Genomic DNA, 43,718 nt, shown 5'->3' with positions numbered 1-43,718 from the left:
AGCCGGCGATTTCCGTGCCGCCCGCTTCCGCGATGAACGCGATGTTCGACCCCGATGTCGCGGTATAGCCCGGCAATGTCCCATCAACGGACAGGATCGCGGTCTGCGACCAATTGAAGCCAGCGTAACCGTCGCCGATCCGGGCCTCCTGTCCCGAACCGAGCACGATATCGTCAAATGTGATGACAGTATTGTTAAACATATGATTGCGAGCCCCTCTCTTTTTATGGTGGCCCGTCTAATCTATCCTCATCTATTACTGGGTCTATACATCGTATCAAGCGATTTTTCTATAATTGCGCTATTCGTTTCTTGCCGCGGCAAGTCGTTCTCAAGGCAGGACGAATTAGGCATCCGCAAATCCAGCCTTCATCCGCACGACGCGACGAAGGCGATGACCAGGCCGGGCGCGTCCGCCGCCCGGTCGCGGCGATCAACGCTTGCACTTCGCTCGCCGACCGATAGCTTCCGGCACAAGCCACGTCGTCCCAGGGAGCACCCCCATGATCCGCACCACCGTCAGCGCGCTCGCGCTAACCCTCGCGCTCGCCGCCCCCGCCGCGAATGCCCAGGAAGACAAGCCGAAATGGGACGTCAACGCCCCCACGGGGGCGACGCTGCGCCAGGTGCCGATCAACACCGACGAGGGCAGCTGGATGGACCTGGACGTCAGCCCGGACGGACGGACGGTCGCGTTCACGCTGCTGGGCGACATCTACACCATGCCGATCGCCGGCGGCGCGGCGACGCGGATCGCCGACGGGCTGGCGTGGGAAGTGCAGCCGCGCTTCTCGCCCGACGGGCGGCGCATCGCGTTCACCTCCGACCGGGGCGGCGGCGACAATATCTGGGTGATGAACGTCGACGGCAGCGACAAGCGCCAGGTGACGAAGGAGGATTTCCGCCTCTTGAACCAGCCGAGCTGGTCGCCCGACGGCCAGTTCATCGTCGCCAAGAAGCACTTCACCACCGGTCGTTCGCTCGGCACGGGCGAGGTCTGGCTCTACCATGTGTCGGGCGGCGGCGGGGTCCAGCTGGTCAAGCGGCCGAACGAGCAGCACCAGAAGGAACTGGGCGAGCCCGTCTATGCGCGCGACGGCAAATCGGTGTTCTTCACCCGCAATGTGACGCCGGGCCCGATCTTTGAATATGCGCAGGATTCGAACACCGACCTGTTCCATATCGAACGCTATGACCTGGCGAGCGGCGAGACGACGACCGCGGTCGCGGGGCTGGGCGGATCGGTGCGGCCGACGCCGTCGCCCGACGGGACCAAGCTGGCATTCGTCCGGCGCGAGGCGACGCGGTCCAAGCTCTACATCAAGGACCTGGTCTCGGGCGCGGAGCGCAAGGTTTCCGACCTGCTCGACCAGGACGTGCAGGAAACCTGGGCGGTCACCGGCGTCTATCCCAACATGGCGTGGACGCCCGACGGCAAGTCGCTGCTGTTCTGGGCCAAGGGCAAGATCAACCGCGTCGACGCGGACGGATCGAAGGCGGCGGTCATCCCCTTCCGGGTCAACGACACCCGCGCCGTCGCCGACGCGCCGCACCCGCAAATCACCGTCGCGCCGGATCGCTTCGCAACCCGCATGGTGCGTTTCGCCAGCGTGTCGCCCGACGGCGCACAGGTGGTGTTCGAATCGCTCGGCAAATTGTGGGTGAAGCCGACCGCCGGCGGCACGGCCAGGCGGCTGACCCGCGGCGGCGACGAACTGGAACTGTTTCCCGCATGGTCGCGCGACGGCAAGTCGATCGTATTCGTCGGCTGGACCGACGCGAAGCTGGGCAGCGTGCGCATCGTCCCGGCAGGCGGCGGCGCCCCGCGCACCATCACCAGCCAGCCCGGCCATTATCGCCGCCCGGCCTTTTCGCCTGACGGCCGCACCATCGTGTTCGAACGGGGTGAAGGCGGCGGGCTGACGTCGCCCGGATGGTCGGAAAATGCCGGCATCTATCGCGTCGGCGTCAGCGGCGGCACCCCGGCGCTCGTCGCCAGCGAAGGCACCCGGCCGCAATTCGGGAGCGCCAACGACCGGCTGTTCTGGGTCGAGCGCAAGGACGGCAAGCTCCAGCTCGTCTCCGCCGACCTTTCGGGCCAGGCGCGGCGCACCCACGCGACCGGCGAGCTCGCGAGCGACTTCGTCGTGTCGCCCGACGGCCAGTCGGTGGCGTTCCGCCAGAATTACGAAGCCTTTGTCATGCCGCTGATGCCCGGTGGCCAGGCCGTGGCGGTCGCGCCCAAGGCCGACGGCCTGCCGGTGACCCGGGTCAGCTCGGGCGGTGCGGATTATCTCAACTGGTCGGGCAATGGCGCGCGGCTCCACTGGAGCATGGGGCCGATGCTGCTCGGCGTCGACCGCACCGCCTTGTTCCCCGCCGCCCCGCCGGCCAAGGACGCGCCACGCTTCACCCCGCCGACGACGGGCGTCGACCTGTCGATGCCGGTCGACGCCGCCAAGCCGCGCGGGACGGTGGTGCTCACCAATGCGCGCATCGTGACGATGTCGGCGGCGGATGGCGGGATCATCGACGACGGCGCGATCGTGATCGAGGGCGACCGCATCGTCGCGGTCGGCCAGCTCGCCGCGATGACGCTACCCGCCGGCGCGACCACGATCGACTTGGCCGGCAAGACGATCGTGCCCGGCTTCGTCGACGCGCATGCGCACGGGCCACAGGGCGACGACGATCTGGTCCCGCAACAGAACTGGTCGCTGGTCCAGAACCTTGCGCTCGGCACCACGACGATCCACGACCCGTCGAGCCAGGCCAGCCACATCTTCGTGGCCCAGGAGCGCCAGCGTGCCGGCACGCTGCTCGGCCCGCGCATCTTTTCGACCGGCGAGATCATCTATGGGGCCAAGGCGGCCGATGTCTATGCGGAGATCAACAGCTATGACGACGCGCTCGCGCATCTGCGCCGGCTGAAGGCGCAGGGCGCGCATTCGGTCAAGAACTACAACCAGCCGCGCCGCGAACAGCGCCAGCAGGTCGTCGCCGCCGCGCGTGCGGAGGGGATGCAGGTGGTGGCCGAGGGCGGATCGCTGTTCGGCATGGACATGAACCTGATCGCCGACGGCAATTCGACGCTCGAGCACAACGTCCCGCTCGAATATTTCTACAAGGACGTCGTCGACTTCTTCGCCGCCTCACAGACTTACTACACGCCGACGCTGGTGGTCAGCTATGGCGGGCTGGCCGGCGACCCCTATTGGCGCCAGGCGACCAACATCTACGAACATCCGCTGCTCAAGGCGCATACCCCGCCCGCCCAGCTGCTCGCCGAAGGCGCGCGCGTGACCAAGGCGCCTGACAGCAATTTCGTCGATGACGACAATGCCCGCGAAGCCGCGAAGCTTGCCGCGCGCGGCGTGCCGGTGTCGATCGGCGCGCACGGGCAACAGGCCGGGATCGGCACCCATTGGGAACTCTGGTCGTTCGTGCGCGGCGGGATGACCCCTGTGCAGGCGCTTGCCGCGGGCACGATCACCGCGGCGAAGTCGCTGGGCATGGCCCGCGACATCGGCTCGATCGAGGCGGGCAAGCTCGCCGACCTGGTCGTGCTCGACGCCGATCCGACCCAGGACATCCGCAATTCGGACAAGGTCCATCGCGTCATGCTGGGCGGGCGGATGTACGATCCGGTGACAATGAACGAAGTCGCCACCGGCACCGCGAAGCGCCTGCCCTATTGGTGGGAATGACGCGGAACGAAAATGGTGCTGCCGGTGAGGATTGAACTCACGACCTCAGCCTTACCAAGGATGCGCTCTACCACTGAGCTACGGCAGCACTCGCCCGTTCGGGACGCCCCGCTTGGCGGGGAGCGGCCTATGTGCAGGTGACGGGCCGATTGTCAAGGCGCGCCCGCCTGCGATAGCAAGGGCCGATGACGAACGACGACCAGACGCGCAAGGAAAGGCTGGCCCGGGCGCTGCGCGAAAACCTGCGCCGCCGCAAGGCGCAGGCGCGCGCGACGCCGGTCGAAACGCCTTCGCGCGATGGCGCTTCGGATTGAGGGTTGACGCCGCCGCGGCGGCGATCACCGGCCAGGCCGGTAAAGGATGGTGCGGTCGAGAAGACTCGAACTTCCACGGCCTTTCGGCCACAACGACCTCAACGTTGCGCGTCTACCAGTTCCGCCACGACCGCACATCCTGATGGCCGGGCTTCCCCGGCTGCTGGCAGGCGGCTGCCCCTAGCAAAGCACCGACAGCGTGGCAACCGGCGATTGCAACGCTACGCGCCGGGATTGCCTGACGTTGGCAATCCCGTCGCGCGGCCTGACTCAGCGCGTCGGATCGGGCGAAGGCGCCGCGTCGTCGGTGGTGTTGTCGGTCGACGGCTCGGCGGGCGTCGGGTTGCCGGTGGTCGGGTCCGTCGGCGTCGGATCGGTCGGCGTCGTCGTTTCGGGCGTCATGCCGTGATCCGATTCGGTCGCATCGTTGGTGATCACGGTGTTGTTACCGGCATCCGGATCGCCGGGGGGCGGGGACACCTGGGCAAGCGCGGCGGTCGAGCCGCACAGGATGAGCAGGCTGGCGAGGGTACGGGTACGCATGAACTAAACTCCTGATGACCAAGGGGTCATCCGGACAATGGGCGTCACGCCGCAGAGGTCCATAGCGCGGCGAACCGCTGGCCGCGCGATCGGGGCCGCTGACCCGCGAAGTGCCCGAACGCCGCGACTGGCCGTCGGGCGCGGCCAGCGTTGTTCACCCGCATTGCGCGCGGTGGAGCAGCTTCTGGTCGGCCAGCACGAGCGCGACCATCGCCTCGACCACCGGGGTGCCGCGGATGCCGACGCACGGATCGTGGCGGCCGCGCGTGACGATTTCGGTCGCGTCGCCCGCGCGGGTGATGGTTTCGACCGGGGTCAGGATCGAGCTGGTCGGCTTGAACGCGGCGCGCACCCGGATCGGCTGGCCGGTCGAAATGCCCCCGGCGATCCCGCCGGCATGGTTGGACAGGAAATCCGGCTGCCCCGCCGCGCCGGGGCGTATCGCGTCGGCATTGGCCTCGCCGCTCAGCGTCGCGGCCGCAAAACCGTCGCCGATCTCGACCCCCTTGACCGCGTTGATCGACATGAGCGCGGCGGCAAGCTCGGCGTCGAGCTTGGCATAGAGCGGCGCACCCCAGCCGCCGGGCACCCCCGTCGCTTCGCACGCGACCACCGCGCCCAGCGACGAGCCCGCCTTGCGCGCCTCGTCGATCCGGGCCTCCCACCGCGCGGCGGCGACGGGGTCGGGGCAGAAGAACGGATTGCGGTCGATCTCCGCGGGGTCGAAGCGGGTCGCATCGATGGTGTCGCCGCCGATCGCCTCGACCCAGGCGGTCAGCGTCACCTCGGGGATGACCAGACGCGCCACCGCACCGGCGGCGACGCGCGCGGCGGTTTCGCGCGCCGAAGACCGCCCGCCGCCGCGATAATCGCGAAAGCCGTATTTGACGTCATAGGCATAGTCGGCGTGGCCGGGACGATAGGCCTGGGCGACGTCGCCATAATCCTTTGAACGCTGGTCGACATTCTCGATCATCAGACTGATCGGCGTGCCGGTCGTGCGCCCTTCGAACACGCCGGACAGGATGCGGACCTGATCGGGCTCCCGGCGCTGGGTGGTAAAGCGCGATTGACCCGGCCGGCGGCGATCGAGAAAGGGCTGGATATCGGCTTCGCCCAGCGCGATGCCCGGCGGGCAGCCGTCGATCACCACGCCGAGCGCGGGCCCGTGGCTTTCCCCCCAGGTGGTGAAGCGGAATACCCGGCCGAAGCTGTTGAAGCTCATTGCGCCCCGATCTCCGACTGGCGGGTCAGCCTGGGGATTTCGGCGCGCGGGCGAAAGCGCAGCGCCGACCAGTCGGCGTCGATCGCGACCTGGGTGACGGGAAGAAAATCGCGCGCCGCCAGCGGCTGCCACCCCGTATCGCGCGACATGTCGCTGCGGATCGCACCCGATTTCTTGGGATAGGCGAACCACAAGCGCGCACCGGGACGATGCGCGGGCAGGAGCCGCGCCGCGAGCGGCTCGACGTCCGCCGAACCGGTCACGAACGCGATGGTCAGGTCGGCGTCGTCGGCCGGCCCCGACGGCAGCGGCAGCACGTCCGCCAGCGCATCCGGTCGGCCGATCGCACAGCCGGTCATTCCGGGCTTGAAGCCGAGCTTGGCAAGCACCGCGCCCATCAGGCGAGCGCGATGTCCGGCGCGTCCTCCGCCTTCATGCCGATTACGTTGTAACCAGCGTCGACATGGTGGATTTCGCCGGTCACGCCGCTCGCCAGGTCGCTCAGCAGATAAAGTCCCGCGCCGCCGACATCCTCGATCGTGACATTGCGCTTCATCGGCGCGTTCAGTTCGTTCCATTTGAGGATGTAGCGGAAATCGCCGATGCCGCTCGCCGCCAGCGTCTTGATCGGCCCGGCCGAGATGGCGTTGACGCGGATATTGTCGCGACCCAGGTCGGCGGCGAGATATTTGACCGAGGTGTCGAGCGCGGACTTCGCAACGCCCATCACATTGTAATGGGGCACGACCTTTTCCGAGCCATAGTAAGTCAGCGTCAGCAGGCTGCCGCCGTTCGGCATCATCGCGCGCGCGCGCCGCGCGATCGCGGTGAACGAATAGACGCTGATATTCATCGTCATCAGGAAATTGTCGAGGCTGGTGTCGTAATAGCGTCCGCGCAGCTCGGTCTTGTCCGAAAAGCCGATGGCATGGACGACGAAATCGATCGTCGGCCAGTGTTCGGCCAGCGTCGCGAAGGTCGCGTCCAGCTTGGCCATGTCCGAAACGTCGCAATCGATCAGGATCGGGGCGCCCAGCTGTTCGGCGAGCGGGCGGACCCGCCGCTCGAGCGCCTCGCCCTGATAGGTGAACGCCAGTTCGGCACCCTGTTCCGCCAGTTTCTTCGCGATACCCCATGCCAGCGAACGATCATTGGCCAGCCCCATGATCAGCCCGCGCTTTCCCGCCATCAATCCCGTCACGTCGCCCTCTTCGCGTCTTCGTCCGGCGCGCCTTCTAGCCCGGTCGCGCTGCGTTGCGCCAGCGCCGCGTTCAATTCGGCGCCGATCACCACGCCCAGCCCGATCAGCTGAAAGAACACCAGGGCGATCATCACCCCGGCCAAGCTGCCGTAAGTGAGGTCGTAATTGGCGAGCGTCCCCAGCACGACCGGCAGCAGCGCGGTGGTGCCCAGCCACCACAGGGTCGTCAACAGGGCACCCGGCCATTTCGGACATCCCCGACGGTAACGGCCCGGCGTCAGGCTGTAGAACAGGAAATACATCGCCACGAACAGCGCGACCGCCGGCGCGATCCGCGACAGCGAGACGAGATCGGCGGCATCCTGGGCAAAGGGCAGGACGCGGACGATGAACGCCTCGACCGCAGTCAGGATCACCTGCAGCGCGAACGCGACGAGGACCATGACGACGCTGAGGATGATCAGCCCCATCGAGGTCAATCGATACTCCCAAAACGGCCGGCTCATCGACGTTCCATAGGCCTGGCGCAGGATCGAGCGGATCGTTTCGATGAAGCCCGCGGTGGTCCACAGCCCGACCAGCGCGCCGATCCACAACAGCGCGCCAGACCGCGCCGCGATGACGTCGGTGACCGGCCCGGCCAGGACGTCGGCGACATCGGGCGGCACGGTGCGCAGGAAAGCGACCAGCGCACGCTCACCGTCGCCGGTGCGCCCGAACAGGCCGGCGACCGCGGCGGCGACGATGAAGAAGGGAAACAGGGTCAGCAGCGACAGATAGGCGAGGTTGCCCGAATGGGTGAAGCCGCGCTCGACCGACTTGACCGCCACCTGTTTGGTTACCGACCAGATTTCGGACATCGTCGTCCCCCTTCGTGCCGCCTGTCACCGGGAAACGGTCGGCCCGCGCTCAAGGATCCAATCGCCGTCGCGGATCATGGCGGTCGCGCCCCGGCCAGCCGCGGACGAATTCGACCAGTGCGTCATCCTCGACCGGCAGGTCGATCATCAGCGTGACCAGCTGGTCGCCGCGCCCGCCGCCCTTCTTGTGAAAGCCGCGGCCCTTCAGGCGCAGCACCTTGCCCGACGTCGCGCCCTTGGGAACGGTGAGCATCACGGTGCCCTCGACGGTCGGCACGCGGACCTGCGCGCCCAGCACCGCTTCGGCCAGCGTGATCGGCAGGTCGAGCCGGACATCGTCGCCGTCGCGGGTGAAGTAGCGGTGCGGCTGCACCTCGATCGTCACGATCGCATCGCCCGGCCCGCCCGGTCCCGGCTGGCCCTTGCCCGCCAGACGCAACTGGGTGCCGCTGTCGACGCCGGGCGCGAGCTTGAGGTCGATCGTCTTGCCGTCGCCCAGCGTGATGCGCTGGGGCGCGAGCGTCGCCGCATCGACGAACGGCACCGCCAGGCGATAGGGGGTGTTCGCGCCCTTCGGCTGGGCACGACGTCCGAAGCCGCCGAAACCGCTGGCGAAACCGCCGCCGGGGCGCGATCCGCCGCCCTGGCCGAACAGCCCCTCGAAAATGTCGCTGAAGTCGCCGCCCTCGCTGGAAAAATCGAACTGGCCGCCGCCGGGGCGAAAGCCGCCGCCATTCCCCGCACCGAAGCCATAGGGCGCGGTCGGATTGCCCTCGCCGTCGATCTCGCCGCGGTCGAAACGGGCGCGCTTGTCCTTGTCGGTCAGCAGGTCATAGGCCTGCGTGACCTTGGCAAACCGCTCCGAAGCCCGGGGATTGTCCTTGTTGTAGTCGGGATGCAGCTCCTTGGCGAGCTTGCGATAAGCCTTCTTGATCTCGCCCTCGCTCGCGGTGCGCGCCACGCCAAGCGTCGCATAGGGATCAGCCATCTGGTCTCCGAACCGTTCCTGGCACCCCCAAGGGGTGCGTTGATGCGGCATAGCACTTAGTCGCCGGGGGCGCCCGATTAAAGACGGTGGGCCTTCCGGCGGTGCCGATCAGGCCGGGTCGGCCAGCGGCTCGACATCGACCGACACCTGCATCGCCTGCGCGCCCGACCCCAGCACGACGCCGTCGATCGGCGCGACATCGCCATAGTCGCGCCCGACCGCCATGACGATATGGTCGCCCGCCATCCAGATGCCGTTGGTCGGATCGACCCCGATCCAGCCGCGTTCGGCCCCGCACCAGATCAGCACCCACGCATGGGTGGCGTCAGCACCGACCAGCCGCGGCTGTCCCGGCGGCGGCAGCGTGCGGATATAGCCCGAGGCATAGGCGGCGGGCAGACCGGCCGCGCGCAGCCCGCTCAGCATGATCTGGGCGAAATCCTGGCAAACCCCGCCGCGCTTGGCAAAGGCCTCCGCCGGCGGGGTGTCGACGAGCGTCGCGGTGGGGTCGAACGCGAATTCGCGCTGGATCCGCTGCGCCAGCGCGATGCCGGCCTCAAGGACGCCGCGATCGGGATCGAGGTCGCTGGCGCACCATTGCGCGATGTCGACGTCGAGTGGGATGCGGGGCGAGGGGAAGAGATAGGCGGCCGGGCCGGCGGCGCGCATGTCGCCGCTCGATCGCGCCGCCGCCGCGACCGCCGCGACGCTCGGATCGTCGGGCGCCGGCATCGGTACCGCACGGTCGACCGCGACGCAGGCCAGGCTTTCGATCGTCAGCGTCCGGGTTGGCTGGGTGATCACCAGCCGGGTGACGTTGGCCAGGCCGGTATTGAAGCTCGCCGCGGTCATCTCGCCGCCCGGCTCGACCGACAGATGGTGACGTTCCAGGCGCTGACCGTCCCAGGCGATCGGGCGCAGCCGGAGGTTGCAGCGCGCGAACGCCGCCGGCTCGGCATAGTCGAAGCGGGTCACATGGCGGATGGCGTAACGCATCGCGTCAGGCGAGCGTCAGGCCGCCGGCGCGCAGAGGCTCCGCGCCATGCAGGAAATAGCGCCGCGCAATCGCGTCCGAGACCTGCCCGACCTGGTTCGCCCAGTCGTCGAGCGTGCCGGCATCGATCTGTTCGACCCGCGCGATCTGCACCGCGGCCTGCAACGCCTCCGCCAGCGCCTGTTGCGGTTCGGCCAGCCCATGGTCGGACAGGACGGGCAGCCGGCGGAGATGATCGAGGATCGTCGCGGTCTGGAAGGCCAGGCTGCGGGGGTTGCCGGGATCGAGCAGCACGAGATCGAGGATGGGACGGCGCGCGATCGCGCCCAGATAGCGCTGGCGATAGCTGATCTGGCTGTCGGCCAGGTCGAGGAGCGTCGACAGGTCGTCGCCGCTCGCGTCCTCCGCCATGAATGCGCTAACGATGCGCAGGATCGTCGCCGCGCGCTCGATGCGGCGGCCGAGGTCGTGGAAACGCCACGCATCGGTGCGCGCCATGTGTTCGGCGGCCAGCCCCGCCATCGCGGCGTAGCGGCGCTGGAGCGAGCCCGCGCGGTCGAGCAGCGTGCCGCCCTGGGGAAAGGGCGCGTCGAGCAGGCGGATCATGTCCGCCGACAAGCGCTCGCGCGATACCGATCCGATGGTGCGCGCCTGGCCGATGATCGCGCGCACGCCATACCAGCCGCGATGCCCGTCCAATGCCGCTTCGGCAAACTCGGCGAGGTCGGTGCGCGACCGCGTCGGCGGGGCGGGCGCGGCGCCGGCGGCACGGATCAGGTCGACGAGCCGTGTGACGGTGTCCGCCGCGAGTGCGGCACCGGTGTCCGCGCTGATCGAATGGCCGAGCAGGACGCGGATGACGCCGAGCAATGCCTCGCCACGCTCCAGATAGCGGCCGAGCCAGAACAGGTTGTCGGCGACCCGGCTGGGCAGCGTGCCGGGGTTGCGGCGGATCTCGATGGCGCCCGCCGTCGGCAATAGCGAGATGGCCGGCACCGGATCGGGGCCATGGACGCAGACATCGGCCGACCAGCTGCCCTCCCCCATCACCGCCGCGCGCGTGTCGGGCCCGGTACCGATCCGCGCCAGACCGCCGGGCATCACCACCCATTGGCCGTCGGCACCGCGCGCAGCGAAGACCCGCAGCGTGAACGGCCGCGCCGCCAGCGCACCTTCGATCACCACCGGCATCGTCGACAGCCGTACGACCTCCCGCCCCGCATAATCCTGGGGCCGGCGCTTCAGGTCAGCGGCCAGCGCCGCGCGCTCGGAACGGCCGAGCGATGCGCCCATCACCGGCTCCGCACCCGGCAGGCCGAGCGGCGCGGGGCCAAAGGCCGGCCCGATCAACCGCTCGTCAAGATGGGCGAGCATATCATCCGCCGCGGCCGGATCGCCGCACCACCAGGTCGCGATATTGGGCAGAGTGAGCGGGCGGCCAAGCATGCGCCGGGCAAGCTGGGGCAGAAAGGCCATGAACGCCGGTGCCTCGAGCACGCCGACGCCGGGGGCATTGGCGATGACGACATTGCCCGCCGCCATGGCGTCGACCAGGCCGGCGACCCCGATCTGCGAGGCGGAATCGAACACCAGCGGGTCGAGGAACTGGGGATCGATCCGCCGCCACAGCGCATCGATGCGCTTCAGCCCGGCAATGGTGCGGACATAGACCTTGCCGTCGATCGCGGCGAGATCGGCACCTTCGACCAGGAGGAAGCCGAGATAGCGCGCCAGATGCGCCTGTTCGGCATAGCTCGGGTTGAACCGGCCGGGAGTCAGCAGCCCGATGCGCGGATCGGTGCGACGGCACGACGCGGCCAGCCCCTCGCGCATCGCCGCGAAAAAGGGTGCGTGACGCTCGATGTTGAGGCGAAGCTGCAGCCCGCTGATCGTGCGCGCGATCGCCAGCCGGTTTTCCAGCGCATAGCCCGCACCCGCCGGCGAGCGCAGATGATCGGCCAGCACGCGCCAGCCGCCATCGGGATCGCGCGCCAGATCGGCGGCGTAGAAATGCAGGTGGCGGCCGCCCGGCGGCGACATTCCCGCCATCGCACGCAGGAAATAGGGGCTGCCGGTGGCAAGCGCCGCGGGCAGCGCGCCATCGGCCATCAGCGTCGCCGGGCCATACAGGTCGGCCAGCACGGTTTCCATCAGCTCCGCGCGCTCGACGATGCCGGCTTCGACCTGCCGCCAATCGTCGCGATCGATCATCAGCGGCACCGGCGACAGCGGCCAGGGCCGCTCCTCGCGCTCGCCGGGAATGCGGTAGCCGGTGCCGATATCGTCGGCGTGGCGCTGCGCCCGCTCGCGTGCCTGATCCAGCGTGGGCGCCGCGCCGGCCAGTTCCTCGATCATCGTCGACCAGGCCGCGCGCGACGCGCCGGTTGCGGCGCACAGGGCATCCACGCCCGAATCGGCGGCGCAATAGGCGCGTTCCCATGCGCGCGCATTGTCGCTTGATTCAGGGGGTGTCGCCGATGCGCTAGCCATCGCAGTCCATGAGTGGCGCCTTCAATCCCGGTGTCGCCCCGCCGGGCGACCGGGCCGGGTGACGTGACCACAAAGGCCATGACAGCGCAACCGCGTTGCGCACGGCGGCGCATGCAAATCGAAACGCCGGTGTGGCACGTGTCTCGACAGCCTTCGGACGGGGGCCTAGATCGCCCGGATGAACGATGCCGATCCCCTTGCGCGGTTCGACGCCTGGCTGGCCGAAGCCAGCGCCAGCGAACCCAATGATCCGAATGCGATGGCACTGGCGACGACCGACGGCGTGGGGCGCCCCTCGGTCCGCATGGTGTTGTTGAAGGGGCATGGGCCCGACGGCTTCGTCTTCTACACCAATCGCGAGAGCCGCAAGGCGGGCGAGCTCGCGGCGACGGGACATGCGGCGCTGCTGTTCCACTGGAAAACGCTGCGCCGCCAGGTGCGCATCGAGGGGTCGGTGCAAATGGCCGACGACGCGACGTCGGACGCGTATTTCGCGACCCGGCCGCGCGAGTCCCGGCTTGGCGCCTGGGCGTCAGACCAATCGCGCACGCTCGACCGCCGTGAAACGTTCGAGGCGAAGTTGGCTGCCGTGGAAGCGCGCTTCGCCGGGGGCGACGTGCCCCGCCCGCCGCACTGGGGCGGCTATGTCCTGACGCCCGAACGGATCGAATTCTGGACCGATCGCGACCATCGCCTGCACGAGCGCCACGTGTTCACCCGCGATGCCGGCAATGCGTGGCGCATGACGATGCTGTTTCCATGACCGACGCCGCCGCCCTGGCCCGGCTGACCCGCAACGCGGCGCTGGCGAGCGTGGCGACCGCGATCCTGCTTGGCGCGATCAAGCTCGCCGCGGCGATCGAAACCGGGTCGGTGGCGATGCTTGGCTCGCTCGCCGATTCGCTGCTCGACCTCGTCGCCTCGCTCGTGACGCTGTTCGGCGTGCACATGGCGGCGCGCCCGGCGGATGCCGACCACCGTTTCGGCCACGGCAAGGCGGAGGCGCTGGCCGCGCTGTTCCAGGTCGCGATCATCACCGCGTCGGCGATCGCGATCCTGATTCAGGCACTGCGGCGCTTTTCGGCCGGCGCGGCGACCGCGCATGCCGAAATCGGCATCGGCGCGTCGGCGGTGGCGATCGTCGTCACGCTGCTGCTGACCCGCTATCAGCGCCGGGTCGTCGCCGCGACGGGGTCACTCGCGATCGGCACCGACCGGCTGCATTACGAATCCGACCTGTGGCTCAACCTGTCGGTCATCGCCGCGCTGACGCTCGAGCGCGGGCTTGGATGGCGTGGCATCGACCCGATGTTCGGCGTGGCGATCGGGCTGTGGCTGTTGTTCGGCGCGTGGCGCGCATCGGTCGCGGCGATCAACCAGCTGATGGACCGCGAATGGCCGGACGAGAAGCGGCGGCGCTTCGTCGAGGTCGCCAGCCGCCACCCCGAGCTGCGCAACCTCCACGACCTGCGCACCCGCACCAGCGGCGCGCGCGATTTCGTGCAGTTCCACATGTGGATGGACCCCGACATGACGGTCGCCCGGGCGCATGACGTGGTCGAGGCGCTGGAGCGCCAGCTGTCGGAAGCGTTTCCCAATACCGAGATCCTGATCCATATCGACCCCGAGGGGCAGGTGGATCATCCCGGCAACGACCTGATCGAAGCCGACGAACTCGCCCGCCTGCCCAAGGAGCCATGATGACCCGACTGCGCTTTTTCCAGGTCGACGCATTTGCCGATCGCGCCTTTGCCGGCAACCCGGCTGCGGTCATGCCGCTCGACCAATGGCTCGACGACGCAGTGCTTCAGGCGATCGCGGCCGAAAACAACCTGTCGGAAACCGCCTTCTATATTCCGGATGGCGACGGCGACGCCGATTTCGAGCTGCGCTGGTTCACCCCGACGACCGAGGTCATCATGTGCGGCCATGCGACGCTCGCGTCGGGCCATGTCGTGCTCGGGCTCGACCAGGCGCGCGACCAGGTCCGGTTCCGGACCCGCCGGGCCGGCATCCTGGAGGTGCGGCGCGACGGCGATGGCTATGCGATGGCACTGCCCGCATGGACGCCCGCCCCGCGCGCCTTGCCGCACATCGTCGCGGCGCTGGGCGTCGATGCGGGTGCGGTCCGCGACACGCTGTGGCACGATGCGGGCAACAGCCTGATCGTCTTCGACCATGCCGACCAGGTAATGGCGCTGACGCCCGATTTCCGCGCGCTCGCGACCCATGGCGACGTGCTGGTCATCGCCACCGCACCGGGCACCGACAGTGACGTGATGAGCCGGGTATTCGCACCGGGTGCCGGGATCGACGAGGACCCGGTGACGGGCGCAGCGCATGCGGTGCTGACCCCCTATTGGGCAAAGCGGCTCGGTCGCGCGCAATTCACCGCCTTTCAGGCGAGCACGCGCGGCGGGCGGATCGCCTGTACCGATGCCGGCGACCGAGTCATGTTAGGGGGCGGGTGCGTGTCGGTGATCGAGGGCAGCTTCCTGCTCTGATCCACCCTTGGGACAGGGTTCAATCGAGCCAGTCCGACGTCAGGGCAGAGGGCCCTGGTGCGCGAAGACCGCTGCGGTGATGTCCCCCAGCCGGGCACGCACCGGCGGCAGCTGATCGTCCTGGGTCTTGCCGAGGCGCACCAGGATAATCGTCCGCGCCGGGCCACCCGGCGCGACAGGGGCGGACGCCGCGACGACATATTGGCCCAGATGGCCGATTGCGCTGACCGTTCCCGGCGGACCCTTGCCGGGGAACAGCGTCTCCTCACCGCCGGCCACATTGCGCCAGGTCTGGCCGCCATAGATGGGATCGGCAGGCGACGGCGATTTCATGAACGCCAGCCATTCGGGCGCGATCACCTGGCGGCCGTCGGCACCGCGTCCGTCGAGCAGCAGCCGGCCAAAGCGCGCCCAGTCGTCGAGCGGCATGTGCAGGATCGATCCGCCGACCTGCGTGCCGGCACCGTCGAACTCGAGGAACACGCGACGCATCGCGGCGGGTGCGAACAGCCGCTGTTCGGCAAAGTCGCGATAGGCCTTTGCGCGCACGCGGGGATCGCGGCTGTCGGTCAGCGTCCTCGTGATGATCTCCGCCAGGATGATCGAGGTGAGCGAGCTGTAGCGAAAGCGCTTGCCCGGCGGATCGGCGAGCGGGGCGGCGATCGCGCGCGCCGCCATGTCCTGCGTCCCGCCGACGAACAGCACCTGGTTCGTGTCCGACGCCTCGATCGGTTCGCCGACTTCGACGTGGCGCAGCCCCGACGCCATGTTGAGCAGGTGACGCAAGGTGATCGCGCCGCGCGGATCGCCGGGCCGCCGCCACTCGGCAATCGGTGCGGGTGCATCGAGCTTCAGCCGGCCATCGGCGACCAGTTCCCCGATCAGCATCGCCGTGACCGTCTTGGCCATCGACCAGCTGATGAAGCGGTTGGCGTCCGAATAACCGGGCGCATAACGACGCGCGACCACGCGCCCGTCGACGATCAGTATCGCCGCGCGGGTTTCCGCAAGCGTGGGATCGAACAGCGTGTCGAACATGGCCGGTGCGGAAGCCGGCGCGTCTCGCGACACGGCCGATGCCGCCGGCAGCGCGAGCGCCAGGCCCAGCGCGAGGATCGCTTGCAATCGCATCGCGCCAGCCTAGGCTCGGCAGCGATGATGGCAAGGCGCATCGCGATCTGGGGAACGCTGGCGGTGGTGGCGCTGACCGGCGTCGGGCTATGGCTTTACATTCGCGCGATGCAGCCGCAGCTGGCACTGGGCGTCGGCTATGGCGCGCGGGTCGCCTGCGCGTGCCGCTATATCGGCAATCGCAGCCTGACCGATTGCCGCAAGGATTTCGAACCCGGCATGGAGCCGATCCGCCTGGCCGAAAATCCGCGCACCCGCACCGTCACCGCGTCGGTACCCCTGATCGCCAGCCGTTCGGTCCGCTTCGACCCGCTGCTCGGCTGTCAGCCCGCACCGCTCTAGCCGCCTGGGCTCAGGCCGTCTTCTTCAACGGCAGCGCGAACAACCCGTCCGCGCCGATCGTCCAATAGGCCGCGTAAGCCTGTACATAGGTGGTCATGAACGCCTCAACATTGGCCGGAACGACATGATATCCGCCGATGTTTGAATCGAAGATGTAGATCTTGCCGAACCGGCGTCCGATCGCGATGGCGTGCGAGCCCGGCTCGTTCGCCGCGGTCTTGAAATTGTAGGAGAGATAGGCGGCGACGCTATCGGTGACCTTGCCACTCCAATAGGTGGCGAAATCGACCAGGCTTGAATCGAACGACATCAGGTCCCTGCCCATGACCGCAACCTCCAGACCCATGCGGTTCGCCATTTCAGCAACGGCGTCGCGGTTTCCCACCGTCTCAAACCGCTTCACATAGGCCGACTGGAACCGGACGGCCTCGTTGTAGAGGCCTTCGTTGTGCGTGTTTTTCGATGATACACCCTCGTCGCGATTGAAGGAAAAGTTGTCCAAGTCCATCAGCAACCGGTTACCCAGCAGTTCGCCGATGAACCTGAGCGAAATCGCGGCGCAGACGCCCTTGCCGTAATTGAACGCGCCGTCACCGGTCAGGGAAGCATTGACGTTTTCCCAGAATGCCAGCTCGTTATCGAGCACCTTGCCCTGCTTGAACTTGATGATCTTTTGACCGTGATTTTTGAGGTTGCGGAAAACCGCCATCACTCGAGCTCCTGCTGCTCCGGTTGAACCTGTTCGGAACGTGCATGCATTTCGTTTCGCTTTCGCGACTATTCGCCGGGTTCGGCGGCGCGCGTGTGAATATGCAGGTCGCCGGTCAATGTCTTGTGGACCGGGCATTTGTCCGCGATGACCATCAGCCGTGCACGATCTTCGGCACTCAGGTCGCCGGTTAGCGAAACGGTACGGTCGATTGCCTCGATCCGGGTCCCGCCCTCCTCGCAATGATCGCAATCCTGCGCGTGGTTGCGGTTATGGCTGAGCATCACCGTCACCTTGTCCAGCGCGATGCCCTCGCGCTCGGCATAGAATTTGAGCGTCATCGACGTGCACGCGCCCAGCGACGCGAGCAGCAGGTCATAGGGGCTCGGCCCCGCGTCCTCGCCTGCGAGCTTGCGCGGCTCGTCGGCGATCCAGCGATGCGCGCCCGCCTCGATCAGGGTGCCCCACTTGCCCGCACCGTTCGACACGCGCACCGCGCCCTCGTCCAGCACCGGAGTGGCGAGCGGCGGCAGATAGCGCGCCACCCAGGCCGCGATCAGGTTGGCGGCATATTCGGCATCGGCCAGCCGCGTCAGCAGGTGATCGGCGTCGTCGAGCGACACGAAGCTCTTGGGATGCCTGGCCGCGTCATAGATGAGACGCGCATTCTCGATCCCGACGGTCGCGTCGCGCGGCGCGTGGAGCACGAGCAGCGCGCGGCCGAGCGCCGCGATGCGCCGCTCCGGCTCCACGCCCTGGACCGCGTGGAGGAAGTTGCGGCTGACCTTGAACGGGCGGCTGGCGATGCGGACGTCGCCCTCGCCCTCGCGCTCGATCCGATCCCAGTCGCCATCGATCTGATGCAGCACATGCGCGGCATCGAACGGCGCGCCGATCGTCACGACCGCCTTGGCTTCCGGCACGCCCGCCGCGGCTGCGAGCACCGCGGCACCGCCCAGACTGTGGCCGATCAGGATCGAGGGCGCCTCGATCGTCGCGCGCAGGTGATCGGCCGCCGCGATGATGTCGGCGACGTCGGCGGCAAAACCGGCATTGCCGAAATCGCCGTCGCTGCCCCCCAAGCCGGTGAAGTCGAATCGCAGCGTCGCGATTCCGGTGCGTGCCAGCGCGGCGGTCAGGCGGGTCGCGGCGTGGCTCTGCATCGTGCAGGTGAAACAGTGCGCGAACACCGCGACCGCGCGAATCGGGCCGATCGGCCGTTCGAGTCGCGCTGCCAAGGCATGGCCGGCGGCGCCGGTGAACTTGAACGATTCGCTGGGCACCTTGCTCTTCTCCCCGATCATTGCGCGAAAATCGCTGACCGAACGCTCTCTAGCATGACCCGCCGCGCAGTGACCAAATGCGCGGAAAACCGGAGCAATCCGATACAATTAGCGTCACGCGGCCCTGACATGATGTCATGGTCGGGCGACCTTTGGTCATGGAGACTTGACATAGTCAGATGACGGTGTCATTTAGTCAGTGTTGCATGACATAACGTCATGCGATAGTGACAGTCGGGAAGGATCGCCGGAGTGTTCATGAAAAACCGTCTCAAGGTATTGCGTGCCGAGCGGGACTGGAGCCAGGCGGAGCTTGGCGGCCGCCTGGGCGTGTCGCGCCAGGCGGTGAACGCGATCGAAACGGGCAAATACGATCCCTCGCTGCCGCTGGCGTTCAAGATCGGCCGATTGTTCGATCTCAGGATCGAGGAGATTTTCGATGACGGGGAAGGAAATGATCATGGCTAATCCCGCCGATCTGCCGAAGGGCGCGGGTGAAGCGGCGTTGAAGGCGCGGCGTCGGCGGATTCTCGTCATCATCGGCACGCTTGCAGCCAGCGGCTTCGTCATCGGTTTTCTGAGCGCCCATTTCGAACGCGAGGACGGTGAATTCCTTGAAGGCATTCCGGCAGCATGGGCGATCATCGCGTCGCTGGTCTTCCTTTTGACCTGCACGGTCGGGACGTGGCGGTATTTCAAGGCCGTCGACGAATTTGAACGCCGCGACAACAGCTGGGCGATGATGATGGCGTTCAACGTCTACCTGGTCGGCTACCCGATCTGGTTCCTGCTCTGGAAAGGCGGGCTGGTCCCCGAGCCGAGCCATGAAATTATCTTCGTAGTGCTCTACTTCGTGTTGATGGCAGCCTATGGCTGGAAGAAATTTCGACCCTGAACTGACCCAAACCAACCTCTTTTGACTGGAGAAACAAAATGTTGCGGACAATCCTCTATGTCGGCGCGGCGATGACGCTCGCCTACTTCCCGCCCTCCGCCGCCCAGCCCGCGCCCCAGGCGCAGTCGGCGGCGACCGCCCCGGCCGCCCCGGCCACGGTCGATGCCGACCCGGCGCTGTGGGTGGTCAAGGACGAGGACACCACCATCTACCTGTTCGGCACCGTCCATGTGCTGAAGCCGGGGCTGAGCTGGTTCGACGAGGCGGTGAAGACCTCGTTCGACAAGAGCGACGAGGTCGTGCTCGAACTCGTCATGCCGACCGAACAGGAAGCGCAGCAGGCTGTGGCAGCCCGGGCGGTGAACCCGACGGGCCCGTCGCTGACCGAGAAAATTCCTGCTGACAAGCGGGAAGCGTTCGTCAAGGCGCTGGCGTCATTGGGAATCCCGGCCGCCGGGCTGGATCGCGTCGACCCATGGTTCGCGGCGACCACCTTGTCGATGGTCTCGACGATGAAGAGCGGCTATCAGCCCAACGCCGGGGCCGAAATGGTCATCTCGGCGGCTGCCAAGCAAGCGAACAAGCCCGTCGTTGGCCTCGAAACGCTCGACGAACAGCTCGGCTTCTTCGACTCGCTGCCGGAAACGGCGCAGATCGAATTGCTGAACGCGACCGTCGAGCAGCTGCCCGAAATCGCTACGTTTACCGAAAACCTGGTCAGCAAATGGGCTGCGGGGGATGCAGAAACGCTCGGCACCATCATCAATGACGCGCTGCGCGAATCGCCTGAAGTGTCGAAAGCCATTCTGAACGACCGCAACGAACGCTGGGCAAGCTGGATCAACACGCGCCTTGAAAAGCCCGGCACCGTGTTCATCGCGGTCGGCGCGGGGCACCTGGCCGGCCCCGACAGCGTCCAGGTGAAGCTCAGCCCCTACAAGGTGAAGGCCGAGCGCATCAAATACTGACCTCTTCCAGCGTGCAACTGGCGAACTGGGCGTCGACGGTGTCGGCGCCCGCTTTTTTCGGCCGTTGGCGGTCGCAGCGTAACCTATAGGAGCTGTTGCTGGCGCGATTCACGGCCAATCGCGCCGCCGCCCCGGCGGCGTGCGTGTTCATGCTCCGCAGTGAAGCGAATATCCTCGTCGCGATCGGTCAGGAACGCAGCCAGCGCATCGTCGTCGATCTCGCTCCATTCGCGTCCGCGATAGGGGCCGTAGCGCACGCGCGGCAGCAGCCCCGGCACCTTCGACCAGGCGATCAGCTGCTCGACACTGGCCAGGTTGAGCATGTCGCGCAGATGGAAAGCGGTGACATAGGCATCGGGAAAGGCGCGGTGTGCGGGCAGGCCGCGTTCGTGCTCCATCCCCTCCGGGCGCCGCCAATAGCGCAGCATCTGGTTTGAGAAGCCCGGCGATTCGGGCCACAGCCTGAGCGCGCATTTCCAGGTGCAGATCCAGTCCGCGCCGTGGGTGAGCGCAGGCGTGCAGAATTGCGCCTCGAACGACGCGCGATGCGCCGCCAGCGCCACGCGGCGGGGCCACGGGTCGAGGATCGGGCGTGCGACGTCGTGCCACCACGGCGCGTCCGCGACATGTTCGTCCAGGATGTGATGCACCGCCATCGTCACCGGCGGGATCGGCCGACCGGGATTGACCAGCGTCGATCCGCCCTCGCCCATCAGTCCCCAGCGTCCGTCCGACCCGAGCGCCACGTCCTGCCAGCCGATTTCGCACACCGCGTGGGTCGGCGGTGCCGCCCCGGTGGTTTCAAGGTCGATGACACGGACGATCTGGGGCGCGGGCATCGCCGCTATGTGGGCGCGATCGGCCGGAGGCGCTACCCCTCCGACGCGGGATCGTTTTCAGTGCCCCGCTTGCGGCCCCCGCTCGACCCCGCTTGCGGCCAGTTGCGCGTCGATCATCGCCACCAGCCGGTCCAGCCCGGCCTGATCGAGCGATTCCGCGCGCGCGACCAGCACATCCTGGGTGTTGGACGCGCGCAGCAGCCACCAGCCGTCGGGGGTGTTGACCCGGGCGCCGTCGGTGTCGTTGACCTGCGCGCCTTCGTCCTTCAGCCGCGCGAGCACTTCATCGACGATCGCGAACTTGCGGCTCTCGTCGACCTGGAAACGCATCTCGGGCGTGTTGACCATCGCGGGCATCTCGCTGCGCAGCTGGGTCATCGACTTGCCGATCATGTGGACGGCGCGGATCAGGCGCACGGCGGCATATTGCGCATCGTCAAAGCCGTAATAGTCGTGCGCGAAAAAGATGTGGCCGCTCATCTCGCCCGCCAGCGGCGCGCCGGTTTCCTTCATCTTGGTCTTGATCAGGCTGTGGCCGGTCTTCCACATCACCGGGTTGCCCCCCAGCTCGGCGATGCGGTCGTACAGTGCCTGGCTGGCCTTCACATCGGCGATGATCGTCGCGCCGGGCACCTCGCGCAGCACCGGCTCGGCCAGAATGGACAGAAGCTGATCGCCCCAGATCACCCGACCTTCGCCGTCGATCGCGCCGATCCGGTCGCCGTCGCCGTCGAACGCCAGTCCGAAATCGAGCTGCTTTTCCGCGACCAGCCGCTTCAGATCGGCCAGATTCTTTTCCTCGGTGGGATCGGGATGATGGTTGGGGAAGTTGCCGTCGACATCGGTGTAGAGCAGGTGGTGCTCGCCGGGCAGCAGCTTGACCAGCCGCTCGATCACCGGGCCGGACACGCCGTTGCCCGCGTCCCAGCCGATCCGGTAGCTGCCCCCGGCATAGCCGGCCATCAGTCGGCCGACATAATCGTCCATGATGTCGACGTCGGTGACGGTGCCGCTGCCGTCCTCCCAGTCGCCGTCGGCGGCCATGCGGCCCAGCGTCTGGATGTCCGCGCCGAAAAACGGGCGGTGCTGAAACACCATCTTGAAGCCATTGTAATCGGCGGGATTATGGCTGCCGGTTATCTGGATGCCGCCATCCACTTCTAGCGTGGCTTCGGCGTAATAGAGCATCGGCGTCGGGCCGAGCCCCACGCGGACGACGTCGACCCCGCTCGACGTCAGCCCGTCGATCAGTGCGGCCTCGAGCACCGGCGACGATGCGCGCCCGTCCCGCCCAACCGCCACCCGCGTGCCCCCCGCGCGGCGCAACAGCGTGGCGAATCCGCGCCCGATCGCGCGCGCGTCATCCTCTCCCAGGGTTTTTCCGACGACGCCGCGAATGTCGTATTCTCGGAGCGAAGTGGGGTCGAAACGATGGGTCATGCGGGCCTCCCTGAGTGACGCGCGCCTCTTCGGCGAGCCGGCGACAAAACTCAATGGCGCAGGCGTCTCAACAACACGTCACGTGCCGCATTGATCCGTCGGGTCAACGCTTCCGATCCGCCGCGGTCGGGATGGACCGCCTGGACCAGCCGGCGGTGTGCGGCGCGGATCTCGTCCGCGTCGGCATTGCGCCCGACGCCCAGGATTTCGCGCGCCTCGGCTTCCTCGGGCAGGGCCGGCCGCGGCGGCTTGCGCAGGAAAAACCACCAGATCGCGGCGGCCACCGCCGCCACCAGCACCAGCTTGGCCATCAGGCGAACATCGGCAGCGTCGTTTCAGGCAGCGCCAGGCCCGCCATCATCTCGCGCAGTTCCTGGCGCGCGGCGACATGCGCGAGCGCCATCTCCCCGAATTCGCGCGAATCGAGCATGGTCAGCCCCTGGGGAAACAGCTCGCGATAGATGACGCGCTCCGACAGGCCCGAGATGACGCGAAAGCCGACGCGCTTGGCGAGCTGCTCGATCGCGCTCGCCACGCGCTTCATGTTGCGCGCCTCGATGTGCTGCATGCGGTTGCGCAGCACCACCCAGTCGATCGTCGATCCGTCCGCCTTGGCGCGGTGCTTGCGCGATTCCCAGATCTGTTCGGAGTAGAAGCTCGGCCGCGTCACCTTGAACGTGTCGGGATCGACCTGGCCGATCAGGTCGAGGTCGACAAAGCTGTCGTTCATCGGCGTGACCAGCGTGTCGGCGTTGGTCACCGCGATGCGCGCGAAACGATCGTCGCGGCCCGGCGTGTCGATGACCAGATAATCGGCGTTGCGGCTGAGCGTGTCGATCGCCTCGGTGAAGAAGGCCAGGCTTTCGCCGTCATGGGTCAGATGTTCGGGCATCGGCAGCGCGCGGCCGGTCCGCTTGATCGTCGCGGCGCGGTTGTCGAGATAGCGGCCCAGCGTGCGCTGGCGGTGATCCAGGTCGAATGCGGCGACGCGATGCCCCTTGGCAGCGAGCGCAATGGCAACATGGACCGCCGTGGTCGACTTGCCGGTGCCGCCCTTTTCATTGGCGAACACGATGACGTGCATCCGCCCGAGCCCCGTCGCCAAACCGCCGCTCGAAACTTCGCCCAACCCCGGAAATCCTTTGTTGATCCGCTGCCACGCCGCCCATAGAAGGCCGCCCCTCGAAAGTCCTTATCGGAGGCCCGACGCCCGTGCAAACCATCCGTGACCTGCCCGCTCTGCGCGACGCGACCGCCGCGTTCCGGACGGCCGGGGAGCGTGTGGCGCTGGTCCCGACCATGGGCGCACTGCATGAAGGGCATCTGGCGCTGGTCGAGGCGGCGCGGCGTGCAGCCGACCGGGTGGTCGTGTCGATCTTCGTCAATCCGATGCAGTTCGGGGCGGGCGAGGACCTGTCGCGCTATCCCCGCCGGGAGCAGGCGGACGCGCGGATGCTGGCCGACGCCAAGGCCGATCTACTCTGGCTGCCCCCGGTCGAGGTGATGTATCCGGCGGGCTTTGCCACCCGCGTCACGATGACCGGGGTGAGCGAGGGACTGGAGGCCGATCAGCGCCCGGGTCATTTCGACGGGGTCGCCACCGTTGTCGCCAAACTGTTCAACCAGGTGCGCCCCGACGTCGCGCTGTTCGGGGAAAAGGATTACCAGCAGCTGGCGGTGATCCGCCGCATGGTCACCGATCTCGACCTGCCCATCGACATCATCGGCGTGCCCACCCAGCGCGAGGACGATGGCCTGGCCCGGTCTTCGCGCAACATCTATCTGGCGGGGGACCACCGCGCCCAGGCGGTGGCGCTGCCCCGCGCGCTCGGCGTCGCCGCCCGCACGATCGAACGCGGCGGCGAAGTGGCGGCGGCGCTCGCCCAGGCGCGCGATACCCTGACCCAGGCCGGGTTCGAGGTCGATTATGTCGAGCTGGTCGACGCGGTGACGCTGGCCGCGTTCGACGCGGCACGCCCGATGCGCCTGCTCGCCGCCGCGCGAATGGGCGGCACGCGGCTGCTCGACAATGTCGCGGTGGCCCCGATCACTTCTGGTTAATCGCGTTAACCATTTGTTGAAACTGTGACGGCAATCCTTCCCCTGGCAAAGAAGGGGATGGGGGCATCATGGCCAACAGTCTGAAGAGTGCGCGGTTTCTGATCGAAAGCCGTCTGGAGGACGCCGCGCGCGGCGACACCGACGCCTATTTCGATCTCGGCATGGTTTATTCGAGCGGATCGGGCGGGGTCGGCATCGACCTGATCGAAGCGCATAAATGGTTCAATCTCGCCGCGATGACCGGGGACACGCGGGCTCAGCTCTGCCGCGCCGAAGTGGCCGATGAAATGACCGCACGTGAAATCGCGCTGGCGCAGAAGCAGGCACGCGCCTGGCTTCAGATGACCAGCCTCAAGGCGGCGTGACATGATCCGCTGGCCCCGCCCGAGCGACGCATCGCCCGGCGCGGTCAGCTCTTCGTCACCGCTTTCTTCGCAGCCGCTTTCTTCGGCGGCGCCTTCTTCGCCGGGGCCTTGCTGGACCCCGCCGGCTTCCTGGACGCCGCCTTCTTCCTGCCCTTGGCCGGAGCCGCTGCGGCCTTCGCATCGATCAGCGCCACCGCCTCCTCGGGCGTGAGCGCGTCCTTGTCCGCCGATTTGGGCAGCGTCGCATTGGTCGTGCCGTCGGTCAGATAGGCGCCATAGCGCCCCTCCATCAGCTTGATCTCCGCGCCCGAAACCGGATGCGCGCCGAAGCTGCGCAGCGGTTCGCGCGCTGCCCCGCGCTGGGGCCGGCCGCCACCGGCAGCGGCTTCGGCGAGCTTGACGACCGCCGCGTTCATGCCGGTATCGAACACCTCCATCGTCGAGGTCAGCCGCGCATATTTGCCGTTATGCGCCAGATAAGGCCCATAGCGGCCGATTGCCGCAGTGATCGGCTCGCCGCTCTCCGGATGCAGGCCGACGGTGCGCGGCAGCGACAACAGCTTGAGCGCCCATTCCAGATCGGGTTCGGACACATCCTTGGGGATCGACGCGCGCTTGGCGTCCTTGCCGTCGCCCAGTTGCAGATAGGGGCCGAAGCGCCCCGACCGTCGCGAGACGTCGAGCCCGGTTTCGGGATCCTGACCCAGCACCTCGGGCCCCGTGTCCTCGCCCGCCTCGCCGCCGCCCTGGGCGAAGCGGCGAGTATATTTGCATTCGGGATAGTTCGAGCACGCAACGAAGGCGCCGAACCGGCCGCCGCGCAGCGCCAGCCGACCCGCACCGCAATTGGGGCACAGCCGCGGGTCCGATCCGTCGGCCTTGGGCGGGAACAGATAGGGCTCGAGAAACTGGTCGAGCGCGGCGGTGATGTCGGAGGGCTTCTGCTCCATCACCTCGGCGGTGCGCGGCTTGAAATCGCGCCAGAAGGCGTCGAGCACCGCCTGCCACGCCGCCCGGCCACCGGACACGTCGTCCAGCTCCTCCTCCAGGCCGGCGGTGAAGTCGTAGCTGACATATTTCTCGAAGAAGCGTTCGAGAAACGCGGTCAGCAGCCGGCCCGACTCCTCGGCAAAGAAGCGGTCCTTCTCGACGCGCACATAGGCGCGGTCCTTGAGCACCTGAATGATCGAGGCATAGGTCGACGGGCGGCCGATGCCCAGTTCCTCCAGCCGCTTGACCAGCGACGCTTCGGAAAAGCGCGGCGGCGGCTGGGTGAAATGCTGCTCGGCGGTCACGTTCTTGCGCGCGGGGGCGTCGCCCTCGCGGATCAGCGGCAGGCGGCGTGAATCCTCGTCACCCTCCTCATCCCGGCCTTCCTCGTACAGCGCCATGAAGCCGGGAAAGAGCACCACCTGGCCAGTCGCGCGCAGCGCGTGGCGGCCGGTGCCCTCCTCCAGTTCGACGGTGGTACGTTCCAGCCGCGCCGATGCCATCTGGCTGGCCAGCGCGCGCTTCCAGATCAGCTCATACAGCCGCGCATGATCGCCCGATCCCATCCGGTCGCGGCTGAAATCGGTCGGCCGGATCGCTTCATGCGCTTCCTGCGCGTTCTTCGCCTTGGTCTGGTACTGGCGCGGCTTGTCCGGGACATAACCGCCGTCATAGCGCTGGGCGATCGCGCGGCGCGCCGCGTCGATGGCGCTGCCGTCCATCTGGACGCCGTCGGTGCGCATATAGGTGATCGCACCGTCCTCGTAGAGGCCCTGGGCGATGCGCATCGTGTGGCTGGCGGAAAAGCCGAGCTTGCGCGCGGCTTCCTGTTGCAGGGTCGAGGTGGTGAACGGCGGCGGCGGGTTGCGCGTCGCAGGCTTGGTTTCGACCGACGCGACGCTAAAACGCCCTGCTTCGACCGCGGCCTTGGCGCGCAGGGCGGTGCCTTCGTCGCCGATCGACAGCCGGTCGAGCTTGGTGCCGTCAAAGCGCACCAGCCGCGCCTGGAACGGCGTGCCGTCCTGTTCGAACTCGGCGATGACCGACCAATATTCCTGCGGCCGGAACCCCTCGATCTCGCGCTCGCGCTCGACGATCAGGCGCAGCGCGACCGACTGCACGCGCCCCGCCGACTTGGCGCCGGGCAGCTTGCGCCACAACACCGGCGACAGGGTGAAACCGACCAGATAATCGAGTGCACGCCGCGCGCGATAGGCGTCGATCAGGTCGGTATCGAGCTGGCGCGGCTGGGCCATCGCCTGCAGCACCGCCGCCTTGGTGATCGCATTGAAGGTGACGCGCTCGACCTCGCCCGGCAACGCCTTGCGGTGCTTCAGCACTTCCTGAACGTGCCACGAAATCGCCTCGCCCTCGCGGTCGGGGTCGGTGGCCAGGATCAGCCGGTCGGCCTTCTTCGCCTCGTCGGTGATCGCCTTCAGCTGCTTCGACTTGTCGGCATAGGTTTCCCACGCCATCGCGAAATCTTCATCGGGGTTCACCGATCCGTCCTTGGGCGGCAAATCGCGGACGTGCCCGTAGGAGGCGAGCACGCGATAGTCCTTGCCCAGATATTTCTCGATGGTTTTCGCCTTGGCGGGCGATTCGACGATGACAAGCTGCATGGGGTGCGACGGTTCCTTACGTGTACGCGCGAGGATGGAGAGCGGCACGCGGTGGCGTCAAGCGGCGTTGCCCGCCCGATGACGCGGTGCCGCTCATGGCGCGGTGCGGACGGTTTGTTAAGGGTCTTGCGGCTAGATCGTGACAGCTACGTTTCGAGGTGACACCTGTCCTTGTCTCACCACTCGCTTGAACGGCTGATCGGCGATCACCGGCGCATCGTTGCGCTGGCGACGGCGCTTGCCGACGCGGCGGTGGATCCCGACCAGCGACCGCACCAGCTGCGCGACGCGGTCGACGGGCTGCTCGAAGCGGTGATCCCCCACCTCGCCAATGGCGATCGCGACATCTATCCGCGACTGCTCGCCTGCAACGACGACCCCGATGCCCGCGCGGCGCACGACGCGATCCGCCGCTTCGAAGGCGCGGCGGTCGACTGGCTGGGCTATGGCGCGCACTGGCACGAAGAAGCGATCATGCGCGACCGCGCTGGCTTTGCGGAGGCGACCGCGCAGCTGATCGACCAGCTGCATGCGCGCATGCGCAGCGAAAACGAGCTGCTCTATCCGCTCGCGCTGCAGGCCTCCGCGATTCGTCTGCGCGCCTGACGCCGATCAGACCAGGCTCACCCGGGCCCCGGCATGGCGTTCGAGCCGGCCGGCAAGCTCGAGCTCGAGCAGCACCGTCTGGACGATGGCCGGGGCGATCGCGGCCTGACGGATCAGTTCGTCGACCGCGACCGGCACGGGACCGAGCAGATCGGTGACGCGCCGGCGTTCGCTGGCATCGACATCGGCCGTCACCGGCGCGGGGTGATAGGTCGATCCCGGCGAGCGGACCGCGCGGGGATCGATCGGCCGAACCGCCTCCAGAATGTCGTCGACCGACTGGACCAGGGTCGCCCCCTCGCGGATCAGCAGATTGCAGCCCTGCGCGCGCGGATCGAGCGGCGAGCCGGGCACCGCCATCACCTCGCGGCCGGCGTCCGCGGCGATCCGCGCGGTGATCAGCGATCCCGATCGCGGGGCGGCCTCGACCACCACGGTGCCCTGTGTGGCGCCTGCGATGATGCGGTTGCGGGTGGGGAAATGGCGCGCCAGCGGCTCGGTGCCCGGCGGCTGTTCGGCCAGCAGCAGCCCGCGCGCGGCGACATCCTCCTGCAGGGCGGCATTTTCCGGCGGGAAAACGCGGTCGATGCCGCACGCGATGACCGCCACGGTGCCGGTGTCGATCGATCCCTGATGCGCGGCGGTATCGACCCCGCGCGCCAGCCCCGACACGACGCTCACCCCCTGTCGTCCCAACCCGATCGCCAGTTCGCGCGCGAACCGGCAACCCGCCGCCGACGCGTTGCGCGCACCGACCAGCGCGATGGCGGGCCGCGCCAGCAGCGCGGTGTCGCCGCGCACGGTCAGCACCGGCGGCGCGCTCTCCAGCTCGGCGAGCAGCGCGGGATAGTCGGGATCGTTGATGAAGACGTGGCGCGCGCCGAGCCGGTCGACGGTCGCGATCTCCCGCGCGATCATTGCCGGATCGGCGAGGGTCGGCGGGCGTCCGCCGCCGCGCGCGGCCAGCATGGGCAACGCCTCGATCGCGCGCGCGGCATCGCCGAACCGCGCGATCAGCTGGGCGTAGGTGACGGGCCCGATGCCGTGCGCGCGGATCAGCCGCAGCCGGTCGGCCCGACCGGTCGGATCAGGCACGCGGACCTGCGCCCACCCGCGGCTCCGTGCCCGCGACCAGGCGCGCGATGTTGCCGCGATGCTTCCATCCGACGATCAGCGCGAGCGCGAGCGACAGCGGGACCAGGTCGCCGCGCCCCATCAACGCCAGCGAAACCGGAGCGGAAAACGCCGCGGCAAGCCCTGCGACCGACGAAATGCGCAGCGCCGCCAGCATGCCCAGCCACACCCCCGCATAGACGAGCGCGGCGGGCGCGTGCAGCGCCAGCACCACGCCCATCAGGGTGGCGACGCCCTTGCCACCCAAGAAGCGCAACCACACGGGGTAGCAATGTCCGATGAATGCCGCCGCCGCGGCGAGCGGAGCGTGGCCGGGCACGATCGCATCGGCCAGCGCCACCGCCGCCCAGCCCTTGGCGACGTCGAGCGCCAGCGTGGCCGCGGCCAGCCCCTTGCGCCCGGTGCGCAGGACGTTGGTCGCGCCGATATTGCCCGATCCGATCTGGCGAAGATCGCCCGCACCTGCCGCGCGGGTGAGCAGCACACCGAACGGGATCGATCCCAGCAGATAGCCGATCAGCAGCGCGAGCGCCGGTGCCTGCCATAGAATTTCGGTCGGCACCGTGCCCTCGACCCCTTATCCGGTTCCGACCGATCGAATACGGCCTTGATTTGGCGCGCGCAACCGCCGCATGGCGCGCCGATGATCGCGCGCGAAACGCTGTCGCCGGCGGACCGGCCGCTGCTGTTCTTCGATTCGGGGATCGGCGGTCTGTCGGTGCTCGCCGCCACCCGGTCGCTGCTGCCGCAGGCGCCGATCGTCTATGCCGCCGACTCGGCGGGATTTCCCTATGGCACGCGAAGCGAGGCCGACATTGCCGCGCGCGTGCCCGCGCTGCTCGGCCGGCTGGCCGAACGCTATGATCCGCGCCTGATCGTGGTCGCGTGCAATACCGCGTCGACGATCGCGCTCGCCGCCGTCCGTTCCGCGCTCGACCTGCCCGTGGTCGGCACCGTGCCCGCGATCAAGCCCGCCGCCGCGCTCAGCCGTACCCGCGTGATCGGCGTGCTCGGTACCGAGGCGACAGTGCGCCAGCCCTATGTCGACGAACTCGCGCGTGCCTTTGCCGCGGATTGCCGCGTTCTGCGCCACGGCTCGGCGGCGCTGGTCGAGATGGCCGAGGCCGTGCTGCGCGGCGAGGACGTCCCCGACGCGGCCTATGCCGACGTGCTTGCCGGGCTGCTCGACCAGCCCGGCGGCGACCGGATCGACGTCGTCGTCAACGCCTGCACCCATTTTCCGCTGGTCGAGGCGCAGCTGAAGCGCGCCGCCCCCCGCCCGCTGCATTTTGTCGATGGATCAGCCGGAATCGCGCGACGCGTCCAGGCATTGACGGCGGACCAGGCCTGGCCAGCGTCGCCGCGCGCCAATGTCGCCGTATTCACGCGACGCGACGCCGTGACCGCGCGGCTTGAGCCCGCTTTGGCCGGCTATGGCCTGAGCCGGGTCAAAACGCTCTGATCGCCGGGCGGCGCGTGCTGCGCTCAATTAGTCGGCGCGGTCTCCCCAGCCGCCGACTGCGCATCGCGCGCGGCAAGTTCGCCATAGCGTTTCGCCATGGTCAGATGCGCCGAACGGGCACATTGATCCGCGGCGCGATCGGCGAGCAAGCGCGCCTGTTCCGCACGGCGCGCATAATATTCGGTGTTGGACGAAGCCATGTCTCAGCCTCCTGCATTTCATTGGCGCGCGGCGAATATCGATCGCGTCGATGCGTGCGACTCGGGGAAGGGAGTGCGATATCGGGGAGGTAGCACAGCGCGCCGGGCACGTCCTTGATCGAGAGCAATGTCGAAACTTTGCGCAATATCAGTCAGATGCGCTATCTCGTCCGCCTGTCAACCGGGTCCTTTGGCGGCTGGAAAAACGCAGGCGTCGCGTCTAGATACGCGCGCATGACACGAATTGCGGACGTGGGACCGGTCATGGACTATCAGCGCGCCTTCACCCAGGCGATCGACCGGCTGCACGCCGAGGGGCGCTACCGCGTCTTCATCGACATTCTGCGCAACAAGGGCGCCTTTCCCAACGCGCGCTGCTTCGCCGGCCATAACGGCCCCAAGCCGATCACGGTGTGGTGCTCCAACGACTATCTGGCGATGGGCCAGCACGCCGACGTCATCGCGGCGATGGAGGAGGCGCTGCACAATGTCGGCGCGGGATCGGGCGGGACCCGCAATATCGGCGGCAACACGCATTATCATGTCGACCTTGAGCGCGAACTGGCCGACCTGCACGGCAAGCAGGCGGCGCTGCTGTTCACATCGGGCTATGTCTCGAACGAAGCGACGCTGTCGACGCTGGCAAAGATCCTGCCCGGCTGCATCGTGTTTTCGGACGCCCTCAACCATGCCAGCATGATCGCCGGCATCCGCAATTCGGGCTGCGAGAAGCGGGTATTCCGCCACAACGACCTCGCGCATCTCGAGGAGCTGCTGGCCGAGGCCGATCCCGCCGCGCCCAAGCTGATCGCGTTCGAGAGCGTCTACTCGATGGACGGCGACGTCGCGCCGATCGCGGCGATCTGCGACCTTGCCGACAAGTATAACGCGCTCACCTATCTCGACGAGGTTCATGCCGTTGGCATGTACGGCGCGCGCGGCGGCGGCATTTCGGAGCGCGACGACGTCGCCGGCCGGTTGACGATCATCGAGGGGACGCTGGGCAAGGCGTTCGGGGTGATGGGCGGCTATATCACGGCGGACCAGACCATCATCGACGTCATCCGCAGCTATGCACCGGGCTTCATCTTCACCACGTCGTTGTCGCCGGTGCTCGTCGCCGGCGCGCTGGCGAGCGTGCGCCACCTGAAGGCGTCGAGCGTGGAGCGCGACGGGCAACAGGCGGCGGCGGCGACGCTGAAGGCGATGCTGGCCGCAGCGGGCCTGCCGGTCATGGCGACGACGACGCACATCGTGCCGCTGATGGTCGGCGACCCGGTCCGCGCCAAGCGGATCAGCGACATCCTGCTCGCCGAATACGGCGTCTACGTCCAGCCGATCAATTACCCGACCGTGCCGCGCGGCACCGAACGGCTGCGTTTCACCCCCGGGCCGAGCCACACGCCGGAGATGATGCGCGAGCTGACCGACGCGCTGGTCGAAATCTGGGAACGGCTCGAGCTGCGCAAGGCCGCCTGACGCCCGCGGTCATCGCCGCGTCACCTCCCGCGCGCATGATCGCGCTCGGGGGTATGGCCGATGACGATGATCCATTCGCTGCGCTGGCGCTTTACCGATCCGCTCCACCGCCGCTTCGTTGCCGAACGGTTGACCGCGCTCAAGGCGGCGCTGCAGCGCGAGATCACGCAGCGTACGAGCGAGCGCAGCCTGCGGCTCGCCACCTGGAACCTGATGCATTTCGGCAATGGCGGCGGGTATCGTCGCACGCCCGAATCGATGCTCTACATCGCCGAGATCATCGACCATTTCGATCTGGTCGCGGTGCAGGAGGTCAATCGCGACCTGACTGCGCTCGACACGCTGGTCAACGATCATCTCGGCACCGACTGGGACTATCTGGTCACCGACACGGCGGGCGGCACCTCGCGTGAAGGGGGGCCGGGCAATCACGAGCGGCTGGCCTTTCTCTATCGCCGGGGCAAGGTGCATTTTGCTCGCGAAACCGGCGAGATCGTCTTGCCCGAGGGTCAGGAGATCGCCGCGCCCGGCGCCGACGGCGTCACCCGCCATGTCCAGTTCGCGCGCACGCCGTTCACCGTCGCGTTCCGCGCCGGCTGGCTCAAGTTCAAGCTCTGCACCGTCCACATCTTCTACGGCGATGCACGCGAAGGCTCGCCGGAAATGGCGCAGCGCCGTGCGGAGATCGCACAGATCGCCCGCTTCCTTGCCGATCGGCAGGCGGACGAGGCGCGCGCCGCCGTCCGCCGCGCGCGGGAGGACGGCTGGGTCCGTCCCGAAGATGCCGGGCGCGACGCAAACTATATCCTGCTCGGCGATTTCAACATCGTCTCGCCCGCGCACGAGACGATGCAGGCGCTGGAGGCTGCGGGATTCACCGTGCCGACCGCGCTGCACACCACCAATCTGGGCAATGACCATCATTACGACCAGATCGCGGTCAAGGCCGCGCATCCCGGCTTTGCAGTGCGCAACTCGGGCGTGTTCGACATGCTCGGGCACGTGTATCGCGACGAGGATGCGGCCTTCTACGTCGATCACCTGAAGCCGGAGCGTATTGCGGTCGACGGCGACGGCAATCCGCGCCCGCGCGATCGTCAGGTCGACTATTTCCGGCGCTATTACCGGCGACATCAGATGTCCGACCACAAGCTGTTGTGGTGCGAAATCGCGATCGACTATGCCGACGCCTATCTGGCCGAGATTGCAGCCAGTTGATCGTCGCCCCGGCGCATTCAGTCCCGGCCGGCGGCCAACGTCGCGCGCCAGGCATAGCCACGATAGAGCGGCTGGAAACGCGCCTCCAGCCCCGCCGCGCGCGCGACGCGGGCGATGACGCGATCCAGGTCGGCGCGCGGGCTGACATGGAATTTGGCGAGCCAGGCGAACAGCAGCCTGCGCCACGGGCGGGGCAGCTGCTCCTGCTGGCCGAAATCGACGATCTGCAGCGTGCCGCCGGGCGCCACGACCGCGGCGGCGGCGGCGATCGCATCCTCCCAGCCCGGAATCATCGAGATGGTATAGCTCATGAACACCCGGTCGAACCGGTCACGCCCGAACATGGCGGCGGCATCAAAGCCGGTCGCGTCGCCCTGGGCCAGCGTGATGCGTGCGCTCAACCCCGCGCGCGCGACATTCGCCCGCGCGGTCGCCAGCATCGCTTCGGAAATGTCGAAGCCAAAGAATTGCGCGTGGCGGTAGCGCCGCGCCGCCGCGATCAGGTTGCGCGCGGTCCCGCAGCCGACCTCGAGCACCGCCCCGCCCGCGGGCGGGGCAAGGTCGCGCAGCAAGGCGTCGCGACCGAGCAGATAATATTTGCGCGTCAGGTCGTAGATGTGGCGCTGGGTCGCATAGACCGCGTCCATCCGCCGCGCATGATCGCGCGCGCCGTCGCTCATCCCTTCAGCACATAGAGATGCACGCCGCCATAGATCGCCGAGCGGTCGCGGCGGGTATAGTCGAGCGATTCGTCCGCACGATAATCCCAGCGGTCGAGGATCGCGTCGGGCACGCGGCCGGGCAGCAGGCTGGGCTGGGCCGCGGTGCGGAACAGCACCCGCGCGCCGGGCTTCGCGGTCCGCGTGATGCCGGTCCACAGCCGGGTCAGCACCGCGTCGGTCATCCAGTCCTGGGCATCGAGCAGGATATAGCGATCGAGCGACGCATCGGGCATCGCGTCGAGGTAATCGCACATGTTGGCATGGCGCACCTCGACCCGGTCGACCCGCTCGACCACCGCCTGGTAATTGGCGGGTTCGAGATAGGGGGGCAGCGGCGCCGCCGGCCCTTCGCCATAGCCGCGCCCGAAGGCCTGCCACGCGAAATAATTCTGCGAGAGGTCGAAATCGCAGGCGAGCTTTTCCAGCCGCTGCTTGAGCACCGCCGAAATGCCCTGCGGATCATCGGACGCCAGCGCCTCATACTGCGCGGGCGGAATGCCCAGCCCGAAAAGCGACGCGGGTTGATCGACCAGCCAGCGGACGAACTTCTTGTCGAACACCGGGGCGAGCTTGGTCTCGAAGATCTCGCGCTGCTCCTCGATCGTGCGCGCTTCCAGCATCACGCGCGGATCGATGCCATAGAGCTTGGCGACCAGATGCGCGGCGCCGATGAAACCGCCGAGCAGTCCGCGCTTGTAGAATCCCTTGGAAAAGCCGGTGATCCGCTTGCGCCCGATCAGCCCGCGCCCTTCCCAATAGCGCCGCGACACATCGTCGAGATGCGGACGGACATACGCCATATAGGCTTCGACATTCTCGCGCCGGTTGGCCTGGCCGAAAAAGCGGTGGAAGGCGGCATGGTCGGGCAGGTGCCGCGCCGCCGCCAGCTTGAGCTTGTTGAGCGCGATATGTGCGGTGTTGAGGTCGACCGCGGTGATCGCGGCGGGATCGGCGGTCAGGTAGCTGAGCACGTTGCAGCCGCCCGACGCGATCGTCACGACATGGCAATCGGGCGTGATCGCCAACGCCTCCAGGTCGACGACCGGATCCTCCCAGATCTGGGCATAGACCAGCCCCCGGAAGGCGAAGGTGAAGGTCCGTTCGAGCAGCCCCTGCTTCGAGAGATGGTCATGCCGGTGCACCGCGCCGCGCACGGCCACATTCCGGGGAGCATTTTCAACCAGCGCCATGTCGTGAAATCCCCTCAAGCGCACGCCGCGCCGGTGAATGCCGTGCGCGTTAGGCTGACATTATGACGCTTGCGTTGCAAGTGCGTGACGGGCCGGGTCGGGTTGCGCGCGCGGCCGGCAAATCCGGCGCGCACGCGCGGGCGTTTGCGCCGCCGCCGTCACGCGCGGCGGACGCTGCCACGCGCGCTTCACCCCGGCATCCGCGGCCGTCAGGCGCGGCAATAGCCCTCGCCGGTGCGCACAATCAGGCAATCCGATTTGTCGAGCAGATACTTCATGCCGGTCGCCTCCCCGTTGCCGGGCGTCAGCGTCTGGTCGCCGTCCGGGCGGGTAAAGCGCAGCACGCCCCCGGTCACCGATCCCTTGAACGACCCTTCGGCATCGGCGTCTAGGCCCCAGCGGTTGCGGATGGTATAATGGCCGGGCCCGACTTCGGAATCGGCTGCGATGTCGAGGAACATGCCCTCGGGGCCGATCCAGCGGCCGGCGAAGTCCGGTTCGGCGGCGCTGTCATTGGCGGCCACGGTGTTTTCGACAGCAGCGTCGGCGTCGTTATCGCCGGCATCGAGGGGCATCGTCACATTGCTCTCGACCGTCGCCGGTTCGCGCGTGTCGTTGCATCCGCCGACCAGCATCAGCGTGCCGGCCAACATCATCCATCCTGCGGTGCGTGCCATGATCGTTTCCTGATGCCCATGAGCGGTGCACCGAGGCTAGCCCGAGGCGCGCCGGCGGGCTAGGGCGTTTCGTGCAACCGGAGAGCCAGCCCATGCCACACCAGATCGTCCTCGCCTCCGACCATGCCGCCATCGAGCTGAAGGCGGCGCTCGCGCAATGGTTGCGTGAAGCCGGGCATGACGTCACCGACCTAGGCCCGCAGGATCCGACCAGCGTCGACTATCCCGATTATGGCTATGCGCTCGCCGGGCATGTCGCGGCCGGAAAGGCGACATTCGGCATCGCGCTGTGCGGATCGGGGATCGGCATCTCGATCGCGGTCAATCGCAACCCGGCGTGCCGCTGCGCGCGCGTTGACGAGCCGCTGTCCGCGCGGCTGGCGCGCGAGCATAATGACGCCAACGTCCTGGCCATGGGCGCGCGGCTGATCGGCCTCGACCAGGCGAAGGCGTGTGTGGAGGCATTCCTGAGCACATCCTTTGCCGGCGGACGTCACCAGCGTCGCGTCGACAAGCTGAGCGCGCCAACCGGCTGAGCGCTGATCGCATCCCGACACTGTCCAGCCCCTTGATTTGACCACCACACCCTGTCATCACCCGTGTGAGAACGTTCACAATAATCGAACGGAAAGACGGAGGCACGGGTGCGTAGAACGGTCGGTGCAGCATGGATCATGCTTGGGTCGATGGTGGCGGCGGCGGGAGCCAGCGTCGGCCTTGCGCATCAGGGTCGCGCACAGCCCGCACCCGCCGAAACGGGCGTGGCCGATCCTGGAAAATGGCCGCGCGCCGCCAGCCCGGCCACGATCACCACACCCGCGACCGAGGCCGAGATCGACCGATTGATCGCGCGCATGACGCTGCGCCAAAAGGTCGGCCAGTTGATCCAGGCGGACATCGCGTCGATCACGCCTGCCGACCTTGCCGAATATCCGCTTGGCTCGATCCTGGCCGGCGGCAATTCCGGCCCGTTCGGCGATGAACGCGCCAGCCCTGCCAAATGGGCCGAGCTGGTCGCCGCCTTTCGCGACGCCTCGCGCAAGGCGGGGGCGGGCGTGCCGATCCTGTTCGGGGTCGATGCGGTGCATGGGCATTCCAACCTGCCCGGCGCCACCATCTTTCCGCACAATATCGGCCTGGGCGCGGCGCGTGACCCCGAACTGATCCAGCGGATCGGCGCGGCAACCGCGGCGGAAATCGCCGGCAGCGGCATCGAATGGACCTTCGCGCCGACATTGGCGGTGCCGCAGGATCCACGCTGGGGCCGCACCTATGAAGGCTATTCGTCCGATCCGGCGCTGGTCGCCGATTATGCGCGAGCGATGACCCTGGGGCTGCAGGGCACGCTGGTTGCCGGCAAGCCGCTCGACGCCCACCGGGTCGCGGCGACGGCCAAGCATTTCCTGGCGGATGGCGGCACCCAGGACGGCCGCGACCAGGGCGACGCCGTGATCGGTGAGGCCGAACTGATCGACGTCCACGCCCGCGGCTATCCGCCGGCGATCGACGCAGGCGCGCTGACCGTGATGGCCAGCTTTTCGAGCTGGAACGGAGTCAAACACCACGGCAACAAATCGCTGCTCACGGACGTGCTGAAACAGCGGATGGGCTTTGCCGGCCTGGTCGTCGGCGACTGGAACGGCCATGGCCAGATCCCCGGCTGCAGGCCCACCGATTGCCCGGCCGCGGTGAATGCCGGCCTCGACCTCTATATGGCGCCTGACAGCTGGAAGGGGCTGTTCGCCAGCACGTTGGAGGCGGCGCAGTCCGGCCGCATTCCGGCCGCGCGGATCGACGATGCGGTGCGCCGCATCCTGCGGGTCAAGTTCAAGCTGGGCCTGATGGGGACCACGCCCGTGGCGCGCGGTGATGTGGCCAGCATCGGCGCGCCCGATCACCTGGCACTCGCCCGCGAGGCCGTCGCGAAGTCGCTCGTCCTGCTCAAGAACCAGGGCAATGTCCTGCCGGTCCGGCCGCGCAGCCGCGTGTTGATCGCGGGCAGCGGCGCAGACGACATGGCGATGCAGGCGGGCGGCTGGACGATCAGCTGGCAGGGCACCGACACCCGCGCGCAGGATTTTCCGCGCGGGCGCACCATCGGCCGCGCGATCGTCGACGGCGTGACCGCCAGCGGCGGCACCGCGACGCTGGCCCCGATGCCGAGCGATGCAGAGGTGGCGGGTGCCGATACCGCCATCGTCGTGCTGGGCGAAAAACCCTATGCCGAGTTCGAGGGCGACGTGCCCAACCTGGCCTTTCGTCCGACCGACGCCGATGCGGCGCTCGTCGCGCGGCTGAAGGCGGCGGGCAAGCGCGTCGTTATCCTGTTCCTGTCGGGCCGACCGATGTTCGTCGGCGGCCTGCTCAACCAGGCCGATGCCTTTGTCGCCGGCTGGCTGCCCGGCACCCAGGGCGAAGGCGTGGCCGATGTGCTAATCGCCGGCGCAAATGGCCGGCCGGCGCGCGACTTTACCGGGCGGCTGCCCTTTGCCTGGCCCGACGATGCGCGCGCGCCGGTCAAGCAGCCGCTGTTCCCGGTCGGCTATGGCCTGGACTACACGCGCGGCGGGTCGCTTGCGCGGGTCAACGAAGATCCGCGCGTCGATCTTGCGGCCGAGGAGGTCGCGACCAACTTCGTCGTGCGCGGCAAGGTGCCGGCACCTTGGCGCCTCGCCGACGACGGTGCGATCGCCACGCGCGCGATCGACCTGAAGGCACAGGAGGATGCGCGCCAGCTCACCTGGCTTGCCGACGCCGTGCTGACGATCAACGGCCCCGCAATCGATTTGACCCGCCAATCGAATGGCGGCCTCGCCTTGTTCATCGAATGGCGAATCGACCGCCGCGCGGCTGGGCCCGTGCGGGTCGCAATCGGCGAAGGCGCGATCGACCTCACCGCCGCGCTTGCCGCCAGCACCCCCGGCACGGTCGTGGAGACCCGGGTGCCGTTGCACTGCTTTGAAAAAGCGGGCACCAAGATCGCATCGGTCGGTTCACCGTTCCGCGTGCAGGCGCCCAAGGGCTTCGTCGCCACGTTGCGATCGGTGCGGATCGAGGCCGGATCAGGCGTTGCCGCCTGCCCCGGCACATCGAACCAACCCAGCCATCGGGAGTGAATCATGGCCCTGCAACCCGGCGCATCGAACGCCGCGCGTGACGACGCATCCCATATCGATGCGCCGCAACTTCAGCTGTTCGTCCTGGGGCTGTTTTTCATCTTCGGTGGCATCACCAGCCTGAACGACGTCATCATCCCCAAGCTGAAGGAGCTGTTCACCCTCAACTTCACCCAGGCGATGCTGGTGCAATTCTGTTTCTTCGCCGCCTATGCGGTGATCGGCATTCCCGGTGCCCGGCTGGTCAAGCGCATCGGCTATATGCGCGGCGCGGTGGCGGGCCTGTTGACGATGATGGTCGGGTGCATTCTGTTCATCCCGGCCAGCCAGACCGCAACCTATGGCCTGTTCCTGTTCGCGCTGTTCGTGCTGGCCAGCGGCGTGGTGATCGTTCAGGTCGTCGCGAACCCGCTGATCACGCTGCTCGGCAAGCCCGAAACCGCGAGCAGCCGGCTGACCTTTGCCCAGGCGTTCAATTCGGTGGGCACCACCGTTTTTCCGATCGTCGGGTCGATCCTGATCCTCGGCAGTCTGGCGACGGTCAGCGCCGATCAATTGACGGGGGCGCAGCTCGACGCCTATCGGACTGCGGAAAGCCAGGCGATCGTCAACGGCTATCTGGGCATCGCGGTCGCACTCGCCATCGTCGCGGCGGTGGTGTGGCTGTTCCGTAACGCGCTGAAGGGCGAACGGCATGAGGCGAGCAGCGGGCTGGCCGGGCTGGACCTGCTCAAGCGGCCGCGCTTCGGCTTCGGCGCGCTGTGCATCTTCCTCTATGTCGGCGCGGAAGTCTCGATCGGATCGCTGATCGTCAACTATCTGATGCAGCCCCAGGTGCTGGGCCTGGGCGAACAGGCGGCGGGCAAGCTGATCGGCGTCTATTGGGGCGGGGCGATGATCGGCCGCTTCATCGGGTCGGCGGTGCTGCGCGTGGTCAGCCCGGGCAAGGTGCTGGCAACGGTCGGCGTTGCCGCGATCCTGCTGATCGCGCTGTCGACGCAGACGACCGGCACGGTCTCGGCCTACAGCCTGCTGGCGATCGGCCTCGCCAACGCGATCATGTTCCCGACGATCTTTACGCTGGCGTGCGAAAAGCTGGGCGCGCGTGCGGCGGACGGTTCGGGCATCATCAACGTCGCGATCGTCGGCGGGGCGATCGTGCCGCTGTTGACCGGGGTCATCGCCGATGTCTCGGCCAGCCTGGCGGTCGCGCTGGTGCTGCCGGCCCTGTGCTATGCGGTGATCGCTGCCTTCGGCGTCTATGCCCGCCGGCCGGCCTGACCCGGACCCCGGCCCAGCACGACAAGCAACAGCACTGCACCTGCCGTCAACAACGCGAGCACGAGGAACAGCGCCGCAAAGCCATAGAGCGGCACCAGCGCCAGCGTCAGCCATGGCATGACCAGCGACGGCATCGTATTGGTCAGGTTGAACAGGCCCAGGTCGCGGCCGCGATGGCGCGCCGACGGCAGGACGCGCAGGGTCTGGCTGGCGTGGAGCGACAGAAAGACCGTGCTGGCCAGCCCGAACAGCGCGTAAGCCGCGATCGCCATTGGCAGGGTGGTCGCGAGCGCCATCATCCCCAGCCCGGCCGCACAGAGTGCCGCCAATCCGGCCAGCGGTGCCAGCGGACGGCCGGTACGGTCCGACCATCGCCCCAGCGCGAGGGCGACGATCACCGCGGCGCACAGCACGGTCATGAAGATCTGTGCGGTGCGATGCGCGGGAAAGCCGGGCGCAAGGCTGCGCAGCCACAGCAACAGGAACGCGAACAGCGACGCCTCGGCAATCTGGACGAGCAGCCGCGCCAGCCACATGCCGATCACCGCACGCGGCCCGCTCGGTGCGGGATCGCGCGGGCCTGATGCGGCGGGCGCGGACGTGGCCAAATGCGGCATCGCCCGCGCGCGCGCCGCGACCAGCCCCGGCGTGACCATCGCCAGCACCAGGATCGCGACGAGGGTCGTGCCCCAGCGGGCTGGATCAAGCGGATCGGCGGTCACGACCACCCCGGCCAGCGCGCCGAGCGCCGGGGCGAAGGCGAGCAGCCCGCCCAGCAGCCCCTTTTGCGCGTCGGGCACCGCATCGCCCGCCCACGCTGCGAGCGGCGCGAGCATGGCGTTCAGGCAAAGCTGCCAGCCGATGATGCGCAGGATCAGTTCGCCCGGACCCGTCGCCAGCGGCATGGTCACCATCAGTGCCGACGATCCGATCATCCCCAACGCGATCAGCGGCCGCCGCACGCGCAGCGCATCGCTGATCCAGCCAAAGCCGATATTGGCGAAGCTGGCGGTCAACGCGCCGGCAAAGGTGCAATGGGCGATCAAAGTGAGCGCGCGCCCGGGGTCGTCGCCGCTGATCGCGGTCGCCTGCAACGGCAGCAACAGGGTGAGAAACGGCACATAGGCCACCGCACCGCCGGCAAAGGCCAGCGCGTAAAGCGACAGGAAGCGCGAATGCTGGGCGGCGGGACCCGCAGGGTCAGCCACGGTCATCGGCCGGCGGCGGGGCGGTGCTTTCGCGCACCACCAGTTCGCTGGCCAGTTCGACCGGCAGTTCCGACTGTTCGTCGCCCGTGGCCCGGATCAGCAACTCCACCGCGCGGGAAAATGCGCCGGCGATCGGCTGATCGATCGCGCAGAGCCGGGGGCGGGTGAAGCGCACGACCGGCGTGTTGTCGAAACTGATCAGCGACAGGTCGCGGGGCACCGCCATGCCGCGCGCTTTGGCCACGTCCAGCACCGCCAGCGCCATCTGGTCGCTGCTGGCGATGATGGCGGTCGGGGGCAGTGGGTGCGCCAGCAGCCGATCCGTCGCAGTCACGCCGCTGGCATGACCGAAATCGCCGCGCTCGCAATAGCCGGCGGTGGCAAGTCCCGCCCCCGCCATTGCCGCGCACCAGCCGTCGATGCGCCATTGCGACAGGCTGTAGTCGGCCGGTCCGGCGATGAAACCGATGCGGCGATGGCCCAGCGCGATCAGATGTTCGGTCGCGAGCCGCGCGGAATTTGCGTCGCCCAGGGTCATTGCGATGCCGGGACCGCGCGCCTGCGAACCGATGCGGGCAAAGGCGATGCGGCGATCAGACAGCAGGCGCGTGATCTGGGCGTTTTCCGAATGCGGCGGGGTCAGGATGACGCCGTCGGGCTGCAGGGCGGCCAGCGCCGCGCCCAGCTCGCGCTCGACATGGTCGCTATGCGTGTCGATCAGCTCGAAGATCATGCGGTAGCCATGTTCGGCGGATTTCAGCATCCCGCCGAGCAGCATCTGGTCGACCCAGTCATTGCCCTGCCGCGCCTGCCATTCGGCGATGGTGCGGTCGCGATCGTTGATCGCCAGGATCAGATAGGATCGCGATCCGCTCATCCGCTGGGCCGCGATCGAGGGGACATAGCCCAGCTTGTTGATCGCCGCCTGCACCCGCGCCTTCATGGCCGGGCGGACATTGGGTTCGTTGTTGATGACGCGGCTGACGGTCTGGAGCGAAACACCGGCGTCGGCGGCGACATGCTTGATGGTTACGGCCTGGCGGCGTCTGGCCATGCGTGTTCAGTCCTTTTCGACGCCTTTCATACAGGCCAGTCCGGTCTCCTCATCCTGCCTGCACTGATAGACCCGGATCCAGTCTATCACGAAAGCGGCGGGCAGCGTGTCCTTGCCGATGCCCTTGTCGTTATTGTCCTCCGCCAATCGCCCCCCGATCGCCAGATTGGCCATCAGGTAGAAGGGCTGGTCGAACGGCGCAACCGGATTTCCCGCCGCGCGCGGCGATGCGGTGCGCCACTGGTCGGCGGTGACGTCCCAATAGAGCCGCCCGTCGAGGAAGAAGCGCATCCGCCCCTTGCCCCATTCCAGCGTCCAGACGTGGAAATCATCCGAGGGCAGCGCGAGGTCGGGCAGCGCGACGCGACGCTCGATATGCGTGTTGCGCGGCGGCGAATCGCCGAAATGCAGCGCGCTGAGCGTGCGGTTCTCGCCCCGATTGCCCGCGCAAACGGTGCACGTGGCGCCCATGTTGACCGCTTCCAGAATGTCGATCTCGCCCGACAACGGCCAGCCGCCATAGACGCTGTCGGCCGGCATCATCCACACCGCAGGCCAGGTGCCCTGCCCCTTGGGCACCTTGGCGCGGAACTCGATCCGGCCGTATCGCCAGCTCGCCAGGCCCAAGGTACGGATTTTGCCCGAGCTATAGGGTTGGGTGACGGTCGGGTTGGGCGTCGCGGCGATCTCCGGCGGCCGGTCGGGGCCGGTGAAGCGTTCCTTGCGCGCCATCAGGTGCAGCATCCCGTCGGTCACCCGGATGTTGGCGTCGCGGTCGGTATAGCATTGCTGCTCGTTGTTGCCGCCGCCCCAGCACGACACTTCCGGCCGCCATTTGGTCGGATCGAGCGCGGTCCCGTCAAATTCGTCGGACCAGACCATTTTCCAGTCGGGTGCCGG

The 43,718-nt window shown here is 67.8% G+C and carries 44 protein-coding genes and 2 tRNA genes; 18 read left to right on the top strand and 28 right to left on the bottom strand.

Going from position 1 to position 43,718, the window contains the following annotated elements:
* Positions 1 to 202 (bottom strand): hypothetical protein (locus AX709_RS10435; protein WP_156454247.1); only part of this gene is annotated, 202 nt, incomplete at its 3' end.
* A gap of 301 nt (positions 203 to 503) precedes the next feature.
* Between AX709_RS10435 and AX709_RS10430 the strand changes: the two genes are divergently transcribed.
* Positions 504 to 3,707, top strand: coding sequence for an amidohydrolase family protein (locus AX709_RS10430; RefSeq protein ID WP_066549268.1), 3,204 nt, complete (start codon positions 504 to 506; stop codon positions 3,705 to 3,707).
* Between the two features lie 13 nt (positions 3,708 to 3,720).
* Here the strand turns inward: AX709_RS10430 and AX709_RS10425 are convergent.
* Positions 3,721 to 3,795: transfer RNA gene (locus AX709_RS10425), tRNA-Thr, on the bottom strand.
* Positions 3,796 to 3,892: 97 nt separating this feature from the next.
* Between AX709_RS10425 and AX709_RS19315 the strand changes: the two genes are divergently transcribed.
* Positions 3,893 to 4,021: a hypothetical protein gene (locus tag AX709_RS19315; RefSeq protein ID WP_269450300.1), complete on the top strand. Its 129-nt coding sequence runs from the start codon at positions 3,893 to 3,895 to the stop codon at positions 4,019 to 4,021.
* A 47-nt stretch (positions 4,022 to 4,068) separates the two neighbouring features.
* Here AX709_RS19315 and AX709_RS10420 read toward each other — a convergent pair.
* The 9 genes from AX709_RS10420 to AX709_RS10380 all read right to left on the bottom strand — a co-directional run bounded on the left by AX709_RS10420 (position 4,069) and on the right by AX709_RS10380 (position 12,322).
* Positions 4,069 to 4,155, bottom strand: a tRNA-Leu gene (locus AX709_RS10420).
* 136 nt (positions 4,156 to 4,291) lie between these two features.
* Positions 4,292 to 4,564, bottom strand: coding sequence for a hypothetical protein (locus AX709_RS10415; protein WP_066549267.1), 273 nt, complete (start codon positions 4,562 to 4,564; stop codon positions 4,292 to 4,294).
* A gap of 154 nt (positions 4,565 to 4,718) precedes the next feature.
* A complete protein-coding gene (aroC, locus tag AX709_RS10410; RefSeq protein ID WP_066549266.1) occupies positions 4,719 to 5,789 on the bottom strand; it encodes a chorismate synthase in 1,071 nt (356 codons plus the stop codon).
* A complete protein-coding gene (locus tag AX709_RS10405; protein WP_066483486.1) occupies positions 5,786 to 6,187 on the bottom strand; it encodes a hypothetical protein in 402 nt (133 codons plus the stop codon). Before AX709_RS10405 ends, aroC begins: the two co-directional genes overlap by 4 nt.
* A complete protein-coding gene (gene fabI / locus AX709_RS10400; RefSeq protein WP_066483485.1) occupies positions 6,187 to 6,990 on the bottom strand; it encodes an enoyl-ACP reductase FabI in 804 nt (267 codons plus the stop codon). Before fabI ends, AX709_RS10405 begins: the two co-directional genes overlap by 1 nt.
* A complete protein-coding gene (locus AX709_RS10395; RefSeq protein WP_066483484.1) occupies positions 6,987 to 7,850 on the bottom strand; it encodes a YihY/virulence factor BrkB family protein in 864 nt (287 codons plus the stop codon). Before AX709_RS10395 ends, fabI begins: the two co-directional genes overlap by 4 nt.
* 49 nt (positions 7,851 to 7,899) lie before the next feature.
* Complete coding sequence (locus AX709_RS10390; RefSeq protein WP_066549265.1) at positions 7,900 to 8,838, bottom strand: DnaJ C-terminal domain-containing protein; 939 nt, start codon at positions 8,836 to 8,838, stop codon at positions 7,900 to 7,902.
* A 108-nt stretch (positions 8,839 to 8,946) separates the two neighbouring features.
* Positions 8,947 to 9,834, bottom strand: a complete 888-nt coding sequence (locus AX709_RS10385; RefSeq protein ID WP_066483480.1) for a transglutaminase family protein — start codon at positions 9,832 to 9,834, stop codon at positions 8,947 to 8,949.
* Positions 9,835 to 9,838: 4 nt separating this feature from the next.
* Positions 9,839 to 12,322 carry a circularly permuted type 2 ATP-grasp protein gene (locus tag AX709_RS10380; RefSeq protein ID WP_066483479.1) on the bottom strand — a complete coding sequence of 828 codons (2,484 nt, stop codon included), beginning with the start codon at positions 12,320 to 12,322 and terminating at the stop codon, positions 9,839 to 9,841.
* A gap of 178 nt (positions 12,323 to 12,500) precedes the next feature.
* On the opposite strand from AX709_RS10380, the gene pdxH reads away from it, so the two are divergent.
* Genes pdxH through AX709_RS10365 form a run of 3 tightly spaced genes read left to right on the top strand, consistent with a single transcriptional unit; the run spans position 12,501 to position 14,826 of the window.
* The gene (gene pdxH / locus AX709_RS10375) at positions 12,501 to 13,085 is read left to right on the top strand and encodes a pyridoxamine 5'-phosphate oxidase (RefSeq protein ID WP_066483478.1); all 585 of its coding nucleotides are present in this window, start codon (positions 12,501 to 12,503) and stop codon (positions 13,083 to 13,085) included.
* Positions 13,082 to 14,023 carry a cation diffusion facilitator family transporter gene (locus AX709_RS10370; protein WP_066483475.1) on the top strand — a complete coding sequence of 314 codons (942 nt, stop codon included), beginning with the start codon at positions 13,082 to 13,084 and terminating at the stop codon, positions 14,021 to 14,023. Before pdxH ends, AX709_RS10370 begins: the two co-directional genes overlap by 4 nt.
* Complete coding sequence (locus tag AX709_RS10365) at positions 14,023 to 14,826, top strand: PhzF family phenazine biosynthesis protein (RefSeq protein WP_066549272.1); 804 nt, start codon at positions 14,023 to 14,025, stop codon at positions 14,824 to 14,826. The genes AX709_RS10370 and AX709_RS10365 overlap by 1 nt, the downstream gene beginning before the upstream one ends.
* A 39-nt stretch (positions 14,827 to 14,865) precedes the next feature.
* Here the strand turns inward: AX709_RS10365 and AX709_RS10360 are convergent, their stop codons facing one another.
* The gene (locus tag AX709_RS10360) at positions 14,866 to 15,957 is read right to left on the bottom strand and encodes a serine hydrolase domain-containing protein (RefSeq protein ID WP_066549264.1); all 1,092 of its coding nucleotides are present in this window, start codon (positions 15,955 to 15,957) and stop codon (positions 14,866 to 14,868) included.
* Between the two features lie 24 nt (positions 15,958 to 15,981).
* Between AX709_RS10360 and AX709_RS10355 the strand changes: the two genes are divergently transcribed.
* Positions 15,982 to 16,299: a hypothetical protein gene (locus AX709_RS10355; protein ID WP_066483473.1), complete on the top strand. Its 318-nt coding sequence runs from the start codon at positions 15,982 to 15,984 to the stop codon at positions 16,297 to 16,299.
* A 10-nt stretch (positions 16,300 to 16,309) separates the two neighbouring features.
* On the opposite strand, the gene AX709_RS10350 is transcribed toward AX709_RS10355, so the two are convergent.
* Positions 16,310 to 17,008, bottom strand: a complete 699-nt coding sequence (locus AX709_RS10350; protein ID WP_066483471.1) for a hypothetical protein — start codon at positions 17,006 to 17,008, stop codon at positions 16,310 to 16,312.
* A gap of 68 nt (positions 17,009 to 17,076) precedes the next feature.
* Complete coding sequence (locus AX709_RS10345; protein WP_066483469.1) at positions 17,077 to 18,312, bottom strand: bifunctional alpha/beta hydrolase/OsmC family protein; 1,236 nt, start codon at positions 18,310 to 18,312, stop codon at positions 17,077 to 17,079.
* Between the two features lie 237 nt (positions 18,313 to 18,549).
* Between AX709_RS10345 and AX709_RS10340 the strand changes: the two genes are divergently transcribed.
* Genes AX709_RS10340 through AX709_RS10330 form a run of 3 tightly spaced genes read left to right on the top strand, consistent with a single transcriptional unit; the run spans position 18,550 to position 20,154 of the window.
* Positions 18,550 to 18,759, top strand: a complete 210-nt coding sequence (locus AX709_RS10340) for a helix-turn-helix transcriptional regulator (protein WP_066483466.1) — start codon at positions 18,550 to 18,552, stop codon at positions 18,757 to 18,759.
* Positions 18,752 to 19,186, top strand: coding sequence for a hypothetical protein (locus tag AX709_RS10335; protein WP_066549263.1), 435 nt, complete (start codon positions 18,752 to 18,754; stop codon positions 19,184 to 19,186). Before AX709_RS10340 ends, AX709_RS10335 begins: the two co-directional genes overlap by 8 nt.
* Before the next feature lie 38 nt (positions 19,187 to 19,224).
* Positions 19,225 to 20,154: a TraB/GumN family protein gene (locus AX709_RS10330; RefSeq protein ID WP_156454246.1), complete on the top strand. Its 930-nt coding sequence runs from the start codon at positions 19,225 to 19,227 to the stop codon at positions 20,152 to 20,154.
* 83 nt (positions 20,155 to 20,237) lie between these two features.
* Here AX709_RS10330 and AX709_RS10325 read toward each other — a convergent pair whose 3' ends face one another.
* The 4 genes from AX709_RS10325 to AX709_RS10310 are packed head-to-tail and all read right to left on the bottom strand — an operon-like array spanning position 20,238 to position 23,517.
* Positions 20,238 to 20,993, bottom strand: coding sequence for an exonuclease domain-containing protein (locus AX709_RS10325; protein WP_066549262.1), 756 nt, complete (start codon positions 20,991 to 20,993; stop codon positions 20,238 to 20,240).
* A gap of 57 nt (positions 20,994 to 21,050) precedes the next feature.
* The gene (pgmG, locus tag AX709_RS10320; RefSeq protein ID WP_066483460.1) at positions 21,051 to 22,433 is read right to left on the bottom strand and encodes a phosphoglucomutase/phosphomannomutase PgmG; all 1,383 of its coding nucleotides are present in this window, start codon (positions 22,431 to 22,433) and stop codon (positions 21,051 to 21,053) included.
* A gap of 50 nt (positions 22,434 to 22,483) precedes the next feature.
* Entirely contained in the window at positions 22,484 to 22,744 is a 261-nt protein-coding gene (locus AX709_RS10315) for a J domain-containing protein (RefSeq protein ID WP_066483458.1), read from the bottom strand.
* Entirely contained in the window at positions 22,744 to 23,517 is a 774-nt protein-coding gene (locus tag AX709_RS10310; RefSeq protein WP_066483455.1) for a division plane positioning ATPase MipZ, read from the bottom strand. The genes AX709_RS10315 and AX709_RS10310 overlap by 1 nt, the downstream gene beginning before the upstream one ends.
* Before the next feature lie 128 nt (positions 23,518 to 23,645).
* Between AX709_RS10310 and panC the strand changes: the two genes are divergently transcribed.
* Positions 23,646 to 24,494 carry a pantoate--beta-alanine ligase gene (panC, locus tag AX709_RS10305; protein ID WP_066549261.1) on the top strand — a complete coding sequence of 283 codons (849 nt, stop codon included), beginning with the start codon at positions 23,646 to 23,648 and terminating at the stop codon, positions 24,492 to 24,494.
* Positions 24,495 to 24,562: 68 nt separating this feature from the next.
* Complete coding sequence (locus AX709_RS10300) at positions 24,563 to 24,859, top strand: sel1 repeat family protein (RefSeq protein WP_066549260.1); 297 nt, start codon at positions 24,563 to 24,565, stop codon at positions 24,857 to 24,859.
* Positions 24,860 to 24,903: 44 nt separating this feature from the next.
* Here the strand turns inward: AX709_RS10300 and topA are convergent, their stop codons facing one another.
* On the bottom strand, positions 24,904 to 27,471 hold the full coding sequence (gene topA, locus AX709_RS10295; RefSeq protein ID WP_066549259.1) for a type I DNA topoisomerase: 2,568 nt from the start codon (positions 27,469 to 27,471) through the stop codon (positions 24,904 to 24,906).
* A gap of 171 nt (positions 27,472 to 27,642) precedes the next feature.
* On the opposite strand from topA, the gene AX709_RS10290 reads away from it, so the two are divergent.
* A complete protein-coding gene (locus AX709_RS10290; RefSeq protein ID WP_066549258.1) occupies positions 27,643 to 28,077 on the top strand; it encodes a hemerythrin domain-containing protein in 435 nt (144 codons plus the stop codon).
* A 6-nt stretch (positions 28,078 to 28,083) separates the two neighbouring features.
* Here AX709_RS10290 and dprA read toward each other — a convergent pair whose 3' ends face one another.
* Entirely contained in the window at positions 28,084 to 29,172 is a 1,089-nt protein-coding gene (gene dprA / locus AX709_RS10285; RefSeq protein ID WP_066549257.1) for a DNA-processing protein DprA, read from the bottom strand.
* Positions 29,165 to 29,773, bottom strand: coding sequence for a glycerol-3-phosphate 1-O-acyltransferase PlsY (gene plsY, locus AX709_RS10280; protein ID WP_066549256.1), 609 nt, complete (start codon positions 29,771 to 29,773; stop codon positions 29,165 to 29,167). Before plsY ends, dprA begins: the two co-directional genes overlap by 8 nt.
* Positions 29,774 to 29,854: 81 nt before the next feature.
* On the opposite strand from plsY, the gene murI reads away from it, so the two are divergent.
* Positions 29,855 to 30,673: a glutamate racemase gene (murI, locus tag AX709_RS10275; RefSeq protein ID WP_066549270.1), complete on the top strand. Its 819-nt coding sequence runs from the start codon at positions 29,855 to 29,857 to the stop codon at positions 30,671 to 30,673.
* Between the two features lie 23 nt (positions 30,674 to 30,696).
* Here the strand turns inward: murI and AX709_RS18630 are convergent, their stop codons facing one another.
* Complete coding sequence (locus tag AX709_RS18630) at positions 30,697 to 30,873, bottom strand: hypothetical protein (RefSeq protein ID WP_156437861.1); 177 nt, start codon at positions 30,871 to 30,873, stop codon at positions 30,697 to 30,699.
* 264 nt (positions 30,874 to 31,137) lie between these two features.
* Between AX709_RS18630 and hemA the strand changes: the two genes are divergently transcribed.
* Together hemA and AX709_RS10265 are read left to right on the top strand one after the other, a co-directional pair.
* Positions 31,138 to 32,352 carry a 5-aminolevulinate synthase gene (hemA, locus tag AX709_RS10270; protein WP_156437868.1) on the top strand — a complete coding sequence of 405 codons (1,215 nt, stop codon included), beginning with the start codon at positions 31,138 to 31,140 and terminating at the stop codon, positions 32,350 to 32,352.
* A gap of 60 nt (positions 32,353 to 32,412) precedes the next feature.
* Complete coding sequence (locus AX709_RS10265) at positions 32,413 to 33,570, top strand: endonuclease/exonuclease/phosphatase family protein (protein WP_066549255.1); 1,158 nt, start codon at positions 32,413 to 32,415, stop codon at positions 33,568 to 33,570.
* Between the two features lie 17 nt (positions 33,571 to 33,587).
* Here the strand turns inward: AX709_RS10265 and AX709_RS10260 are convergent, their stop codons facing one another.
* The 3 genes from AX709_RS10260 to AX709_RS10250 form a co-directional block, all read right to left on the bottom strand.
* Positions 33,588 to 34,250 (bottom strand): class I SAM-dependent methyltransferase, encoded by a 663-nt coding sequence (locus AX709_RS10260; RefSeq protein ID WP_066549254.1) that lies wholly within the window; start codon positions 34,248 to 34,250, stop codon positions 33,588 to 33,590.
* A complete protein-coding gene (locus AX709_RS10255; RefSeq protein WP_066483424.1) occupies positions 34,247 to 35,482 on the bottom strand; it encodes a DUF3419 family protein in 1,236 nt (411 codons plus the stop codon). The genes AX709_RS10260 and AX709_RS10255 overlap by 4 nt, the downstream gene beginning before the upstream one ends.
* A 209-nt stretch (positions 35,483 to 35,691) precedes the next feature.
* Positions 35,692 to 36,159, bottom strand: coding sequence for a hypothetical protein (locus AX709_RS10250; RefSeq protein ID WP_156454245.1), 468 nt, complete (start codon positions 36,157 to 36,159; stop codon positions 35,692 to 35,694).
* A 92-nt stretch (positions 36,160 to 36,251) separates the two neighbouring features.
* On the opposite strand from AX709_RS10250, the gene rpiB reads away from it, so the two are divergent.
* From rpiB to AX709_RS10235, 3 genes are all read left to right on the top strand, one after another.
* Positions 36,252 to 36,695: a ribose 5-phosphate isomerase B gene (rpiB, locus tag AX709_RS10245; protein ID WP_066549253.1), complete on the top strand. Its 444-nt coding sequence runs from the start codon at positions 36,252 to 36,254 to the stop codon at positions 36,693 to 36,695.
* Between the two features lie 108 nt (positions 36,696 to 36,803).
* Positions 36,804 to 39,275, top strand: a complete 2,472-nt coding sequence (locus tag AX709_RS10240; RefSeq protein ID WP_231727492.1) for a glycoside hydrolase family 3 protein — start codon at positions 36,804 to 36,806, stop codon at positions 39,273 to 39,275.
* A 3-nt stretch (positions 39,276 to 39,278) separates the two neighbouring features.
* Positions 39,279 to 40,556 carry a sugar MFS transporter gene (locus AX709_RS10235; RefSeq protein WP_066483417.1) on the top strand — a complete coding sequence of 426 codons (1,278 nt, stop codon included), beginning with the start codon at positions 39,279 to 39,281 and terminating at the stop codon, positions 40,554 to 40,556.
* On the opposite strand, the gene AX709_RS10230 is transcribed toward AX709_RS10235, so the two are convergent.
* The 3 genes from AX709_RS10230 to AX709_RS10220 all read right to left on the bottom strand — a co-directional run.
* On the bottom strand, positions 40,535 to 41,770 hold the full coding sequence (locus AX709_RS10230) for an MFS transporter (RefSeq protein ID WP_066549251.1): 1,236 nt from the start codon (positions 41,768 to 41,770) through the stop codon (positions 40,535 to 40,537). The two genes, AX709_RS10235 and AX709_RS10230, sit on opposite strands and share 22 nt — an antisense overlap.
* Positions 41,757 to 42,818, bottom strand: coding sequence for a LacI family DNA-binding transcriptional regulator (locus AX709_RS10225; RefSeq protein WP_066549250.1), 1,062 nt, complete (start codon positions 42,816 to 42,818; stop codon positions 41,757 to 41,759). The genes AX709_RS10230 and AX709_RS10225 overlap by 14 nt, the downstream gene beginning before the upstream one ends.
* Before the next feature lie 6 nt (positions 42,819 to 42,824).
* The coding region (locus AX709_RS10220) for a glycoside hydrolase family 16 protein (protein WP_066549249.1) at positions 42,825 to 43,718 on the bottom strand (894 nt) is incomplete at its 5' end.

Source organism: Sphingomonas sp. CCH15-F11 (assembly GCF_001557005.1).
GTDB lineage: Bacteria > Pseudomonadota > Alphaproteobacteria > Sphingomonadales > Sphingomonadaceae > Sphingomonas.
This window is presented reverse-complemented; position numbering and strand designations above follow the sequence as displayed.

Coding starts and splice junctions, on each gene's coding strand:
- AX709_RS18630 (WP_156437861.1), bottom strand. CDS start 30,873: ATGGCTTCGTCCAACACCGAATATTATGCGCGCCGTGCGGAACAGGCG.
- hemA (WP_156437868.1), top strand. CDS start 31,138: ATGGACTATCAGCGCGCCTTCACCCAGGCGATCGACCGGCTGCACGCC.
- topA (WP_066549259.1), bottom strand. CDS start 27,471: ATGCAGCTTGTCATCGTCGAATCGCCCGCCAAGGCGAAAACCATCGAG.
- aroC (WP_066549266.1), bottom strand. CDS start 5,789: ATGAGCTTCAACAGCTTCGGCCGGGTATTCCGCTTCACCACCTGGGGG.
- murI (WP_066549270.1), top strand. CDS start 29,855: ATGATCGCGCGCGAAACGCTGTCGCCGGCGGACCGGCCGCTGCTGTTC.
- AX709_RS10250 (WP_156454245.1), bottom strand. CDS start 36,159: ATGGCACGCACCGCAGGATGGATGATGTTGGCCGGCACGCTGATGCTG.
- AX709_RS10260 (WP_066549254.1), bottom strand. CDS start 34,250: ATGAGCGACGGCGCGCGCGATCATGCGCGGCGGATGGACGCGGTCTAT.
- AX709_RS10310 (WP_066483455.1), bottom strand. CDS start 23,517: ATGCACGTCATCGTGTTCGCCAATGAAAAGGGCGGCACCGGCAAGTCG.
- AX709_RS10315 (WP_066483458.1), bottom strand. CDS start 22,744: ATGGCCAAGCTGGTGCTGGTGGCGGCGGTGGCCGCCGCGATCTGGTGG.
- AX709_RS10380 (WP_066483479.1), bottom strand. CDS start 12,322: ATGGCTAGCGCATCGGCGACACCCCCTGAATCAAGCGACAATGCGCGC.
- AX709_RS10340 (WP_066483466.1), top strand. CDS start 18,550: ATGAAAAACCGTCTCAAGGTATTGCGTGCCGAGCGGGACTGGAGCCAG.
- pgmG (WP_066483460.1), bottom strand. CDS start 22,433: ATGACCCATCGTTTCGACCCCACTTCGCTCCGAGAATACGACATTCGC.
- AX709_RS19315 (WP_269450300.1), top strand. CDS start 3,893: ATGACGAACGACGACCAGACGCGCAAGGAAAGGCTGGCCCGGGCGCTG.
- AX709_RS10365 (WP_066549272.1), top strand. CDS start 14,023: ATGACCCGACTGCGCTTTTTCCAGGTCGACGCATTTGCCGATCGCGCC.
- AX709_RS10225 (WP_066549250.1), bottom strand. CDS start 42,818: ATGGCCAGACGCCGCCAGGCCGTAACCATCAAGCATGTCGCCGCCGAC.
- AX709_RS10370 (WP_066483475.1), top strand. CDS start 13,082: ATGACCGACGCCGCCGCCCTGGCCCGGCTGACCCGCAACGCGGCGCTG.
- pdxH (WP_066483478.1), top strand. CDS start 12,501: ATGAACGATGCCGATCCCCTTGCGCGGTTCGACGCCTGGCTGGCCGAA.
- AX709_RS10255 (WP_066483424.1), bottom strand. CDS start 35,482: ATGGCGCTGGTTGAAAATGCTCCCCGGAATGTGGCCGTGCGCGGCGCG.
- AX709_RS10345 (WP_066483469.1), bottom strand. CDS start 18,312: ATGATCGGGGAGAAGAGCAAGGTGCCCAGCGAATCGTTCAAGTTCACC.
- AX709_RS10355 (WP_066483473.1), top strand. CDS start 15,982: ATGATGGCAAGGCGCATCGCGATCTGGGGAACGCTGGCGGTGGTGGCG.
- AX709_RS10430 (WP_066549268.1), top strand. CDS start 504: ATGATCCGCACCACCGTCAGCGCGCTCGCGCTAACCCTCGCGCTCGCC.
- AX709_RS10395 (WP_066483484.1), bottom strand. CDS start 7,850: ATGTCCGAAATCTGGTCGGTAACCAAACAGGTGGCGGTCAAGTCGGTC.
- AX709_RS10300 (WP_066549260.1), top strand. CDS start 24,563: ATGGCCAACAGTCTGAAGAGTGCGCGGTTTCTGATCGAAAGCCGTCTG.
- AX709_RS10230 (WP_066549251.1), bottom strand. CDS start 41,770: ATGACCGTGGCTGACCCTGCGGGTCCCGCCGCCCAGCATTCGCGCTTC.
- AX709_RS10330 (WP_156454246.1), top strand. CDS start 19,225: ATGTTGCGGACAATCCTCTATGTCGGCGCGGCGATGACGCTCGCCTAC.
- AX709_RS10350 (WP_066483471.1), bottom strand. CDS start 17,008: ATGGCGGTTTTCCGCAACCTCAAAAATCACGGTCAAAAGATCATCAAG.
- AX709_RS10325 (WP_066549262.1), bottom strand. CDS start 20,993: ATGCCCGCGCCCCAGATCGTCCGTGTCATCGACCTTGAAACCACCGGG.
- AX709_RS10405 (WP_066483486.1), bottom strand. CDS start 6,187: ATGGGCGCGGTGCTTGCCAAGCTCGGCTTCAAGCCCGGAATGACCGGC.
- rpiB (WP_066549253.1), top strand. CDS start 36,252: ATGCCACACCAGATCGTCCTCGCCTCCGACCATGCCGCCATCGAGCTG.
- AX709_RS10265 (WP_066549255.1), top strand. CDS start 32,413: ATGACGATGATCCATTCGCTGCGCTGGCGCTTTACCGATCCGCTCCAC.
- AX709_RS10360 (WP_066549264.1), bottom strand. CDS start 15,957: ATGCGATTGCAAGCGATCCTCGCGCTGGGCCTGGCGCTCGCGCTGCCG.
- AX709_RS10390 (WP_066549265.1), bottom strand. CDS start 8,838: ATGGCTGATCCCTATGCGACGCTTGGCGTGGCGCGCACCGCGAGCGAG.
- AX709_RS10385 (WP_066483480.1), bottom strand. CDS start 9,834: ATGCGTTACGCCATCCGCCATGTGACCCGCTTCGACTATGCCGAGCCG.
- AX709_RS10335 (WP_066549263.1), top strand. CDS start 18,752: ATGGCTAATCCCGCCGATCTGCCGAAGGGCGCGGGTGAAGCGGCGTTG.
- AX709_RS10235 (WP_066483417.1), top strand. CDS start 39,279: ATGGCCCTGCAACCCGGCGCATCGAACGCCGCGCGTGACGACGCATCC.
- AX709_RS10415 (WP_066549267.1), bottom strand. CDS start 4,564: ATGCGTACCCGTACCCTCGCCAGCCTGCTCATCCTGTGCGGCTCGACC.